This is a genomic window from Gordonia aichiensis NBRC 108223 (genome assembly GCF_000332975.1).
GTDB lineage: Bacteria > Actinomycetota > Actinomycetes > Mycobacteriales > Mycobacteriaceae > Gordonia > Gordonia aichiensis.
Genome location: NZ_BANR01000011.1, coordinates 56,949 through 114,619, shown reverse-complemented (window position 1 = coordinate 114,619; position 57,671 = coordinate 56,949). Strand labels below are relative to the sequence as shown.

General features: G+C 65.1%; 47 protein-coding genes and 2 pseudogenes (2 of these 49 cut by a window edge). 26 read left to right on the top strand and 23 right to left on the bottom strand.

Annotation, left to right across the window (positions count from 1 at the left end; translation table 11 throughout):
* A protein-coding gene (locus GOACH_RS13100; RefSeq protein ID WP_005175348.1) for a ferredoxin reductase crosses the window boundary here: on the top strand, nucleotides 1-786 show its 3' portion. 327 nt of this gene lie to the left of the window's left edge; the window shows 786 of its 1,113 coding nt (coding positions 328-1,113); its start codon lies off the left edge, out of view; the stop codon is at nucleotides 784-786.
* 9 nt (nucleotides 787-795) lie between these two features.
* A complete protein-coding gene (locus GOACH_RS13095) occupies nucleotides 796-2,037 on the top strand; it encodes a fatty acid desaturase family protein (protein WP_005175346.1) in 1,242 nt (413 codons plus the stop codon).
* 58 nt (nucleotides 2,038-2,095) lie between these two features.
* Here the strand turns inward: GOACH_RS13095 and GOACH_RS13090 are convergent, their stop codons facing one another.
* On the bottom strand, nucleotides 2,096-3,301 hold the full coding sequence (locus GOACH_RS13090) for a PucR family transcriptional regulator (protein ID WP_085950612.1): 1,206 nt from the start codon (nucleotides 3,299-3,301) through the stop codon (nucleotides 2,096-2,098).
* A 145-nt stretch (nucleotides 3,302-3,446) separates the two neighbouring features.
* Between GOACH_RS13090 and GOACH_RS13085 the strand changes: the two genes are divergently transcribed.
* Nucleotides 3,447-4,976, top strand: a complete 1,530-nt coding sequence (locus GOACH_RS13085; protein ID WP_005175342.1) for a flavin-containing monooxygenase — start codon at nucleotides 3,447-3,449, stop codon at nucleotides 4,974-4,976.
* A gap of 168 nt (nucleotides 4,977-5,144) precedes the next feature.
* Here the strand turns inward: GOACH_RS13085 and GOACH_RS24610 are convergent, their stop codons facing one another.
* The 3 genes from GOACH_RS24610 to GOACH_RS13075 form a co-directional block, all read right to left on the bottom strand.
* Nucleotides 5,145-5,792, bottom strand: coding sequence for a DUF3558 family protein (locus GOACH_RS24610; RefSeq protein ID WP_169330868.1), 648 nt, complete (start codon nucleotides 5,790-5,792; stop codon nucleotides 5,145-5,147).
* Nucleotides 5,792-6,202, bottom strand: a complete 411-nt coding sequence (locus GOACH_RS13080; protein WP_005175340.1) for a hypothetical protein — start codon at nucleotides 6,200-6,202, stop codon at nucleotides 5,792-5,794. Before GOACH_RS13080 ends, GOACH_RS24610 begins: the two co-directional genes overlap by 1 nt.
* Nucleotides 6,203-6,366: 164 nt before the next feature.
* Nucleotides 6,367-8,010 carry a DUF6777 domain-containing protein gene (locus tag GOACH_RS13075; protein ID WP_005175338.1) on the bottom strand — a complete coding sequence of 548 codons (1,644 nt, stop codon included), beginning with the start codon at nucleotides 8,008-8,010 and terminating at the stop codon, nucleotides 6,367-6,369.
* 282 nt (nucleotides 8,011-8,292) lie between these two features.
* On the opposite strand from GOACH_RS13075, the gene GOACH_RS13070 reads away from it, so the two are divergent.
* Nucleotides 8,293-8,922: a pyridoxamine 5'-phosphate oxidase family protein gene (locus tag GOACH_RS13070; RefSeq protein WP_005175337.1), complete on the top strand. Its 630-nt coding sequence runs from the start codon at nucleotides 8,293-8,295 to the stop codon at nucleotides 8,920-8,922.
* A gap of 21 nt (nucleotides 8,923-8,943) precedes the next feature.
* On the opposite strand, the gene GOACH_RS13065 is transcribed toward GOACH_RS13070, so the two are convergent.
* Nucleotides 8,944-10,599, bottom strand: coding sequence for an AMP-binding protein (locus tag GOACH_RS13065; protein WP_005175335.1), 1,656 nt, complete (start codon nucleotides 10,597-10,599; stop codon nucleotides 8,944-8,946).
* 111 nt (nucleotides 10,600-10,710) lie between these two features.
* On the opposite strand from GOACH_RS13065, the gene GOACH_RS13060 reads away from it, so the two are divergent.
* Together GOACH_RS13060 and GOACH_RS13055 are read left to right on the top strand one after the other, a co-directional pair.
* Entirely contained in the window at nucleotides 10,711-11,514 is an 804-nt protein-coding gene (locus GOACH_RS13060; RefSeq protein WP_005175333.1) for a LuxR C-terminal-related transcriptional regulator, read from the top strand.
* A 2-nt stretch (nucleotides 11,515-11,516) separates the two neighbouring features.
* Nucleotides 11,517-12,311, top strand: coding sequence for an IclR family transcriptional regulator (locus GOACH_RS13055; RefSeq protein WP_005175331.1), 795 nt, complete (start codon nucleotides 11,517-11,519; stop codon nucleotides 12,309-12,311).
* Nucleotides 12,312-12,330: 19 nt separating this feature from the next.
* Here GOACH_RS13055 and pcaC read toward each other — a convergent pair whose 3' ends face one another.
* Genes pcaC through GOACH_RS13030 form a run of 5 tightly spaced genes read right to left on the bottom strand, consistent with a single transcriptional unit; the run spans nucleotide 12,331 to nucleotide 16,493 of the window.
* On the bottom strand, nucleotides 12,331-12,696 hold the full coding sequence (gene pcaC / locus GOACH_RS13050) for a 4-carboxymuconolactone decarboxylase (protein WP_005175329.1): 366 nt from the start codon (nucleotides 12,694-12,696) through the stop codon (nucleotides 12,331-12,333).
* Nucleotides 12,693-13,934, bottom strand: coding sequence for a lyase family protein (locus GOACH_RS13045; protein WP_005175327.1), 1,242 nt, complete (start codon nucleotides 13,932-13,934; stop codon nucleotides 12,693-12,695). The genes pcaC and GOACH_RS13045 overlap by 4 nt, the downstream gene beginning before the upstream one ends.
* Nucleotides 13,931-14,482 (bottom strand): protocatechuate 3,4-dioxygenase subunit alpha, encoded by a 552-nt coding sequence (pcaG, locus tag GOACH_RS13040; RefSeq protein WP_005175325.1) that lies wholly within the window; start codon nucleotides 14,480-14,482, stop codon nucleotides 13,931-13,933. Before pcaG ends, GOACH_RS13045 begins: the two co-directional genes overlap by 4 nt.
* On the bottom strand, nucleotides 14,479-15,321 hold the full coding sequence (pcaH, locus tag GOACH_RS13035; protein ID WP_005175323.1) for a protocatechuate 3,4-dioxygenase subunit beta: 843 nt from the start codon (nucleotides 15,319-15,321) through the stop codon (nucleotides 14,479-14,481). The genes pcaG and pcaH overlap by 4 nt, the downstream gene beginning before the upstream one ends.
* The gene (locus GOACH_RS13030) at nucleotides 15,306-16,493 is read right to left on the bottom strand and encodes a 4-hydroxybenzoate 3-monooxygenase (protein ID WP_005175321.1); all 1,188 of its coding nucleotides are present in this window, start codon (nucleotides 16,491-16,493) and stop codon (nucleotides 15,306-15,308) included. Before GOACH_RS13030 ends, pcaH begins: the two co-directional genes overlap by 16 nt.
* Nucleotides 16,494-16,630: 137 nt before the next feature.
* On the opposite strand from GOACH_RS13030, the gene GOACH_RS13025 reads away from it, so the two are divergent.
* The 9 genes and pseudogenes from GOACH_RS13025 to GOACH_RS12985 all read left to right on the top strand — a co-directional run bounded on the left by GOACH_RS13025 (nucleotide 16,631) and on the right by GOACH_RS12985 (nucleotide 27,861).
* On the top strand, nucleotides 16,631-17,404 hold the full coding sequence (locus GOACH_RS13025; RefSeq protein WP_005175319.1) for an IclR family transcriptional regulator: 774 nt from the start codon (nucleotides 16,631-16,633) through the stop codon (nucleotides 17,402-17,404).
* A gap of 105 nt (nucleotides 17,405-17,509) precedes the next feature.
* Complete coding sequence (locus tag GOACH_RS13020; protein WP_005175317.1) at nucleotides 17,510-18,523, top strand: PDR/VanB family oxidoreductase; 1,014 nt, start codon at nucleotides 17,510-17,512, stop codon at nucleotides 18,521-18,523.
* 62 nt (nucleotides 18,524-18,585) lie between these two features.
* Nucleotides 18,586-19,824: a cytochrome P450 gene (locus GOACH_RS13015; RefSeq protein WP_005175316.1), complete on the top strand. Its 1,239-nt coding sequence runs from the start codon at nucleotides 18,586-18,588 to the stop codon at nucleotides 19,822-19,824.
* Between the two features lie 38 nt (nucleotides 19,825-19,862).
* A pseudogene (locus GOACH_RS13010) lies at nucleotides 19,863-21,297 on the top strand (aldehyde dehydrogenase).
* Between the two features lie 138 nt (nucleotides 21,298-21,435).
* On the top strand, nucleotides 21,436-23,919 hold the full coding sequence (locus GOACH_RS13005; RefSeq protein ID WP_005175311.1) for an ATP-binding protein: 2,484 nt from the start codon (nucleotides 21,436-21,438) through the stop codon (nucleotides 23,917-23,919).
* A gap of 183 nt (nucleotides 23,920-24,102) precedes the next feature.
* Nucleotides 24,103-24,303, top strand: coding sequence for a ferredoxin (locus GOACH_RS13000; protein WP_005175302.1), 201 nt, complete (start codon nucleotides 24,103-24,105; stop codon nucleotides 24,301-24,303).
* Entirely contained in the window at nucleotides 24,300-25,487 is a 1,188-nt protein-coding gene (locus GOACH_RS12995; protein ID WP_005175300.1) for an NAD(P)/FAD-dependent oxidoreductase, read from the top strand. The genes GOACH_RS13000 and GOACH_RS12995 overlap by 4 nt, the downstream gene beginning before the upstream one ends.
* 16 nt (nucleotides 25,488-25,503) lie before the next feature.
* Nucleotides 25,504-26,688, top strand: coding sequence for a cytochrome P450 (locus tag GOACH_RS12990; RefSeq protein ID WP_005175298.1), 1,185 nt, complete (start codon nucleotides 25,504-25,506; stop codon nucleotides 26,686-26,688).
* Nucleotides 26,689-26,745: 57 nt separating this feature from the next.
* Entirely contained in the window at nucleotides 26,746-27,861 is a 1,116-nt protein-coding gene (locus tag GOACH_RS12985; protein WP_005175296.1) for an NAD(P)-dependent alcohol dehydrogenase, read from the top strand.
* 72 nt (nucleotides 27,862-27,933) lie between these two features.
* Here the strand turns inward: GOACH_RS12985 and GOACH_RS12980 are convergent, their stop codons facing one another.
* Nucleotides 27,934-28,203: a DUF7218 family protein gene (locus GOACH_RS12980; RefSeq protein ID WP_005175295.1), complete on the bottom strand. Its 270-nt coding sequence runs from the start codon at nucleotides 28,201-28,203 to the stop codon at nucleotides 27,934-27,936.
* 188 nt (nucleotides 28,204-28,391) lie between these two features.
* On the opposite strand from GOACH_RS12980, the gene GOACH_RS12975 reads away from it, so the two are divergent.
* The 3 genes from GOACH_RS12975 (at nucleotide 28,392) to GOACH_RS12965 (ending at nucleotide 31,400) form a co-directional block, all read left to right on the top strand.
* The gene (locus tag GOACH_RS12975) at nucleotides 28,392-28,919 is read left to right on the top strand and encodes a hypothetical protein (protein ID WP_005175292.1); all 528 of its coding nucleotides are present in this window, start codon (nucleotides 28,392-28,394) and stop codon (nucleotides 28,917-28,919) included.
* Nucleotides 28,920-29,044: 125 nt separating this feature from the next.
* Entirely contained in the window at nucleotides 29,045-30,100 is a 1,056-nt protein-coding gene (locus GOACH_RS12970) for an alcohol dehydrogenase catalytic domain-containing protein (protein WP_005175290.1), read from the top strand.
* 10 nt (nucleotides 30,101-30,110) lie between these two features.
* Nucleotides 30,111-31,400, top strand: coding sequence for a helix-turn-helix transcriptional regulator (locus GOACH_RS12965; protein ID WP_005175287.1), 1,290 nt, complete (start codon nucleotides 30,111-30,113; stop codon nucleotides 31,398-31,400).
* Between the two features lie 28 nt (nucleotides 31,401-31,428).
* Here the strand turns inward: GOACH_RS12965 and GOACH_RS12960 are convergent, their stop codons facing one another.
* Nucleotides 31,429-33,204 carry a sigma-54-dependent Fis family transcriptional regulator gene (locus tag GOACH_RS12960; RefSeq protein WP_040518651.1) on the bottom strand — a complete coding sequence of 592 codons (1,776 nt, stop codon included), beginning with the start codon at nucleotides 33,202-33,204 and terminating at the stop codon, nucleotides 31,429-31,431.
* A 190-nt stretch (nucleotides 33,205-33,394) separates the two neighbouring features.
* Between GOACH_RS12960 and GOACH_RS12955 the strand changes: the two are divergent.
* From GOACH_RS12955 to GOACH_RS12925, 8 genes and pseudogenes are all read left to right on the top strand, one after another.
* Nucleotides 33,395-34,998 (top strand): annotated as a pseudogene (locus GOACH_RS12955) (flavin-containing monooxygenase).
* Between the two features lie 63 nt (nucleotides 34,999-35,061).
* Nucleotides 35,062-36,267, top strand: a complete 1,206-nt coding sequence (acmB, locus tag GOACH_RS12950) for a methyl acetate hydrolase AcmB (RefSeq protein ID WP_005175280.1) — start codon at nucleotides 35,062-35,064, stop codon at nucleotides 36,265-36,267.
* 129 nt (nucleotides 36,268-36,396) lie between these two features.
* Nucleotides 36,397-37,491: an S-(hydroxymethyl)mycothiol dehydrogenase gene (locus GOACH_RS12945; RefSeq protein WP_005175278.1), complete on the top strand. Its 1,095-nt coding sequence runs from the start codon at nucleotides 36,397-36,399 to the stop codon at nucleotides 37,489-37,491.
* The gene (locus tag GOACH_RS12940) at nucleotides 37,488-38,117 is read left to right on the top strand and encodes an MBL fold metallo-hydrolase (RefSeq protein ID WP_005175275.1); all 630 of its coding nucleotides are present in this window, start codon (nucleotides 37,488-37,490) and stop codon (nucleotides 38,115-38,117) included. The genes GOACH_RS12945 and GOACH_RS12940 overlap by 4 nt, the downstream gene beginning before the upstream one ends.
* 70 nt (nucleotides 38,118-38,187) lie before the next feature.
* On the top strand, nucleotides 38,188-38,364 hold the full coding sequence (locus GOACH_RS23750; RefSeq protein ID WP_005175274.1) for a hypothetical protein: 177 nt from the start codon (nucleotides 38,188-38,190) through the stop codon (nucleotides 38,362-38,364).
* 39 nt (nucleotides 38,365-38,403) lie between these two features.
* Entirely contained in the window at nucleotides 38,404-38,865 is a 462-nt protein-coding gene (locus GOACH_RS12935; RefSeq protein WP_005175273.1) for a DoxX family protein, read from the top strand.
* Between the two features lie 125 nt (nucleotides 38,866-38,990).
* Nucleotides 38,991-40,826: a SulP family inorganic anion transporter gene (locus tag GOACH_RS12930; RefSeq protein ID WP_005175272.1), complete on the top strand. Its 1,836-nt coding sequence runs from the start codon at nucleotides 38,991-38,993 to the stop codon at nucleotides 40,824-40,826.
* Nucleotides 40,823-42,343 (top strand): ATP-dependent DNA ligase, encoded by a 1,521-nt coding sequence (locus tag GOACH_RS12925; RefSeq protein ID WP_005175271.1) that lies wholly within the window; start codon nucleotides 40,823-40,825, stop codon nucleotides 42,341-42,343. The genes GOACH_RS12930 and GOACH_RS12925 overlap by 4 nt, the downstream gene beginning before the upstream one ends.
* A 98-nt stretch (nucleotides 42,344-42,441) precedes the next feature.
* Here the strand turns inward: GOACH_RS12925 and GOACH_RS12920 are convergent, their stop codons facing one another.
* The 11 genes from GOACH_RS12920 to GOACH_RS12870 all read right to left on the bottom strand — a co-directional run.
* The gene (locus GOACH_RS12920; RefSeq protein WP_040518648.1) at nucleotides 42,442-43,266 is read right to left on the bottom strand and encodes an IclR family transcriptional regulator; all 825 of its coding nucleotides are present in this window, start codon (nucleotides 43,264-43,266) and stop codon (nucleotides 42,442-42,444) included.
* A 175-nt stretch (nucleotides 43,267-43,441) separates the two neighbouring features.
* Entirely contained in the window at nucleotides 43,442-45,028 is a 1,587-nt protein-coding gene (locus GOACH_RS12915; protein ID WP_005175268.1) for a GMC family oxidoreductase, read from the bottom strand.
* Between the two features lies 1 nt (nucleotide 45,029).
* Nucleotides 45,030-46,589: an APC family permease gene (locus GOACH_RS12910; RefSeq protein ID WP_005175266.1), complete on the bottom strand. Its 1,560-nt coding sequence runs from the start codon at nucleotides 46,587-46,589 to the stop codon at nucleotides 45,030-45,032.
* Nucleotides 46,590-46,606: 17 nt separating this feature from the next.
* Entirely contained in the window at nucleotides 46,607-48,112 is a 1,506-nt protein-coding gene (locus GOACH_RS12905) for an aldehyde dehydrogenase family protein (protein ID WP_005175263.1), read from the bottom strand.
* Nucleotides 48,109-49,818 (bottom strand): BCCT family transporter, encoded by a 1,710-nt coding sequence (locus GOACH_RS12900; RefSeq protein WP_005175258.1) that lies wholly within the window; start codon nucleotides 49,816-49,818, stop codon nucleotides 48,109-48,111. Before GOACH_RS12900 ends, GOACH_RS12905 begins: the two co-directional genes overlap by 4 nt.
* 31 nt (nucleotides 49,819-49,849) lie before the next feature.
* Nucleotides 49,850-52,306 carry a GcvT family protein gene (locus GOACH_RS12895; RefSeq protein ID WP_005175257.1) on the bottom strand — a complete coding sequence of 819 codons (2,457 nt, stop codon included), beginning with the start codon at nucleotides 52,304-52,306 and terminating at the stop codon, nucleotides 49,850-49,852.
* A gap of 19 nt (nucleotides 52,307-52,325) precedes the next feature.
* On the bottom strand, nucleotides 52,326-52,898 hold the full coding sequence (locus GOACH_RS12890) for a sarcosine oxidase subunit gamma (protein WP_005175256.1): 573 nt from the start codon (nucleotides 52,896-52,898) through the stop codon (nucleotides 52,326-52,328).
* Nucleotides 52,891-55,695 (bottom strand): FAD-dependent oxidoreductase, encoded by a 2,805-nt coding sequence (locus GOACH_RS12885; RefSeq protein WP_005175255.1) that lies wholly within the window; start codon nucleotides 55,693-55,695, stop codon nucleotides 52,891-52,893. Before GOACH_RS12885 ends, GOACH_RS12890 begins: the two co-directional genes overlap by 8 nt.
* Entirely contained in the window at nucleotides 55,692-55,958 is a 267-nt protein-coding gene (locus tag GOACH_RS12880) for a sarcosine oxidase subunit delta (RefSeq protein ID WP_005175254.1), read from the bottom strand. Before GOACH_RS12880 ends, GOACH_RS12885 begins: the two co-directional genes overlap by 4 nt.
* 34 nt (nucleotides 55,959-55,992) lie before the next feature.
* A complete protein-coding gene (locus tag GOACH_RS12875; RefSeq protein ID WP_005175253.1) occupies nucleotides 55,993-57,201 on the bottom strand; it encodes a sarcosine oxidase subunit beta family protein in 1,209 nt (402 codons plus the stop codon).
* A gap of 7 nt (nucleotides 57,202-57,208) precedes the next feature.
* Nucleotides 57,209-57,671, bottom strand: the final stretch of a protein-coding gene (locus GOACH_RS12870; RefSeq protein ID WP_005175252.1) for an FAD-binding oxidoreductase. Its footprint extends 596 nt past the window's final position; 463 of the gene's 1,059 nt are visible here — the last part of the coding sequence; its start codon lies beyond the right edge, outside the window — the gene reads right to left on this strand; the stop codon is at nucleotides 57,209-57,211.

Sequence of the window (57,671 nt, the reverse complement as noted above, 5' to 3'; positions counted from 1 at the left end):
AGCAACGACGACAAGACCATCTCGATCACCGTCAAGGCCAACCCAGACGGCTTCTTGTCGACGCATCTCGTCGACGGTGTCGCTCCCGGCACGATCATCCGACTGGCCGCGCCGAAAGGCGATTTCCACCTGCCGGAGCCGGTTCCCGACACCGTGTTGTTCTTGACCGCGGGCAGCGGGATCACGCCGGTGATCGCGATGCTGCGGTCGATGAAGCATCGCGAGCAGACGCCCGACATCGTTCACGTCCACGCGGCTCCCAGCCGGGAATCGGTGATCTTTCTCGACGAACTCGAACAACTCGACGACGAAACACCCAGTTACACACTCGATCTGAGACTCAGTCAGGAGAACGGCCGCTTCGACGTCACCCAACTCGACGCCGCTGTCCCGGACTGGCGTGAGCGTTCGTGCTGGGCGTGCGGGCCTGTGGAGTTCCTGGACGAGATCGAGAGTGTGTATCGCGAGAACGAACTGTCGGATCAATTGCACATCGAACGTTTCGCCATCGCACGCACCGACGTCGGCGGCGAAGGCGGTACCGTCACGTTCGCGAAGTCGGATAAATCCGCCGAGATCGACGGTGCCACCACACTCCTTGAAGCAGGTGAGGAGTTGGGAATCCAGATGCCCTTCGGGTGCCGAATGGGTATCTGTCAGACCTGCGTTGTTCCGCTCGCTGCGGGTTACGTCCGCGATCTACGCAGCGGCGACGAGCGACGCGAAGGTGACCGCATCCAGACATGTATCTCAACCGTGTCGGGTGAATGCACGCTAGACCTGTAGGGAGAATCCATGGCCATCACCGACATCGATCGGTACGCCCATCTCACCGAGGCCGACGTCGAGACGCTCGGCGCCGAGCTTGACGCGATCAGACGCGACATCGAAGAATCGCGCGGGGTGCCCGACGCCAAGTACATTCGACGCACCATCGCATTCCAGCGGGGACTCGCCGCCAGCGGACGCGTGGTGCTGATGTTCAGCAACCGTAAACCCGCCTGGATTCTCGGCACCGCGATGCTCGGCGTCGCCAAGATCGTCGAGAACATGGAACTCGGCCACAACGTGATGCACGGGCAGTGGGATTGGATGAACGATCCGGAGATCCACTCGTCGTCGTGGGAGTGGGACACCACGTGTCCGAGTGTGCAGTGGAAGCATTCGCACAATTTCGTGCACCACAAGTACACCAACATCGTCGGCATGGACGACGACGTGGGCTACGGAATTCTGCGCGTGACCCGCGACCAGCCGTGGGAGTGGTGGAACGTGGGCAATCCCGTCTACAACCTCCTCCTCGCCACGTTCTTCGAGTGGGGCGTCGCCCTGCACCACCTCGAGGCGGAGAAGCTGCGCAAGGGGCAGAAGTCGTATCGCGCGGCGCTGAAGGATCTGCGAGTGATCGGGCGCAAGGTCGGGAAGCAGGCCGCCAAGGACTATCTGATCTTCCCCGCGCTTGCCGGACCCAACTGGCTGAGCACCTTGACCGCCAATGCGACGTCGAACTTCATTCGCAACTACTGGGCGTACGCGGTGATCTTCTGCGGACACTTCCCTGACGGCGCAGAGAAATTCACCGTCGAGGAGTACGAGGAAGAGGATCAACCGCGCTGGTATCTGCGACAGATGTTGGGATCGGCCAACTTTCGGGCCGGCCCGCTGATGCGCTTCATGAGCGGCAACCTGAGTCACCAGATCGAGCATCACTTGTTTCCGGACCTTCCGAGCAATCGTTACGAGGAGATCGGCGTGCGAGTCCGGGAGCTGTGCGACAAGTACGACCTCCCGTACACGACCGGTTCGCTGCTGCACCAGTACGGACTGACGTTCCGGACGATCGCCAAACTGTCGGTGCCCAACGCGATGCTGAAGGCCAGCGCCGACGACGCTCCCGAGACCGCATCGGAATTGCGGTTCAACATCATCGAGGGCACCAAGACGCACTTCGGTGTCGACCCGGCGACGGGGCGTCGACGTGGACTACGGTCAGCGCTGCGAGAGCTGCGGTCGTCGAGAGTGGCGGCACACGCCTGAGGCTGCGTGCCCGCGGAGTTGAGCTGCGTTGCTGAGGAAGCTGCGCTGGCTGGTGGGATCACCCCCGCCAGCGCAGCACTTCGAGCGCCACCCCGACGTCGAGCAGACTCTCGTCCAGCGGCCGCGGGAGAAGTTCTTCGGCGCGGGCGAGGCGTCGGATCACGGTGTTGCGATGGGTGTAGAGCGCTTCGGACGCGCGGGACGTGTTGCACTGCAGACTGATCCATGTCCGGACTGTGTCGAGCAGAGTGGGTTCTGCGCGGGCCAGCTCGCCGAGCGTTTCGTCGACGAAGGCCGCGGTGTCGTCGGGCGAAGCCATCAGCAGGGAGACCAGACGTACGTCGTCGAATCGAACGACACCGTGTGGGCTGCCGAGTTGCGCGACGATGCGCTGCGTGGCGAGGGCTTGAAAGTGGCTGGCGCGGAAGCCGTCGACGCCCTCACCGGTCCTTCCGACGGCGACGTCGATGCCGGATGAGGGCGAGAGACGCTCGATCGAGGACTCGTCGGTGGGTAGCCACACCCACAGTGATGCGGCGCTGGCCACAACCGTGAGTCGGCTCGCACAGCCTGCCGACGTGGCGAGAGCGTCGGCGGCGGACTCGAGGGTCGCGGCCTGATCGGGGTGATGGGTCCAGAGGACGAGCGCTGTGTGTGGTCCGCGTAATCGGTAGCCGAGCTGTATTTCGGCGCGGTCGATCGGGATCGGAGCGCCCTCGAGAAGCAGTGCCACTGCTTCTCGACGCTGTGCGTGGGTGCCGCGGGTGAGTTCGTGACGTTCGCTGCGCATCCGTTCGCTCATGGCGTCGACGGTGTCGTCGATGAACGTCGAGATCGACACCAGCGAGACGTCGAGGAGCTCACGGAGCTGATCGGGGTCGTCGGTGAGGCTGAAACAGACCTTCATCCACAGCCGCCACGCCACGCTCTGGGCTGTGCGGAAAGCGTCGAGCGCTGATTCGTCGAGCCCTCGGCGGACGAGGTCGCGGGCGGCGGTGAGGATGTCGGGGGTGAGTTCGGCCGGCACACGTTCACCAGGGCGAAGCACGTTGCTCCTGGCCCAGCGCATGGTGTTGGCGAGGTTCGTGCGTCGAGTCGCGTCCGCGAGTACCGGATCGTCGGCGATCGCTTTCATACGCAGACCACCGAGCGAGGCGTCGTGGATGGCTTGAATCCACTGTTCAGGTGGATCGAGAATGAGTTCGGCGCCGCGTCGGATGAGGGCCTTGGTCTCAGGTGATGCGGAGGGCCAGGTGTCGGACATGCGAACAGTATGCACCTCCATAGGGCCGAACTATGTGCGATTCGCACCTGGTATCTGCAGCTGCGCGGGAGCACTCTGGAACGTAACAACGTATGGTGTCATATTCGCCATCGGCTGGATCGAAACACGACCTGAGGAGGCGCGGGTGCCTACAACAGCCACACCTGTCGAGACGTTGGACATTCTGATCGTCGGGGCTGGTGTCTCCGGGATCGGGGCTGCCCATTACGTGACCACGGAACTGCCTGACAAGACATATGCGCTGCTCGAAGGTCGGGAATCGCTCGGCGGTACCTGGGATCTCTTCCGGTATCCGGGTATCCGCTCCGACAGCGACCTGCACACGTTCGGGTTCGAGTTCAAGCCCTGGGTCGACAAGCAGTCGATTGCCGACGCCGACCGCATCATGCAGTACCTTCGCGAGGCCGTCGACGAGGACAAGATCAACGAGCACCTCCGTCTGCAGCACAAGGTCGCCGCATTGAACTGGTCGTCGGACGAACAGCTCTGGACAGCCGAGGTCGACCGCCTCGACACCGGCGAGCACATCCAGATCAAGGCGAGCTGGGTGTACTGCGGTTCGGGCTACTACAACTACGACGAGGGGTTCACGCCGCATTTCGAGGGTCGCGACACGTTCAAGGGGCAGGTTGTGCATCCGCAGCACTGGCCCGAGGACCTCGATTACAAGGGCAAGAAGGTCGTGGTGATCGGAAGTGGCGCAACGGCTGTCACGTTGCTCCCGGCGATGGCGGGCGAGACCGAGCACATCACGATGCTCCAGCGCACCCCCACCTACATCCTCCCGCTGCCCAAGCACGACCCGTTTGCCAACGTCGCGCGAAGCATCCTCGGTGACGAGCGCGGTTACGCGGTGGCGCGGTGGAAGAACATCCTGCAGCAGCGGGTGCTCTATGAAGCGGCGCAACGCTTTCCGAAGACGTCGCGCAAGGTGATCCGCAAGGTCAACCAGATGCTGTTGCCCGAGGGGTACGACGTCGACACGCACTTCAACCCGCCGTACAACCCGTGGGATCAGCGGCTGTGCGCTGTGCCCGACGCGGACCTGTTCAAGACGATTCGGTCGGGTAAGGCCTCGGTGGTCACCGACCGCATCAAGTCATTCACTGAGAACGGCATCCTGCTCGAGAGCGGACGCGAACTCGAAGCCGACATCATAGTCACCGCAACGGGATTGAACGTTCGACTGTTCGGCGGGATGGACCTCTCGCTCGACGGCGAGCCGGTGGTGCTGCGTGATCACGTCATCTACCGCGGCATGATGCTGAGCGGTGTGCCGAACCTTGCGCTCGCCATCGGGTACACGAACTCGTCATGGACACTGAAGATCGGGCTCATCGGCGAGTACTGGTGCAGGCTGATCGCGTACATGGATGCGCGCGGCTACCACGAGGTGGAGCCCGTGGTCGACCCTGCCATGGAGACCCGGCCCGCACTGGACTTCGGCGCCGGCTACATCAAGCGCGTCGAGGACCAGCTACCGCGCCAGGGCTCGCACGCACCCTGGCTGATGTCGATGAGCTTCTACAAGGACCGCAAGGCGCTCGGCGAAGACGTGGCTGACTTCCAGAACCTGCGGTTCTCGAAGGCTGCGCCGTCGGCGGCTGCCGAATCGGCCGCGGACTCCGAGCGCGTGGAGTCCGCTGTCGGCTGACGCCGCGGAGCTTCGTCGACCCGTAAGAAACACGTGTTTCTTACGGGTCGAGCCGTAGAAACACGTGTTTCTGACAGATGCGCTGGAAACTTCGTTCGCAAATGTCAGGTGCGCGTGTATTTGCTGGGCTGGTGCCGGGGTTGAAGCGGCGGCTCGGCGGCGTCGTGGCTACTCGGGCATCTGGTCAATCGTCGCGCGAGTGAAGGCGATGGCCTTGTCGCAGATCTCGGCTATGGGTGGGGGGTTGTGAACAAACATTGCACTCGTTACGACTATCGCGCTTCCGGATTGTACAAAAGTTGCGCATTCGCTGATTGAGGGTGTTACTCCCACCGCGACTCTTCGGTCGGCGGCTGAGATGTCACTCATCCATGCGACAGAAGTGGAATTGTTCTTCTTGTAGACGTCGAGTTTGGGTTGATTACCTACGATCTGCGAGAGCGTAGCGAGACGGCGGTCAACGAAAGACCAGTTACACCCACGCGCGGTCTGGTGATCGGCAGCTGCTGCATCTCTCGCTGAGGAAGGATCGAGCCCGTTCGCGACAAGGATCGCACTAGTAGCCGCAGTGCAAGGCTCGTATGAAGTGCCGTCGTTCCCCTTACTCCACCGCTGGGGGAAACGGGTACTAAATGGCAGTGGCCTACCTTTCGCGTCAGTCTGGCGAGGCCCGATCGGGGAAGTGGTACTACTGAAAGTTGAATCCTCTGCCGTGGCAATAGGGGTTCCTTCAACTGCATTGCACGAGGTAGATGATAGAACTAGTATCGCGACGATTGCTGTTAGCGCGACGTGGAGAGAGCAATTTCTGCGCATTATGTTGTGATTTTTTCAGCGCAGTCCGAATCGGCATTTGACAGAGCGGCGCTGGCAGATCTGCAGTTTGTTTCAAGGGTCAACAAACTTTCTGCTTGCTTCTGCAGAATTTGACGCCAACTATTAACCAAGCGCCGCAGGCGAGCGTACACCTCGTCGCCTTCCACGAGATTGCCAAAGTAGTTGACTGCACCAGCTTCCCTCAAAGCGTCCATCGCCTCCCTCAACCCCTCCGCCCCGTCGGCGGCGGCTTTGGCGCGGGCCTCCCAGTCGATGGTGTTGAACCGGACCATGGCGCCGTCGTCGGGCTTCGAGGTGGTCGTGCCGGGTGGCTGGACGTATGACATCGCACTTCTGGAAGTGTCGGGCAGGTTGGCGGTACCGCCGGGCATGGTGAAGAAGTCGGTCATGTCCTTACCCCCTCGCAGAAGAGCTGTCGTCAGCGCCCAGACAGTTAACCACGTCGGCGGGTGGTTCGTATGCCGGAATTGCCAGGCTGTGGATCGACGATCTCTGCCCCCACAAACAGCGACGTCGGGAGCAGTTCGCTCCCGACGTCGCCAGACCAACGGTGTCAGTTCGCGGGAACCTCTTCGGTGGTCGTCGTGGTGGTGGTGGTTTCCTCCGGGGTTGTCGTCTCGACGGTCGTTTCCGGAGTCGTCGTTTCCGGAGTCGTTGTCTCGGTGGTTGTTTCCGGAGTGGTGGTGTCGGTGGTCGTCGCCTCTGTCGTCGTGGTGGTGCTCGACGTCTGCGCAGTGCGCCACGTCGCCGACTCGACGTCGACCGACACCGAACTCGATTGATTCTCAGTCAGTCCCAGCTTCCACACCTGCGTCGTCGGATCGGTCGACGAGGAGACCGATGACCTTTCCAGCGACGAGGACGACACCGTTCGGGCGACGTTGTCGCTGCAGGTGAGGTCGACGGTGCCGGTGGAGGCAGAGGTGGGTGCCTGGCAGCTCACACTGCGATCGTCGACTCGGAACGAGAAGTCGCCGATCTCATCTCCCGACCCGGAGAACTGCGTCGGGCTGGGGGTGGCGCTGCTCGACGACGTGGCCGACGCCTCGCTCGTGCCCTGCGCAGGTGCTCCCGGGGATTCCGACGCTGCAGCGTTCTGCTGTTGCTCAGACGCCTGCGACGAGTCCGGAGCGCCCTCTGGCACACCGTTGTTCGACTCTGCGCGCTTGGCGACATCAGCGGCGGCCTCGGTGCTACCCGCACGAGCGAGTCCGTTGTCGGCTGCCGCCTCGTCGGACTTCGCGACGAACGGCGTGTTCAACGCCGCTGGGGTGGGCAAGGCGGTGGCCAGTGGCGGCAGGCCGCTGGTGTCGATGATCCCGCCGACGGGGCGTTCGAACTGCTGTCCGTTCAGCAGATTGATCAGGGTGAGCACGGCGGATTCCGGTGTCGCGGTGTTCTGCGGCGCCTGATTGATCACTGTCGTGGTGTTGTTGACGACGGTGACGTTCTGCGTGTTGTAGGCGATACGGGTCACGTCGTGCGAGTGGTAGTCATGCCATGGGTGCCCGTACAGCCGGTAGCTGCCGATAGGTGTCGCGGCCGGCGGTGCGAGCGGGTTGCCGCATGCGCAGCGCACTCGTGGGACACCTGCGCCGTCGACGAGAACCGCTGTGCCGGACTGCAATACGGACTGAAATGCGTACGCAGTTCCACCCTGGTAGGAGTGATTGGTTACCCAGGTATCAGCTGTCAACACCACCGGTGTGAGGGTGTTGAGGTAGTAGGGGATGGAAGCGGTGTCGATGCCGAAGACGCTGGCCCACGCACGCGCCTGACTCGGGTTGTTGGACAGATAGTTTCCGAGTGCGGCTGTGTCGCAGGTCGAATCACCACCTGCGTAGAGACCGGGCTGCGTTCCGGAGACCACGCGGGCACCGTTGTCCCGCGCCCCCGACTGGCTCGCGAGCTTGATGTTGCCCGGCAACTCCTTGTTGGTCAGTGCAACGTTGGGGCCGAACGGATCAGGACCCGCTTCACCTGCCGTAAGGAGACTGAGCCCCGGAATGCGAATGCCGCCGTCCTTGTCCCGCAACACGACGACGAGAACCGACGCCAACACCAACGCAAAGACCACGACGATCGCAGCCAGAGCAATGGTGCGATTGCGTCGTTTCTGCTGATCCCGCATGGGCTGGAACGGACCGGTGGGCGGCATCGCCGGAGCGCCAAAGGTTCCGGAAGGGGGATAGGACAATGGATACTCTCCTGGTGTGCAGACATGTCCAGACATGTGGGGGTGCATCACCGGTTCCCGAGACCGATGTCAGACAGGGTTCAGTATCAAAACGTCTTGATCGCGGAGCAACTGTTTGATCATGAATTCACCCGTTCGGACCAAAAACTCACATGTTCGGACTACACGGCACGTACTACATCGGGTCGTCGCAGAACCCGACTGACGAATCCGGCCCCGCTCGCGCTGCACCGACGCGTAATCGGGTGGCGCCGAGAGCTGTCGTCGCCAACTATGGGCTGTATGTCTACAGCCCCCGATGAGCCCGACGTACTGACCGCTCTGACCCGCAAGCCGGATCGCCGGGGAGACCGTGCGCTCCTCGACGACATCCTCGACACGGCACAGGTGGGAACGCTCTCCACGGTCGTCGACGGCTGGCCGTGGTCCGTGCCGATGTTGTTCGCCCGAGTGGGCGACGACATCATCTTTCACGGCTCGACCGGCGCGGGTGCTCTCCGGCAGGTGGGGTCGGGAGCCCCGGTGGCGTTCAGCGTGTTTCTGCTCGACGGGATCGTCGTCGCAGAGACACTGTTCGACCACTCGGCCAACTACCGGTCCGCGGTAATTCGTGGCGTCGCACGCAACGCGGAGATTCCGACAGAAGCGCTTGATGCGCTCAGCGACAAGCTGATTCCAGGTCGCGTCGCCGAAACGCCCGCGACAACCCGCAAGGAGGTCGCCGCGACAACCGCCTTACGACTACCGATTGTCGACGGTCAGTGGATCGCGAAGGCACGCACCGGCGGGCCGGGCGCCGACACCGACGCGTGGACAGGCGTGGTGCCCGTACGCACGGTGTTCGACGACCCGATCACCTACACCGGCGCCGCCGACGACGTCCCGGCATCGGTGCGTGCGCTGGTGAAGTGAGGCTGTCTCGACCAGCGCAACTCAGCGCTGCCGCAGGATGAAGCGCTGGATCTTGCCGCTCGGGGTCTTCGGAAGCGTATCGACGAAGTGCACTGTCCGCGGGTAGGCGTGCGCGGCGAAGCCGGTCTTGACCAACTGCTGCAGCTCCGATTCGAGCGCGTCGTCACCGACGACGCCGTCGGCGAGCACGACGAACGCCTCGAGGACCTCGCCGCGCAACTCGTCGGGTCGGCCGACCACCGCGACGTCGACCACCGACTGGTGTGTGATCAGCACACTCTCGACGTCGAACGGCCCGATGCGGTACCCGGCCATGATGATGACGTCGTCATCGCGGGAGCTGAAGAAGAAGTTGCCGTCGGCATCGACGTGGCCGGTGTCCCCGGTCAGGTACCAGCGGCCGTCGTCGGTGTAGCGCGACGCGGTCTTCTCGGGGGCGTCGAGGTATCCGGCGAACCAGTAGCCGGTGCTGGCGGGAACGTCGATGGCGATCTGTCCGGTGACGTTCGGCTCGGTGACGGGCGCGCCCGCGTCGTCGACGATTCCTGCGGCGAATCCGGGCATCGGCTGGCCCATGGAGCCGGGGATCAGCGGGCGACGCAGGTCGTCTGCCCAGTGGTTGTTGATGAACATGCCGTGTTCGGTCTGGCCGTAGTGATCGCGCACCTCGGTGCCGAGAGCCGTTCGCGCCCAGGTGATCACATCAGGTGTCAGCGGTTCGCCCGCCGACGATGCCCGTCGCAGTGAGAAACCGTTGATCGCGGGGTTCTTGCTCAGCGAGCGGTAGACGGTGGGTGCCGCGGCGAAGTTCGTCACCCCCAGTTCGGTGAGGACAGTGGCCGTCAGCTCGGGAGTGAACCCAGCCTGTAGCAACACGTTTGGCCGACCAATCGCCATCGGTCCGAGGATTCCGTAGTACAGGCCGTAGGCCCAACCGGGATCTGCGGCGTTCCAGAAGACGTCGGTGTCGGCGACGTCGAGGCCGTAACGCATGTAGCAGGAGAAGGACGCCAGTGCGCGCACCGGCACCGGAACGCCCTTGGGCGCGCCCGTCGTGCCGCTGGTGAACAGCAGGATCAGTGTGCCGTCGCCGCCGACGGCGACCGAGTGGTCGAGGGGGTCGTGGTCGGCGACGAGGGAGTCGAACTGCTCTCCGGCGACGATGGTCGAGAGCCCGTCGATGTCGTCGAGCTTGCTCGCCTGGCTCGGCTCGGTGATCACGATGGTCGCGTCCGCCGCCCGCAACCGCATCTCGATCGCGGGGGTTGCGAAGGCGGTGAAGAGCGGGATGTACACGGCCCCGAGTCGAGCAAGTGCCAGCAGCGACACCACGAGTTCGGCGCGTTTGCCCATGAGGACGCCGACGCGGTCGCCGCGACCGACGCCCATGTCGGCCAGTGCGGCGGCGAAGCGACGGGAGTCGGCGGCGAGTTGACCATAAGTGACCTCGACGAGCTCGAGCGGAGACCGGTCACTGTCCGGTGACTCCGCCAACGACACCGTGGTGAAGGCGACGGCGTCTGGATCGTGCCGATCCACCAGCAACGACGCCGCATTGGCGTCGGGAGATCCGAAGGTCTCGAGCCAGGCGTCGAGGTCTGCCGAGACGGCGGGGGTCAGTTCAGCCTGGATGGACTCGCGTCGAGCGCGGTCACCGGCTAGGGACGTCTGTGTCATTTCCACACCTTTGCGGCCAGAGTAAGCTGAATCACATTCGAGGAGTGATTCTCGGATGCGACGTCGCTTGAGCAGAACCCCCCGAAGAGGGGTCAGGAGGTAGGTGGTGACATGGCCGAGTCGCTGACCGCGCCGGTCACCGATGCGTTGCGTCGTCTGCGTCGCGGCACGGGTGTGTCGCTGGCGTTCGGTGGAGTGGTGCACGGCTCGCGCGGTCTGCGTCTCCGACATTTCGTCGGCGACACCCACGGTGCGTTGAACGGCGTTGCCGTTGATGCCGGGCACGGACTCGGCGGCAAGGTCATCGCGCTCAATCGCCCGATGGTCGTCGACGATTATCTGCGTACCCCGCGGATCACCCACCGGTACAACGCGATCATCGCGGCCGAGGGCCTGCGTGCGATGGCGGCCGCTCCGGTCATCGTCGAACGCAGGCCTGTCGCGGTGATCTACGGGGCGCTGCGCACCGACGAGGCGATCGGCGATCGCACTCTGGACATCCTCGCTGTCGAGGCACGTGAACTCGAACAACAGATCGTCGCATCGCGCGCAGCGGTTGCCTCGGACTCCACCGCAGGCGATGGCCTTCGTGACCGTCTCACCGAGGCGTACGCACAGCTTCGTGCGCTCGCCCGGGACGTCGACGACGACGCCGTCGCCGATGAGATCGCGCGCATCTCCGACCTCCTGCTCGACGGCGCCTCGGATGCGCCGATCACGCTCACCTTGACCCGACGCGAACAAGATGTCGTCGCGCTCGCTGCACTCGGCTACACCAATGCGAGAATTGCCGAGGAATTGGGTATCGGGGTGCAGACCGCCAAGGGGTATATGAAAGACGTGTTGCGCAAACTGGGCGCTTCGAGTCGCATGGAGGCCGTCGTGATTGCTCGACGTTCGGGTCTGCTGCCGTAGCGATGGCGGGTAACACGTCGATTCCCGGCGCCTCGGTCGCCGGGCGAACTCTGGCTCTGCTGAGCACATTCGACGAGTCGCACCGGGCGCTGACGCTCAGTGAGATGGCGCAGCGTGCTGATCTCGCGGTACCCACCGCGCACCGACTGGTCGGAGAGTTGGAACGGTGGGGAGCTCTTGTTCGACGCTCCGATGGGCGCTACGTCATCGGCAGGCGGGTGTGGGATCTGGGGCTGCTCGCACCGATCCAGACCGGCGTGCGTGAGATCGCTGAACCGTACGTCTACGACCTGTATGCGGCAACGAAGGCGACGGTGCACATCGCGGTCCGCGACGGCGCCTCTGTGCTCTACATCGACAGGATCGCGGGCAATGAGTCGGTGCCCGTGGTGAGCAAGGTGGGCAGCCGACTCCCGATGCCGCCGACGGGAGTGGGGAAGGTACTGCTCGCCTACGCGCCCAAGGACATTCGCGATGAGGTGATGACATCCCTGACTCGGGTCACACCCCGGACGTTGATCAGCCCGCAGTTGTTGGAGCAGCAACTGCAGCGCGTGCGCGACGAGGGATACGCGACCACTGCCGAGGAGATGACCGCGGGGGCGTGTTCGATCGCGGTCCCGGTGTGGGGACCCGACGGAGTCGTCGCAGCGCTGGGTGTGGTGGTCGGAACACTGCGCGGAAACCGCCCACGACTGCTGGCGGCCCTGCAGGTCGCAGCACGCGGTATCGGACGACAGCTCGGTGCGCCCGGCCCTGTTCCGCCGGGGCGGTCCGGGGTCGCCGACTCCGCGTAGCACCCCCACACAGACGCGTCTACTCCTCCGCGAACGTCTGCTGCGCGATGCGGAAGGCTGTATTGGCATCGGGCACACCGCAATAGATCGCCGACTGCATAATGACCTCTTTGATATCGTCGAGGGTCAGACCGTTACGTCGGGCGGCGCGCAGGTGCATTGCGAGCTCTTCGTGATGGCCGCGTGCGATCAGCGCGGTGAGCGTGATCATCGAACGGCTGCGTCGGTCGAGTCCCGGCCGCGTCCAGATGGTTCCCCACGCGTACTCGGTGATGAACTCCTGGAACTCACGCGTCAGATCAGTGGCGGCGGCGGTCGCCCGGTCGACGTGGGCGTCGCCGAGTACCTCGCGTCGTACGCCCATTCCGTCGTCGTAGGTGGTCATCGGGTCCTCTCTGCGTATGCGTTGCTTCGGTGGACTGTCTGGGCGCGACGGAGGGTCGCGTCGATGAGAAGCGGTGCGGCGCCAGCGCGGTGATCACTCGGTTCGTGTCCTGCGAGTTCGGCCATCGATCGTTGTTCGGACAATACGGAGTCTCCGGCTGCAGACAGATTGAACGCCATAGCATCCGGATGAACGACGAGGCCGTCGAGGAGATCCGTGGCCTGCGATGCCGCGACGACTGTGCGCCGCAGCAGTATTCGCAGCGTCGGCCATTCTGCGTGCCAACCGCCGGGTGTGCGTTCGTCGACGGCGTCTGCAGAAGCGAGTTGCAGCGTGGCGGCCAGTGCCGGCGTGGTCAGTGCAGCACGCCGGATCATTACCGACAACACGGGATTGGCTTTGTGCGGCATGGTCGACGAACCGCCACCCGCACCTTCGGTGACCTCGCCGATCTCCGAGCGGCTCAGGGTCAGCACGTCATTGGCGATGTGGCCCCACGCCGAGGTCGCGGTCGTGGCGGCAGCGGCATACCGGGTGAGTGGTGTTCGGACGACGTGCCACGGCAACGCGGCGTCGAGTCCCAACGCCTGCGCGGCATGTCGGACGACCGCGAGCGCACACTCCTGTGGATTCGTCTGCGTGCCTGCGAGTTCCACCAGCGCAGACAACGTCCCGACCGCCCCACCGAACTGGGCGGGAAAGGTCAGCGCTGCGGCCTCGTCGTGTGCATCGAGCACACCGTCGAGCCAATGAGCCACTTTCATCCCGAACGTCGACGGCACCGCCTGCTGAGTCAGCGTCCGCGCGATCTGCGGAGTCTCACGGTGGGTATCGGCGAGGGACACCAGTGCCTCCACCTGTGCCGAGAGCTGTTCCGCGACCGTGTCGAAGGCTCGCCGTGATTCGAGAATCAGCGCGGCATCGACGACATCCTGGCTCGTCATGCCGCGATGGAGCCAGGTTGCTGCGGTCGGGTGCAGGTGCGCGCGCAGCGCCGAGACGAGCGGGATGACGGGATTACCGCCCGCCTCGGCGTCTACGGAGAGTTGATCGAGATCGAGATCGGCAGCAGCAGAGAACAACTGGTCGAGACTCACCGCGGCGTCGGCAGGCGCCACCCCGCACTCGACCAATGCTGCCGACCAGGCCGCCTCCACGCGCAGCATCGCGTCGCGGATGGCGGCGTCGGAGAAGAGGTCGCCTGCCCGGTGATCGCCGGGCCACAAGAGATCGCTCACGACTTCCAGTGTTGCAGGAACACCGTTTCCGATTCGCCCTGGAGGTGGATGTCGAACCGGTAGCCGGTCTCGTCGGGGACCGCGATGAGCGTTGACCGACGGTCGGCGTCGACTCCGGAGAGGAGTGCATCGTCATCGAGGTCCCCGCTGCCCGGTAGGTAGGCGCGCGTGAGCAGTCGGTCGAGGAGTCCACGGGCGAAGACGCACACGGCGAAGAACGGCGCCTCGCCATCGCGCGTGGCACCCGGCGTGACGGTGCTGAACGAGTAGTGGCCGACGCGATCGGTCTTCGCGCGTCCCCAGCCGGTGAAGGAGAAGCCGTCGCGGCGCAGCGACCCGGGAATCGTGGGCACGGATCCGTCGGTGTCGGCTTGCCGGATCTCGATCAGCGCGTCGGGGATCGGCATGCCTTTTCCGTCGAAGACGGTGCCGTGCAACCGAATGCGATCCGGATGCCCCGACGGCACGAGTTCGTTGTCGCCGTCGTAGGGCAGGGCGTAGTGGAAGAACGGGCCGACCGTCTGGCCGGGGGTTGGCGTGAGGCTCATGCTTCTTCCTCCATCGGGGTGCGTGCGCTTCCGTTGAGCACGATGTCCCAGCGGTATCCGGTGCACCATTCGTGCTGGGTGAGGTCGTGGTCGTAGTTGGCGACGAGACGTGCGCGTGCGGCTGGATCGACGATCGACTGGTAGATCGGGTCAAGATCGAACAGCGGATCGCCGGGGAAGTACATCTGGGTCACGAGTCGCTGTGTGAAATCCGTTCCGAACAGCGAGAAATGGATGTGTGCCGGACGCCAGGCGTTGTGGTGGTTCTTCCACGGGTACGGGCCGGGCTTGATGGTGGTGAAGTGGTAGTTGCCCTCGTTGTCGGTGAGGCAGCGGCCGACGCCGGTGAAGTTCGGGTCGATGGGGGCGTGGTGCTGGTCGCGCTTGTGGATGTAGCGCCCGGCCGCGTTGGCCTGCCAGATCTCCACCAGTTGGTTGCGCACCGGTCGGCCGTCTGCGTCGAGGACGCGGCCGGTCAGGACCAACCGCTCACCTACGGGATCGCCGTTCGCCTGGATCGTGAGGTCGGCCTCCAACGGGTCGACGTCGCGCTGACCGAACGCCGGTGCCCACAGTTCGATGCCTTCGGGATCGGCGTGGTGCGGGTCCTTGGTCGGATGGCGCAGGATGCTCGAACGGTAGGGGGCGTAGTCGAGTCGTGGGCGGATCTCCTCCGCTGCGCCGGCCTGACGCTCACGCTGGTATTCGACAGCGAGCGAGTCTATTTCGGCGCTGATCTCGGCCTGGGTGCCCGCCGCGGCGTCGGACGAGATGACGGGTGGGGTTGCGTCGACGTCGGGCACGTTCTGCGCCTGACGTCCGATCAGTGGTGTGGCCATCCTGTGTAACCTTCTGCGAGATAAGTGGATCCGGCCTCGGACGAGACCAGGGTGGTGAGCTCACCGAGCTGTCGGAGCTCATCGAAATCGGAGGCGTCGGGGGAGTGGTGCAGCATCGTCGTCATCCAATAGGAGAAGTGCTGCGCCTTCCACACGCGTTCGAGAGCGCGGGCCGTGTAGGAGTCGAGCGCGGCGTCGTCGTTCTTGAGTAGTGCCCGCTCGATGACGTCGGCAAGGACCCGGACGTCGGCGAGAGCGAGATTGAGGCCCTTCGCTCCGGTCGGGGGCACGGTGTGTGCGGCATCGCCCGCGAGGAGGAGCTTCCCATCACGCATGGGCGACTGCACGAAGCTGCGGAACGGCAGCACGGAGCGCTGGATGATCGGCCCCTCTTTCAGGGTGAAGCCATCCTCACCCGCGACTCGACGCTGCAACTCCGCCCAGATTCGGTCGTCAGACCAATCGTCGGGGTTCTCGTCGGCGGCGCACTGGAAGTACATGCGCTGCACGGTCGGGGTGCGCTGGCTGATCAGGGCGAAGCCGTGCGGGGAACGGGTGTAGATGAGCTCCGGCGCGCTCTGCGGTGCCTCGGCGAGAATGCCGAACCACGCAAACGGGTACTCGCGGAAGTAGCGCTGCGGATCGCTGACGAGATCGCGGCAGATGCTGCGTGACCCGTCCGCGCCGACGACGAGTTCGGCGGTGACCTCGTGGCGTGCGCCGTCGGCATCGGTGTAGCTGACGTGCGGGTCGTTCCGGTGATCGGCGACCTCGGTGTCGGAGATGCCGTAACGCAGATCGCCGCCATCACGGGTGCGTGCCGCGTGCAGGTCGATGAAGACGTCGGTCTGCGGGTAGAGCCAGCACGACGCCCCGACGAGGTTCTGGAAATCGATGCGGTGGCTGACGCCGCCGAAGCGAAGATCAATCCCCTGGTGTTCGTGGCCGTCGCGCAGCACCCTGTCGGAGACGCCCGAATCGAGCAGCAGACGAACGCTGTCGCGCTCGAGAATGCCTGCGCGATGGGTGGTTTCGATGTCGTGGTAGGTCCGGTTGTCGAGGACGACGCTGTCGATCCCGGCGACGTGCAGCAGATGCGACAGCGCGAGCCCCGCAGGCCCGCCGCCGACGATCACGACTCTGGTGCTCGTCGTGCTGGCGTAGTTGGTCATCTGTGACCTCCCTTCTGGTTGAACACTAGGGAGAGCTGGGTCACAGAACCTAACCCATGCTTCCACTGAGTGAAAAACATCAGCGCAGAGCAGTGAAAGCGGTGGCGGCGGGCGTCGGCAACTGTCACCGTCGCTGCATGGCGAGATCCTCTGCCGGCGAGTCGGTCCTCACCCGTGCCGTTCGCATCCTCGAGGTCTTCGATCCGGACAATGTCGCGATTCCGCTTGGCGTCATCGCAGAACAGGCCTGCCTTCCGCTGTCGACGACGTCGCGCCTCGTCGACGAACTGGTGGCGCACGGCCTGCTGCGCAGGGATGAGCATCGGCGGGTGCGAATCGGCCTGCGTCTATGGGAGCTTGCCTCCAGGGCGTCGCCGACCCGCGATCTCCGCGACGCCGCGATGCCGTTTCTCGAGGATCTCCACGCGGTGGTCGGCCACCACGTCCAACTCGGGGTTCTGGAGGACGACGAGGTGCTCTTCATCGAGCGATTGTCCAATCCGGGGGCCGTCATCAACGTGACTCGCATCGCCGGGCGGCTGCCGCTGCACGCGTCGTCGTCGGGTCTCGTGCTGCTCGCCAACGCCTCACCAGGACTGCAGGATCAGATTCTTCGGCGTCCGTTGACCTCGTACACGGCGAACACCATCTCCGACCCGAGGACGTTGCGCGCAGTGCTCGCGGAGATCAGGCAGACCGGCGTGGCCGTCTGTCCGGGATTCATCCATGACGACGCGCTGGGCATCGCGGTCCCGCTGAAAGACGCCGGTGGAAGGGTTGTCGCGGCGCTCTCGGTGATCGTGCCGTGCACGGATGATCCGATGTCCCACATTCCTGCGTTGCAGGCCGCGGCACACGGCATACGTCGCGAACTCGGCCGACCTGTTGTCCCCGCGCCGCCGGAGCGCTGAGCGACCGTCCCGCATATGGCTACGCGGACGGCATGAGGACGACGCACTTCCATTCAATGGAAATGGCATTGTGGTGCCGGGCTCTCAACCCCACTCTGTGTGACCATGACCACAACGACCGCACCGTCGGATGCCGCGGGATTTGCTTCCGACATCCCCCGTCTCGTTCCGTCCGCTGCCGCTGACGGCTTGTCCCTGCAGGTCGTCGCCAAGAACATCGTCGCCGACGGCGTCTGCGCACTCACACTCGCCCACCCCGACGGATACCGACTGCCCGACTGGGCGCCCGGGTCGCACATCGACGTCATCCTGCCGGGCGAACTGGTCCGGCAGTACTCGCTCTGTGGAGATCGCTGGGATCCGTTCCACTACCGCATCGCAGTGTTGCGGGAACCTGCGTCACGCGGTGGATCGACATATGTCCACGACGCACTCGCTGTTGGCGACGTCCTCCCGATCGGTGGCCCGCGAAACAACTTCGCGCTCGTACCCTCGGCGCACTACCTGTTCATCGCGGGCGGTATCGGGATCACGCCGATCCTGCCGATGCTCGAGCAGGCAGATCTCCTCGGCACAGACTGGTCGATGCTCTACGGCGGCAGAACCCGGTCGTCGATGGCCTTCGCCGACCAACTCGCCGACGACACCCGCGTCATGGTTCGGCCTCAGGACGAGTACGGACTGCTCGATCTGGACGAGGCGTTGACCGCGACACCGGCCGACACGACCGTCTACTGCTGCGGTCCCGCGCCGCTGCTCGACGCGGTGAGTGCTGCGGCCGACCGGCATCGCCCGGGCCGATTGCGTATCGAGCGGTTCGTTGCCGCCGAGTTGCCCGCACCTGCGCGCACCTGCGGCTTCGATGTGCACCTCGCACGTACTGGGACGACCGTGACCGTCGCACCCGACCAATCGGTGCTCGAGGCGATCAACGCCGCAGGCGTTCCGATGCTCTCGTCCTGCCGCCAGGGCATCTGCGGAACCTGCGAGGCAGATGTACTCGACGGTGTTCCCGACCACCGTGATTCGCTCCTGACCGACACCGAACGGGCGGAGAACTCCTGCATGTTCGTGTGCGTGTCCCGATCGCGGTCCGACACGCTCGTCCTCGACCTCTGAAAGACGCCGAAAAGCACTGAATCCCAACAGTTCAGTCCTCAATCCCCGACAAAGGCAGTTTCATGACACTGACTCACTCCGATACGCACACCTCAGGTGTGGGCTCCGGTCTCCCGGAGACCGATGCCGATCCGTTTGGTTCCGAGATCCTCGAGGACCCCGGGCAGTTCCATGCGGCTCTGCGTGATGCGGGTCCGCTGGTTCATCTCACCCGCTACGACGTCTACGCGATGGGACGCTACGAGGAGGTTCACGCTGCGCTCACCGACTGGCAGTCGTTTCAGTCCGGCGCGGGTGTGGGTCTGAGCAACTTCCGGTTCGAAAAGCCTTGGCGGCCACCGAGTCTGCTCTTGGAGAGCGATCCTCCCGTCCACGACGCGCCCCGATCAGTGTTGTCGTCGATCCTGAGCCCGCGAGCCCTGCGCAGACTGCGCGAGCACTGGTTCGCCGACGCCGAGGACTTCGTCGAATCATTGCCCGACGGCGAACTCGACGCGATCACCGACATCGCACAGAAGTTCCCGCTGCGTGTCTTTCCCGACGCGGTCGGCGTCGGCGTCGACGGGCGCGAGAACCTGCTGCCCTACGGGGATCATCTGTTCAACGCCTTCGGGCCGTCGAACGAGTTGGTACAGAAGGGTCTCCCACGGATTGGTGAGGTCTCGGCATGGGTGAACGAGCAGTGTGTACGCGAGTCGCTCTCGGCAACGGTCTACGACGGCGAGGCCACCTTCGGAGGTCAGATCTGGGCGGCGGCCGACCGCGGTGACATCACCGCCGAGCAGGCCCCGACCATCGTGCGCTCGCTGTTGTCGGCGGGCGTTGACACCACCGTGCTCGGTATCGGGGCGGTGCTCGCGAGCTTCGCCACCCACCCCGACCAGTGGGAGATGCTGCGCCACAATCCCTCGCTGGCACGAATCGCGTTCGACGAAGCGGTCCGTCTGGAGTCGCCGGTGCAGACGTTCTTCCGCACCGCGACGCATCCGGTCATGGTCGGCGACCATCTGGTTCCGGACGGCAAGAAGATCCTGATGTTCCTGGGCTCGGCGAACCGCGACCCGCGCCGGTGGCGTAACCCCGACACTTTCGACCTCTCCCGTGACCCGTCGGGCCACGTCGGCTTCGGTATGGGCATTCACCAGTGCGTCGGACAGCACGTCGCCCGGCTCGAAGCCGAGGCGGTTCTCACAGCACTGGTGCGCAGATTCCGACGACTCGACGTCGTCGGGGTGCCCCGACGACACCACAACAACACGCTGCGCGCGTGGGAACACTTTCCCATCGCGCTCGTGTCCTGACATCTGACGATCCAGTCCACAACAGAGAGAAGAACGACATGATCACCTACGACAAGCTCTTCATCGGCGGGTGGACCACACCCGCGTCGAACGAGCGTATCGATGTCACCTCGGCGAGTACCGAGGAGCCCATCGGCTCGGTTCCCGCGGCCACAGAAGCCGACGTGGATGCCGCGGTCGCCGCCGCGCGCAGGGCATTCGACGATCCGCAGGGGTGGGCGAACTGGGATCCTGCTCGTCGCGCCGACGCACTAGATCAGCTCGCCGACAAGCTCAAGGCCAAGGGCGAGGAGATGGCTCGTCGGGTGTCGGCGCAGAACGGTATGCCGATCACCATCTCGTCGCAGCTCGAGGCCGGTTTCCCGTTGATCTTGTTGAGGTACTACGCGAATCTGTTGCGTGGCTTCGAGTTCGAGGTCGAGCAGGACCATCTCATGGGCGGCAAGACCTACGTGCGCCGCGAGCCGGTCGGCGTTGTCGGTGCGATCGCTCCGTGGAACTACCCTCAGGCGCTGGCCGCATTCAAACACGCTCCCGCGTTGGCGGCGGGCTGTGCGATCGTGCTCAAACCGTCTCCGGAGACGGTTCTCGACGCCTTCTTGTTCGCCGAGGCCGTGGCGGAAACAGACATTCCCGAGGGCGTGGTGAACATCGTTCCCGGCGGGCGGGAGATCGGCGCCTACCTGGTCGCCCACCCCGACATCGACAAGGTGGCGTTCACCGGCTCGACAGCGGCGGGTAGGCAGATCGCCACCACCTGCGGGCAGATGCTGCGCCCGGTCACGCTCGAACTCGGCGGGAAGTCGGCGGCCATCGTGCTCGACGACGCGAATCTCGACCTGTCGGTGATGGGGGAGCGGCTCTTCGAGAGCCTTCTGGTCAACAATGGTCAGACATGCTATCTGGGCACCCGAATCCTGGCCCCCGACAACAGGTATGACGAGGTCGTCGACACCCTCGCCGCGTTCATGTCGAGCTTGCCGGTGTGACGCGCTCGACGCGTCGACGATGATCGGCCCGATGGCCAGCCGCACACATCGCGACCGTGTCGAGGGATTCATCGACAAGGGCAAGGGCGACGGTGCACGTGTGGTGGTCGGCGGGGGCAGAAGCGACCGCGACCGCGGTTGGTTCGTCGAGCCGACATTGTTCGCCGACGTCGACAACAAGTCGACGATCGCCCAGGAGGAAATCTTCGGCCCGGTGTTGTCGGTGATCCGCTACTCCGACGTCGACAACGCGATCGCAATCGCCAACGACTCCGACTACGGTCTCGGCGGCAGCGTCTGGACGTCGGACCCCGACCGCGGTCGCGACGTCGCACGTCGCGTGCGGACCGGCACGATCGGGATCAATCGCTATCCCCCCGATCCGGGTGCGCCATTCGGTGGGGTCAAGGACAGCGGCATCGGACGTGAACTGGGCCCGCAGTCGCTGGACTCCTACCTGGTCTACAAGTCGATCTACGCCTGATCACTCGGCGGTCGTCGATACCACCGGTGTCGGCGACCGCCGTTGGTGTGCCGAGGGTTTCGGAGGCGTCCACTCCAGCCTCGACGCACGTTCTCCGACACATGTCGACGAGTTCCACAGTGCAACGAAGGGCTGTGCATGACAACAGGGGTGACCCCGGCGTCGTCGGTCGCCGTCACAGCGGGCATCGACCTGCCCGCCGGTGTGCGGCACGGCGAGATCCGCTCGACCAGTTTCGTGGGTCGCCGACGACAGATGTCGGAGATCCGCGCGGCGCTCGGGGCGTCGAGGCTGGTGTCGCTGACAGGCCCTGGCGGTGTCGGAAAGACCCGCCTCGCCGTCGAAATGGCGCGTGAGGTTGGTCGGCTCTATCGTGACGGCGTCGCGTTGGTCGAGCTGGATTCGATCGCCGACGACGCCGAGGTTCCGGCGGCGATCGTCCACGCTCTCGGGATCAGCGACCAGTCCGCGCGCGATCCGGTACAGAAGGTCATCGACCACCTCTACGCTCGCGAGATGCTGCTGGTCCTCGACAACTGCGAGCACGTGCTCGAGGGTGCCATCGCGATCACCGACGCGATTCTGCGGTCGTCGAGCCGGGTGCACATCATGGCAACGTCGCGAATCTCGTTGGGTATCACCGAGGAACGCCTGTGTTGCGTCCCGCATCTGACGATCCCGCCTGACGACGAGCACCACACTGCGGCCTCGGTCGCGCAGTACGAGTCGGTGCGATTGCTCACCGAGCGCGCCGCTGCCGCCGCGCCGGAGTTCAGACTCGACGACGCCACTGCTGCGGACGCGGCACAACTGTGCATCCGGTTGGAAGGGTCGCCGCTGGCGATCGAGCTCGCCGTCGCACGCCTGCGTACCCTGACGTTGTCGGAGCTCGTGGCACGTCTGTCTGATCGTTTCGCGTTGTTGTCCAAGGGAAGTCGTTGCGCCGCACCGCGTCAGCAGACCCTGCGCGCGATGATCGACTGGAGCTACGCGCTGTGCACGCCGTCGCAGCGTCGACTCTGGGCGCGGCTGTCGGTGTTCGCGGGTGGATTCGATCTCACCGCGGCCGAAGGGGTGTGCGCCGGCGACGTATCCGGTGAGGCGAAGTCCGACGACGCGGTGCCGAGTGCGTCGGGCATGGTGGATCTGCTCGGCGAACTGATCGACCAGTCGTTGCTGTACGTGGACACGACCGGCTCCACCAGACGATTCCGGATGCTCGAGACGATCCGGGAGTACGGCGCGGAGCGCTTGGCTCTGCTCGGCGAAGCCCAGGAGATCGCGCGACGGCATTGTCGGTACTACCTGGAGCTCACCGAGGCGATCGCCGAGAACTGGTGTGGCCCAGATCAGCAGGTGGCGGTCGAGAGCCTGCGCGACGAGCGGAGCAACGTGCGTGCGGCGATGGACTGGTGCACTGCACGTCATGACTACGAGACGGCGCTGAAGATCTTCAGCGCCCTGCGATTTCGATGGTACGCCGACGGCCACATCGCGGAAGGTCGGCGTCGCGCCGACCAACTGCTCGACAACGCGGCATCCGATCGCGTGGCGCCACACGTCCGTGCCAGCGCACTCTGGGTCGCCACCTGGGTGTGTTTGCTCCAGGGTGAACAGCGTGCCGCCGACCGTCGACTCGGTGAATGTGCCCGCCTGGCGCGCGAACTCGACGATCCGCTGATCGACGGCTACGTACGCAAGCTACGCGGGCTGACCGCACTGTTCACCGGAGAACTCGAGCTCGCCATCGACAACTATCGTGTCGCCACGACGGCCCTGCGTGGCTGTGGTGAGTGGGCCGGCTATCTGTCGGCGTCGTTCCAGTACGCGTTGGCGTTGGCGCTCATCGGGCGCAGCGACGACTGCCGGACGGTCACGGCCGACGCGCTGGCGGTGTGCGCGGAGCACGATGAACGATGGGACCGCTCCTATATCCAGTGGGTGTGTGCACTCGATCATTGGTTGTCCGGTGACCTCGAGAACGCGGAAGCACTCGGGCGGGAAGCCGTGTCGCTGCACGTGATCTTCAATCACTCCGTCGGCACCGCCCTGATGACAGAGTTGCTCGCGTGGATCGCACAGTCGGCAGGGTGTGCAGACCGCTCCGCTGAGCTATTGGGGGCCGCCGGAGCACTGTGGGACCGTTCCGGGACGTCGATCGCCGCGTTCGGCCCCGACCTCTCAGAACGTCACGCCCGGTGCGAGATCGGGGTTCGAACAGAACTGTCACCGGGCAGGTTGCGAGATCACTTGCGACAGTTCTCCGATCGCTCACACGCCGAACTGGTGGAGCGCGTCCTGAGTGAGGACGGTCAGCGGTCAGATTCCATGCCGGCCACCGGATGCTGCCCGTTGTGCGGAGATGAGTGCGCCCAGGACGTGCATGACTCCCCACCCGCGCAGTCGATCGGGACGCAGGTACTCGACAATCCACTCACCAGCAGACAGACCGAGATCGCCGCCATGGTGGCACGCGGCATGAGCAACAAGCAGATCGCCGAGCGGCTCGTGGTCTCTGTGCGCACCGTCGAGAGCCACGTCGAACGAGCACTGGTGCGGTTGGGTTTTCACACCAGGACCGAACTCGCGTCGTGGTACATCGCCGCGCACACGGGCGCGTGAGATTGAGCGCCCGCATCGTTCTCCGGCTTCGCGGCGTCGTCGTAGGCGGCAGCAGTACTACCTCGGCCCTGCTGCCGTAGCCACTGCAGTAGTCCTACGGACGCCCCGATGGGCGAATGTGACGACGATTGCATCAGTACTTCCCCAGTGGGGTACATCACGTCCACGAGTGGAGGAGGAATGATGCGCGTCGTATTCGACGAACCGCGTTGCGATGGATTTGGCTTCTGCGAGGAAGTCGCTCCCGAGGTCTTCGAGACCGACGACGAGGGGATGCTCACCATCTTGATGGATGAGATTCCCGACGAACTCGCCGACAAGGTGGAGGCAGCCACCCGCGCGTGCCCGGTGGCGGCTCTCAAGTTGGCGAAGACGCAGCAATGAGTGCCCGCGGTGTCGTGATCGTCGGGGGCGGTCTCGCGGGCATGACGGCTGCCAGCGAATTGGCCGACCTCGGATACCCGTATCCCATCACTATTCTCGGGGACGAGAGACACCAGGCATACGCGCGACCGCCGCTGTCGAAAGGGGTCCTGAAGGGAACGGACGCCGACGACTCGGTGCTGCTGCCCGATTCGCCCAGCGGACAGATCAGGGTTCGGGTGTCGAGCGCCGTCATCGGGCTCGACGTGCAGGCGCGCCAGGTGGCCCTGGCCGACGGCCGGGAGATCGGTTACGACAACCTCATCATCGCCAGTGGCGGACGTCCGCGCCGACTCGGTGACGGCACTGGGCAACACGTCGTGCGCACGATCGACGACACCCTCCGATTACGCGATGCGCTCGGAGTCGCCACCGACGTCGTCGTGATCGGCGGCGGGTTTCTCGGCATGGAAGTCGCTTCTGCCGCACTGTCGTTCGGTGCGCGCGTGCGCGTCATCGACGTCAGAACGCCGCTGGTACCCGTCCTGGGCGAGACGCTGGGGCGTCTGACCCTGGCTGCCGCGAGCGAGCACGGGGTGAAGGTCGAGGTCTGTCCCGGCGGCGTTGTCGTCGAGTGCGAGGAATCCGGGCAGGTTCGCCGGGTCACGTCGCGCGACGGACGCGCCTTCCCCGCCGACGTGGTGGTCACGGCGATCGGAGACGTGCCCAATACCGAGTGGTTGCGCGGGAGTGGCGTAACGCTCGATGCGCAGGGGTGGGTGGTCGTCGACGACCACGCCCGGGCGCACGGCGCCGACTTCGCGCCCGGCGAGATTCTCGCCGCAGGCGATGTGGCCATGCTCCCGCAGTCCGGTGAGTATCGGCGAATGCCGCACTGGGAAAACGCCATCGGACAGGCGAAAGCGGCCGCCCGAACAGTGGTCGACGGCCCCCACGAGAGCTATACACCCGACCCGTACTTCTGGACCGAAGCGTTCGGCATCGCCTACAAGATCGCAGGCCCGATCCCGCCGGAGGGCGAACCGGAGGTCATCAAGGGTGATCTCGACGACCGGTGCGCACTCATCCGATGGACCGGCGCGGCCGGGACCACAGTCGCCGCGGTCAATCACCGCATCCCCGTAGCCAAACTCCGCAGACAAGCGCGTGAACACCGAAACGTCCCAACAGTTCAATTTCAATGAGGAAGGAACCGTCACAATGACAACAGCCCCGATCTCGGTCGACAGTGACATCGACCTGTTCACCGATGAGGCACTGGACAATCCGTTTCCGTTGTACAAGACGCTGCGCGATATGGGTCCTGCCACGCACCTGACCGCGCACGACATCTGGTTCCTGTCCCGCTACGACGTCGTGCGTGAGGCGCTCGGCGATTGGGAGACTTTCTCCTCGGCTGCAGGCCCAGGACTGAACCCCGTCATCAACGAGGCCTGGGCACACGCGATCATCGCGGTTGACCCGCCGGTCCACACCAAACTCCGCAAGCTGTTCACCGATCGCCTCGGACCGCGCCAGCTCCGTCCGCTTGCCGAGACGATCGACCAGCGCGCAGACGAACTCGCCGATCGGCTCGTTGAAATGGGTGAGTTCGACGGTGTCACAGACCTTGCCGAGGATCTGCCGGTCAATGTGATCATGGATCTCGTCGGCTGGCCCGCCGACGAGCGGGCCAAGCTGCTCGACTTCGCTGCGGGCAGCTTCGACTGCTGCGGCCCGCAGAACGAGCGCATGGCCAACGCGATGCCCAAGCTGGCGGGCTCGGTCGAGTACGTCACCGAGATGTTCGATTCCCGCCGGCTCGCTCCCGGCACGTTCGGGGCGACGATCGCCGACGCCGCCTACGAGGGCGAGATCTCCAAAGACGATGCGCTGGGCCTGCTGCTCGCCTATGTTGTCGCCGCCTTCGACACCACGATCAATGCGATGTCCACCGGGACTTGGCTGTTCGCGCAGCATCCCGACCAGTGGCAGAAGCTGCGCGACGATCCGTCGAAGGTTCCGGCCGCATTCAACGAGATCATCCGTCTCGAAAGCCCGATCCAGTACTTCTCGAGGACGACAACCCGTGACGTCGATCTCGGCGAAGGCGTTGTGATCCCGGAGGATTCGCGCGTATTGCACAGCTACGGCTCTGCCAATCGCGACGAGCGTCACTACGAGAACCCGGACGTCTTCGACATCGATCGCAACCCCATGGACCACCTTGGCTTTGGCCTCGGGAACCACGGTTGTGCCGGACAGAACCTGGCCCGGCTCGAAGCCCTCGCGGTGTTCAAGGCCCTCGTTCCGCGTGTGCGCGGATTCGAGTTGACCGGTGAACCCGTACGGGCGCTCAACAATGTCACCCGCGGATTCGCCTCGGTGCCGGTGCGGATTTCCTGACATCACGCGTCGTCACATCTCTTCATCACCATCATCGAGAAAGAAAAGAACAAAGCCATGACAGAAACACGTGCGGCCGTCATCGAATCCACCGGGGCGCCGTTCACCATCGACACGATCACACTCGACGAACCGCGTGCAGACGAGGTGGTGGTCCGGATCGTCGCCGCTGGCCTGTGCCACACCGACCTCGTGGTGCAGGGCGGCGCCATCCCGTTCAAGTTCCCAGGCGTCCTCGGCCATGAGGGAGCAGGCGTCGTCGAACGCGTAGGCGCAGGCGTGACCAAGGTGAAACCCGGCGACAAGGTGCTACTCAGCTTCACCAGCTGCGGCCGATGCGTGAAGTGCCGTGCGGGTCATCCCGCCTATTGCCTCGAGTTCGTGCCACGCAATCTCATCTGCGGCACACGGCCCGATGGCAGCGCACCTCTGCATCGCGGCGACGAGGAGATAGGCGGCAGCTTCTTCGGTCAATCATCGTTCGCCGAGGTCGCCCTTGTGACCGAACGTAGCATCGTGAAGGTCGCCGATGATCTGTCTGACGACGACCTGGCGATCATCGCGCCGTTGGGCTGCGGTGTGCAGACCGGCATCGGTGCCATCTGGAACATCCTCAAGCCTGTACCGGGCTCGACCCTCGCCGTGTTCGGGAATGGCGCGGTCGGATTGTCGGCGATCTACGCGGCCTCGCAGACCCCCGACGCCACGATCGTCGCGATCGATCTGGTCGCCGAGCGACTGGAGACTGCGAAGGAATTCGGCGCAACCCATACCATCGACGCGTCGACTCAGGATGTCGCAGAAGAACTCGGCAAGCTCACCAAAGGTCTAGGCCTGGATTACGCGGTGGAGACCACCGGGGTGCCCGCAGTCCTCAAGACCGCGGTGCTCGCACTGGGAGTCGACGGTACCTGCGGCGTCATCGGCGCACCATCGGTAGCGGGAGCGGAGGTGTCGCTCGGTGTCCAGGACATGCTGGTGGGCAAGAAGGTCATCGGCATCACCGAAGGAGACAGCGAGCCCGAGACGCTCCTGCCGGTCCTCGTTGATCTGTACCGCAGCGGATCATTCCCGCTGCGGTCGATCGTTGCCCACTACAAACTCGACGAGATCAACGCCGCCACCGACGACATGCACCACGGCAAGACCATCAAGCCGGTGATCCGGCTCTGATCGACGCGGGGTTGCGGGGTCTGCGGCCTGGTGGTTGCAGACCCCGTGTCGTCGTGATCGAGCACCGTGGGTTCAGTGCTCGCGCAACTTGTCGATGAGTTCGTCCTTCTTCAGGTCTGAGTAGTTGCTCAAACCCAGTTCTTTTGCCCGTGAACGGAGTTCGTCGACAGTCCAATCCTCGTAGGACCCCGACTCGCCGCCCTTCTCGCCGACCTTCGAACGCCCTTGTGCGGCAGCCGCATTGGCGATACGTGCGGACTTCTCCTTGGAGTTGCCCTCGTCTCGGAGCTTCTCGTAGAGCTCGTCGTCCTTGATCGACGGGCCCGGATCGCGCTCTGGCATGATGCCTCCTCGTCGGACTGAGATCGATAGATGTGCGACATTTTCCACGCTACGCGTTCGGCGCAACCTCGACGATGTCTTCGAGCTCGCGACACGACAGCGTGGGCGATAATCCGCCTGTAGCAGCGGCGGAGTGCCTACCCTCGGGTACGGGGGTCCTGCACGCACGACGACGAAGGGCGCAAGGTATGGGCGAGAAGAAGGCGATCAAACGCCTGCAGAAGCAGATCGGTGAACTACAGCAGAGCCTCGACGATGTGCGGAAGCTGGCGGAGAAACAGATCGGCAAGGCTGCGAGCGAGACCGATGCGCTACGTCGAGAATTGTTGAAGCGCATCGGTGCCATCTCCGACGAATCCGAGAACAAGAGCGCAGACTCCACGGCGAAAGACACCCCGAGAGCCGTCGTCGCGCCGAAACCCACACCGACCACTTCGGCGTCGAAACCGAAGCCGACCGCGACGAAGTCGTCCGGATCGCGTGGTGCGTCCGGCGCCACGAAGCAGGCGGGCACCGCGAAGCCTGCGTCATCCAAGAGCACTTCAGCCAAGACCACGCCGGCCAAGAGCACCCCGGCCAAGTCGACGACATCGGCGTCCACGTCCAAGGCCCCGACAGTCAAGGAGCTTCGGGAGCAGGCGAAGGCGAAGGGCGTCAAAGGCTATTCGTCGATGTCCAAGGCGGAACTGCAGGCGGCCCTGGGGTCTGCGGGCTGAGTCGGTCCGTCTCAACCTGAGACCGGCTTCGCGAACTCGGCCTCCATCGATGCGGTGCACCGCATACTGGGGTGGGGCATTCGGGGGACACGCCGCACTGCGGTGCGGCCCGAAGGAGGCCAGGTATGAAAGCGCTCGTCTATCACGGTCCCGGCAGCAAGGCGTGGGAGGACGTTCCCGATCCCGTACTCCAGGATCCGACCGACGCGATCGTCCGAGTCGAGACGACGACGATCTGCGGCACCGATCTGCACATTCTGTCCGGCGACGTTCCAGCGGTCACCAAGGGACGCGTCCTCGGTCACGAGGGTGTCGGCGTCGTCACCGAGGTCGGGCCGGAATGCACTCGTGTCAAGGTCGGCGACCGCGTCATCATCTCGTGCGTCACCAAATGTGGACGGTGCGAGTATTGCGTGATGGGCATGCCGTCGCACTGTCAGACGGTCGGCGGGATCGGTTGGATCTTCGGCCATCTCATCGATGGCACGCAGGCTGAGTTGGTGCGAGTCCCGTTCGCCGACAACGGACTCATCCCGCTCCCGACGAATGTCAGTGCAGAACAGGGTGTCATGCTCAGCGACATCCTGCCGACGGGTTTCGAGATCGGTGTGCTCTACGGCGCAGTGAAGGAGGGCGACGTCGTCGCCGTCGTCGGAGCGGGGCCGGTTGGTCTCGCGTCGGTGATGACCGCTCGGTCGAGTGGTGCGTCGCGTGTGATCGCTGTGGACGGCAACAAGTTTCGCCTCGAGCGGTCACTCGACTTCGGCGCGACCGACACCATCGACATCCTTGCGGGCGGCAACACGGTGGAACAGATCAAGGCCCTTAGTCGTGGGGGGCTCGGCGTCGACGTCGCGATCGAAGCGGTGGGACTCGGTCCGGCGTTCCGTACCTCGTTGGACTGTCTGCGTCCCGGTGGGCACCTAGCGAATGTCGGAGTGCACGGGCGTCCTGTCGAATTGCCGATCGACCGGGACTGGATCAACAATCTGACGCTCACGACGGGCCTGGTGAACGCGACCACGGCGCCAGAACTGCTCACTCAGATCGAAGAGGGCATCATCTCCCCGGAGAAGTTCGTGACGCATCACTTCACCTTCGACGAGTTCGACCGTGCCTACGACACCTTCTCCAACGCGGCCGATGAGCACGCACTCAAGGTGATCATCAGCAACGGGTGACAATGGTGAGGTGACTCTGGAAGTACAGTCCGAGCGCTCGGGCGAGTCGACGACGCTGTCGCCGACTCGGTGGCGGCAGTTCGTCGGTGTGGTGGATGGCCCGCTGCCGCAGATTGCCGAACGTTTCTCCAGGTTTCTGACCTCGGCGTACCCGCATGACGCGCTGATCATCTACACCCGAGAGTGCACCGGCCGCCCACGGAAGGTGGCCGGTGCAGCCGCGATCGTCGAGCGCGCGACGATCGCCGAACTCGACGCGATCAAGGAGTCGGTGGCCAGGGGCGACGCCCTGCACGGTCACGCGGTGATCGGGGGCGCGCGCCGAAAGGTCCTCGCGGTGCGCGACCTCAGCGACACACTGCTGGTGATGGTGCCGAAGGCGAAGACAAGGACGCCCGTCGTCGACGATCTGCTCGCTGCGTGGTTCGCGCTGGTGGCGACGTCGATCCGGCAGCAGGTCGCCCAGGCGAGTCCCGATTATCTCGCCGAGTCGCGCGCGGCGTCGACCGAGCGAGCGCGTACGATCACTCAGCTGACCGAGCAGCACGAGGACACGCTGTCGTCGATTCTCGGGACGCTGCGCTCGCGCGACCTCGACGACGGGCCAGCTCGCACCATCGCGGCGGAGACGGCGTCGACCGCTCTGATCGCGCTGCGTTCCGTCGGAGACATCAATCGGGCCCTCGCCACGGAGGCGAGCGGTGTGGCCTTCCGCCGACTGCGCGCAGAGCTCGAGCCGGTGCTGCGCGACCTCGACGCCGACGTCGAGTTCGTGGAACCCGACGCTGATGCAACCCTGCCGGGAGAGATCGCCCACGCTGCTCGGGCCATCGTGCGGGCGGTGGCTGTCGCGGTCGCCGCGCAACCACATGTGGCGCGGTTACGGATCGCCTGGGGGAGCCGCGGCGCCGACCTCGTCATCGATGTCCGGGATCAGGGGCAGGGCGAACTCGACGGTGACGCCTTGACCCGACAGCTGGCTGGGCGGTTGCGGGCCGTCGACGGGACGCTCGACGTCGAGTCGCTCGCCGGGTGGGGAAGTCGGATCACGGCACGAATACCCCTGGAAACAACAGTGTCTCGGCCGGAGAAGGATCTACTGGCGTCGTTGAACCCGCGCGAGCTCGAGGTGCTCGGACACCTTGCGCTCGGTCGACGCAACAAGGCCATCGCCGCCGACCTCGGGGTCAGCGAGAGCACCATCAAGTTCCACGTCGCGGCGATCCTGCAGAAACTGCAGGTGTCGAATCGCGGGGAGGCGGGATTGCTCGCGGCCGGTGCGGGGATCACGGCGGGGTAGCGTCGGCGGGTTCGATCAGCGGTGGGGATCAGATCCCGGTGATTCCGTAGCTGTGGATCTTCCGGTAGATCGAGCTGCGTGACATGCCCAGCGCCTGCGCGGCGCGAACCCGATTGCCGCCGCACTCGTCCAGAACGCGGACGATGGCGTCGCGCTCGGTGACCTCCAGCGTCGTGAGGACCCGATGGGCGGTGGTACGGCAGAAACCCGGAAGGTCCTCTGGCTGTATCTCTCCGACGGGACGTCGTCGGAGTGCTGCTTCGAGCGCGAAGTGCAACTGCGTCAGATTCTGGGGCCACGAGTATGCGGCGATGATGCGCATGGCCTGGGGGCTGATGCGGGTGGTGCGTTGTGGCGCAAGCCCCTTGAGCATGCGGTGTACCAACGGTTCCAGATCGGGGCTGCGCAGCCGCAGTGGCGGCAGGGTGACCGAGTGTTCGAACAGTCCGAAGAGCCCGTCACGGGTGGTGGCGGTTGCGTCGCGTGGCGGAGATGCTGTGGCCGCGAGGACGTATCCCGCGGCAGTGGCGTCGTCGATGGCTGAGCGCAACGTCGGGGACACGGGACCGTCACGGGTGTCGATGTGTCGGAGTATCAGTAGTCCGCCGTCGTCGCCCGGTGCCGGAGGGGGAGTGCTACACGCCGTTTGGTGTGCGACATCGACGACGACGATCGGTGCAGTGGGGTTCTGGCTGGAGAAGGCATCCTTCAGCACAGACAGACGTCCGCTCCCCGGTTCGCCGACGACGACCAGGGCCCGGCAGTGCGTGAGCGATTCCATGACCTCGCCGTACGCGTGAATCCATGTCGGACTGCGCATTCCGTGAGCAGGGGAGTGTGGCAAAGCAGCGGTCCGTGAGCCGGTCTCACCGGCGCCCTTCTCGGGTGGGGCGGCCCGGTCCTCGTCGAGAACCGCCACCACTCCCACGACATCGCCGCGGCTGACGATGTGCTTGGTCCGCATCCGGATCTGTCGACCGCTTTCGAGGGTCACGGTGTGTAAAGCGTTGTCGTGCTTGGTCATCATGTACTCGGCGTACTGCCCGATGGTGGCCTGTTCGTCGGGGTCCAGTAGCGTACGGGCCGCTTCGTTGACCATGACCGTCTCGCCAAGTGCGATCACAGCTCGACCGGGCCGTGCGGAAGCTCGAAGATATGTCTCGAACACGGCGCGGGTGTCCTGGCTCCGGTCGAGGAGGAGGTTGCGGCTGATGTCGGTCGCTGCTGAACGCACCAGTGCGTCGACGAGGCTGTTCCAGCTCTCGGCCAGCATGCTCGCGTCGAGTACCCCGACGACCCGCCCGGTCAGCGGGTCGAGAATCGGTGCACCTGTACAGGCGAACTGGACGAGCGACTGGTTGAAGTGTTCGGAGCCGACGACGCTCACCGGAGCACCGACCTCGAACACCGTGCCGACCCCGTTGGTTCCGATGCTGCTCTCCTCGAACGAGAATCCGCGGTCGAAGTCGACGCGGTCGAGGACCCGGCCGACCGCCGTCGAGCAGTCGCGGCGGTCGACGATCCTGGCCTGCGCGTCGGTGAGGGCGATGGTGACCGGGACGTCGGACATGTCACCGGTGAGTCGTTCGAGAACGGGGCGGGCACACCGTGCCAACCGCGAATCGAAGTCGATGTCGTCGTGGTAGGCGACGTGGTATTCGTCGGCGTCGAGCCCAGCGGACGCGCTTCTCGACCACGACGCGGCGACGACCTCGCCGACGCCGGCAGCTCCTTGCGGTCCGTATTCGAGAAAATCGGCGCGAGCTGCAGCGATACGGAGCTGCTCATCTCGCCTGTCACGCACGATGCCTGCTCCCTTCTCGACGCCGTACGCCGATGTGACGCAGGGCACAGCCGATTATTCATCGACCGACGCCTTGGCGACCACCACCGATCGGACAGGATTGCTGTCCCAATTTGGGACACGTCGAGTATGTGAGACAGGTCAAACATTCACTTCCAGGTGATCACAATCACATCAATGGAGGAGAGCAATGTCTGACAGAACACTCGACGCGGTCGTGATCGGAGCCGGGGTCGCTGGTCTCTACCAACTGCATCAGCTTCGTGAACAGGGTCTAGAAGTCAGGGCTTACGACACGGCATCCGGTGTCGGCGGCACCTGGTACTGGAACCGGTACCCAGGCGCGAAGTTTGATTCCGAGGCCTACATCTACCAGTACCTCTTCGACGAGGACCTCTACAAGGGCTGGAGCTGGAGCAGCAGGTTCCCCGGGCAGCGCGAGATCGAACAGTGGCTCAACTACGTCGCCGATTCCCTCGATCTGCGTCCCGACATCTCCTTCGACACGACGATCACCAGCGCGGTCTTCGATGAGGAGACCAACCGCTGGGGACGGTGACCACCGACGGCGGCGAGACGATCGACACCCAGTACCTCGTCACCTGCTGCGGGATGCTCTCGGCGCCGATGTCCGACATCTTCCCGGGGCAGCGCGACTTCTCCGGCGAGATCTTCCACACCGCGCGGTGGCCACGCGACGGCGTCGAGTTGTCGGGTAAACGAGTCGGCGTGATCGGTAACGGGGCCACGGGTATCCAGGTCATTCAGACGATCGCCGAGCAGGTCGACCAACTGACGGTGTTCATCAGGACGCCCCAGTATGCGTTGCCGATGAAGAACCCGAGCTACGGTCCCGACGACGTCGAGGCTTACAAAGCGCGCTTCGACGAGTTGCGGGAGAACCTGCCGAACACCTTCACCGGCTTCGAGTACGACTTCGACGTCGCGTGGGCCGACCTCACGCCCGCGCAGCGTCGGGAGCGTCTCGAGGCCGACTACGAGAACGGCTCGCTCAAGCTGTGGCTGGCCTCGTTCGCCGAGATCTTCTCCGACGAGCAGGTCAGTGAAGAGGTGTCGGAGTTCGTGCGTGAGAAGATGCGCGCCCGTCTGCAAGACCCGGAACTGTGCGAACTGCTGATCCCCTCCGACTATGGTTTCGGCACTCACCGGGTGCCGTTGGAGTCCGGCTATCTCGAGGTCTATCACCGCGACAACGTGCAGGCCGTGCCCGTCAGGAACAACCCGATAGCCCGAATCGTCCCCGAGGGGATCGTGCTCGAGGACGGCACGCTCTACGAGCTCGATGTGATCGTCATGGCGACGGGCTTCGACGCCGGCACCGGCGCGTTGACCAGGATCGACATACGTGGACGTGACGGACGTTCGCTCCGCGAGGACTGGGGTCGCGACATCCGCACCACCATGGGCCTGATGGTGCACGGCTATCCGAACCTGTTGACCACCGGTGCACCGCTGGCTCCGTCGGCCGCGCTGTGCAACATGACGACCTGCCTGCAGCAGCAGACCGAGTGGATCAGCGACGCCATCGGGTACCTGCGTGCCAACGGCAAGTCGGTCATCGAACCCACCGAAGAGGGTCAGGACGCGTGGGTGGCCCACCACGACGAACTGGCCGATGCGAATCTCATCTCGAAGACGCACTCGTGGTACGTCGGCTCCAACGTCCCGGGCAAGCCCAGACGAGTGCTGTCCTACGTCGGCGGAGTAGGGGCCTACCGCGCGGCGACATTGGAGGCCGCAGCAGCGGGCTACAAGGGATTCGCGCTGTCGTGAGGCGGCCAACCATATGAAGAAAAACGTTGACAATCAGAGGTTTTCATCGAAAGGACAGATCAGATGACCAGTTCAATCACCGGTATCGATCGGGGCACGCTCACCCGGTCGGAGGACGCCGTCCTGAAGTCGGCGATCGACGCCGAGGCGCCCGTGGCGGGTGTCGTGGCGATGGTGACGGATCGCCGCGGCAACATCTACGAGGGGGCTGCCGGTAAGCGCCGCATCGACGGCGACGCCGCAATCACCACGGACGACGTCTTCGCGCTCTTCTCCACCACCAAGGCGATCACCGCGACCGCGGCATTGCAGCTCGTGGAGGAGGGGCAGCTCGACCTCGACCGTCCGGCATCCGACTACGCGCCCGAGATCGGCGAACTCCAGGTGATCGAGGGCTTCGACGACGATGGCGCACCGAGGCTACGGGCACCGAAGTCGATTCCGACGACGCGACAACTCCTCACGCACACGGGGGGTTTCGGGTACGACTTCTTCGACGAGATCTACTCCCGGCTCGCCGACGAGCAGGGCCAGCCGAGTGTGATCACAGCGACCAAGGCCGCTCTGACCACGCCACTGCTCTTCGATCCGGGCGAGCGATGGCAGTACGGCACCAACCTCGACTGGGTCGGGCAGGTCGTCGAGCGGCTTCGTGGCAAGCGGCTCGGAGAGGTGTTTGAGGAGCGGATCTTCGAGCCACTGGGTATCGAGAACATGAGTTTCGTTCTGCGTGAGGACTTCCGCCCGCGGCTCGCCGAGATGCACGCGCGCAACGCCGATGGGTCTCTGACCCCGATGGACTTCGAGTTGCCATCCCCGCCAGAGGTCGACTTCGGCGGTCACGGACTGTACGGCACCGTGGGTGACTACATGACGTTCATCCGGATGTGGCTCAACGACGCGGCCGGTGAGCACGGCCGGGTGCTCAAGCAGGAGACCGTCGAGATGGCTGTGCAGAACCATCTCGGTGACCTACCGGTGACGATGCTTCCGGGTGTCATTCCGTCGCTGTCGAACGATGCGGAATTCTTTCCCGGCCAATCGAAGTCGTGGTCGCTTCCGTTCATGATCAACAACGAACAGGCGCCGACCGGACGTCCAGCGGGTTCGCTGGGCTGGGCTGGGTTGGCGAATCTCTTCTACTGGATCGATCGGAAGAACGGCTACGGCGGATACTGGGCGACGCAGATCCTGCCATTCGGTGATCCCACGTCATTCACGAAGTACATGGACTTCGAGACCGCGCTCTACCGGTCGCTCGATCAGTAGGAACGAGGGCGCGGCATTCCTGTACTTTCGACCAGGTAGAACCATCCATTCGGATGGATGCATGTCTCGTGGCCTGCCACAAGACTGTGTTGAGTACAAGGTTCTCACCATCGAGAGGTTGAAAGCGGAATGTCGCAAACGGTCAAGGGAGTCATCTCGCGCAGCAAGGGCGCGGCCACGGAACTCGTCGACGTGGTCGTGCCCGACCCGGGGCCCAACGACGTCGTCGTCGACATACAGACGTGCGGCGTGTGCCATACCGACCTGGCCTACAAAGAAGGCGGCATCAACGACGAATACCCGTTCCTGCTCGGTCACGAGGCAGCGGGCATCGTCGAGGCCGTCGGGTCGGAGGTGACTCACGTCGAGGTCGGCGACTTCGTCGTCCTCAACTGGCGTGCTGTCTGCGGCGAGTGCCGCGCCTGCAAGCGCGGAAAGCCGTGGTACTGCTTCAACACCCACAACGCGTCGAAGTCGATGACGCTCACCGACGGTACGGAACTGACCCCGGCGCTGGGCATCGGAGCCTTCATCGAGAAGACGATCGTCCACGAGGGCCAGTGCACCAAGGTCAACCCTGACACCGATCCCGCCGTCGCGGGACTCCTGGGGTGCGGCGTGATGGCCGGGCTCGGCGCAGCGATGAACACCGGGAACGTCGGACGCGGCGATTCCGTGGCGGTCATCGGCTGCGGCGGGGTCGGCGACGCCGCGATCGCGGGCGCACGCCTGGCGGGCGCGACGAAGATCATCGCGATCGACCGTGACCCGGCGAAGTTGGAGTGGGCAACCGAGCTCGGGGCGACCCACACCATCAATGGCGCAGAGGTCGATGACGTCGTCACCGCTGTCCAGGATCTGACCGACGGCAATGGCGTGGACGTCGTCGTCGACGCCGTCGGGCGGCCGGAAACCTACAAGCAGGCGTTCTACCTGCGTGACCTCGCCGGAACCGTTGTGCTGGTTGGTGTTCCGACGCCGGAGATGAAGCTCGAACTACCGCTCGTCGACTACTTCTCACGGGGCGGGTCGCTCAAGTCGTCGTGGTACGGCGACTGCCTACCCGAGCGTGACTTCCCGATGCTCATCGATCTCTACGAGCAGGGACGCCTGCCGCTCGACAAGTTCGTCACCGAACGAGTCGGACTCGGGGACGTCGAAGCGGCCTTCGACGCGATGAAGGGCGGCAAGGTATTGCGCTCGGTGGTAGAGCTGAAGTCATGAGCAACGCGAGCATTGACAATGTGGTCACGTCCGGCACCTTCTCGCTCGACGGCGGTACCTGGGACGTCGACAACAACGTCTGGATCGTCGGTGACGACAGCGAGGTGGTGATCATCGACGCCGCGCACAGTGCCAAGCCCATTCTCGACGCAGTCGGAGACCGAAGCGTCAAGGCGATCGTGCTGACACACGGCCACAACGACCACATCACCGTGGCACCGGAATTGTCGAAGGAAACCGGTGCGCCGATCCTGTTGCATCCCGGCGACAACATGTTGTGGAACGAGACCCACCCCGATGTGACGCCCGGCAACCTCGACGACGGCCAGGAGATCGAGGTCGCGGGGACGACGTTGAAGGTCATCAACACTCCGGGCCATTCGCCGGGGTCGTCGGTGATCTTCGCACCCGAACTCGGTGTGCTCTTCAGCGGCGACACCCTTTTCAACGGTGGGCCGGGTGCGACGGGTCGCTCGTTCTCGAGCTTCCCGAAGATCATCGAATCCATCAAGGAGAAGATCTTCGTGCTCGATCCGGAGACCAAGGTCTACACCGGGCACGGTGACGGGACGACGGTCGGCGACGAGGCACCGCACCTCGAGGAATGGATCAAACGGGGTAGCTGACCCCGCCAGCCCGTCCCAGCGCCGGACCTTCAGCGCCGTGCTCTTCTGTGCCGTATCCCGGTGTCACCCGATGACACCGGGATACGGCGGTACGGGCCTCGTAAACCGCGGTGCTCGTGTTCCCGACGTGGTCGCTGATTTCGGTGTCGCCTGGGTGGGTGTGTACCTCGCGGTCGCCGGCGTGCTGACGTTGATCGCGCCGTGGTCGGTGCGTGAGACGCGGACGGTGGATCTCTCCGAGGTGTGACGGGTTGCGGACCGCCCACCCTTGCCTGATAGTAAGGTAATGCTTACCTCACTCGATAGGGCTGCGCCGTGGGCACTGGGCGTGTTCCGCATCGTTGTCGGATTCCTGTTTCTGTGCCACGGCACGTCGACGCTGTTCGGATGGCCGATCCCGCAGTACTCGGGCGTCACCGCCGAATTCGGGGCCTGGCCGTCGTGGTGGGTCGCGATGATCGAACTGATCGGCGGTGCGGCGATCATTGCGGGTGTCGGCACCCGGATCGCCGCGTTCATCGGCTCCGGGGCGATGGCCGTCGCGTACTTCTGGAAGCACCAGGGTGACGGGCTGTTCCCGATCGAGAACGAGGGCGAAGCGGCAGCGTTGTTCTGCTGGTCGCTGCTGCTGTTGGTGTTCCTCGGACCCGGCCGACCGGCGTTGGGACCGGTGCTCGCCGCCGGGTTCGGACGCAAGCGTGCCGAGCGCGATCCCCGTGGCGACGCCGCCATCGGCAGCGCTGCATGACGAAGCAGCGCTGCATGACGAAGTAGCGCTGCGTCACGAACCTGCAGCGCCAAGGCGGGCGTCGTGGGTGCCGCGCCGGGTAACCTCGGCGGGGTGAGCGAACCGTCGAGTCGCAGGCAGCGGGCGTGAGCGCGGCGGAGACGCGCTCGGCGACGGTGCGTCGGACACTGCCACCGGCATTGCGCGGGTACCAACGCAGCTGGCTGCGCGCAGACATCCTCGCCGGTGTCACCCTCGCCGCTGTGGCCATACCGGAATCGATGGGCTACAGCACGATTGCTCACGTGCCGGTCGTGTCCGGCCTCTACACGATCATCCTGCCGACCGTCGTCTTCGCGGTCATCGGATCGTCGAGGTTGATGGTCGTCGGAGCCGACTCCGCGACGGCGGCCATACTCGGATCGGGCATCGCGGGCATCGGGGTGGCCGGATTGCAACCGGATTCGGCGGAGTGGCTGGGATTCGCCTCGCTGATCGCGATCGTGACCGGTGTGATGCTCGCGGTGGCGCGGCTCGCACGACTCGGCTTCCTCGGCGACTTCCTCTCCACCGCAGTTCTTGTCGGGTTTCTCGCGGGTACCGGCATCAGTGTGCTCACCGGGCAGATACCTGGCATGCTCGGCATCTCGGGCAGCGACGGGCGGATCTGGGAGCGATGGGAGCACGTACTCCAGGAACTTGGTTCGATCCGTTGGGCCGCAGTGGCTTTCGCGGTCGCAACCCTGCTGCTGCTCGCGGTGGGGCGGCGCTGGTTGACGCGGATACCAATGCCGATCGTCGTCGTTGTCGCGTCGATCGTCGTGGTCTACGCGTTCGGCTGGTCCGACGACGTCCCGGTGATCGGCACTCTGCATGGAGGGTGGCCACAGTTCGGACTCCCCGATGGTGTCTCCTGGGTCGACATCCCGAAGGCTGCGACGGTGGCGATCGGTTGCGCGGTGGTGATTCTCGCTCAGAGCGCGGCAACATCGCGGAGTTTCGCGCAGCGTCACGGTGAGGAGGCCAACGTCAACCGCGACATCGTCGGCCTGTCGGCGGCGAACATCGTCGCGGGCTTCTCGTCGACGTTCGTCGTCAACGGCAGTCCGACGAAAACCCAACTGGTCGAGGAAGAACACGGTCGGACCCAGGTGGCCAACGTGACGATGGCGGTGGTGGCGCTGATCGTCGTGGTCTTCTTCGACGACGCGCTGGGTTACCTCCCGCATGCTGTCCTGTCGGCGATCGTCGCGGTGGTCGCCGTCCGGCTGATCGACGTCTGGCAGTTTCGCCGCATGTGGCGGGTACGCAGGTACGAGTTCACCATCGCGATACTCACCGCGGTCGTCGTGCTGGTGTTCGGAGTGCAGACCGGTGTCATCACCGCGATGGGGGCGTCGCTGCTGGCGATGGTCAGGCGTCAGTATCGGCCGGAGCGGTTCGTCGTGGGCGTTTCCGACCACGGACGTCACCGGCGGTACGAGTCCGCCACGCCCGGCGCCGAATCGATGCCGGGATTGATCGTCTTCCGCTACGACGCCGACCTGTTCTACGCCAATGCGAGTCGATTCGCCGACGAGGTCATGGCCCTGGTGAAGGCGGCACCGCATCCGGTGCGATGGATGGTGCTCGACTGCACGGTGATCAGCGATGTCGACTACACGGCATCGACGATGCTGAAAGATCTGATCACCTTCGTGCACAAGCGGAATGCGCACTTCGTGCTGGCGGGCGTCGACCCCGAACTCGGCGATGACCTGCTCACCGAAGGAGTGCTCGCCGGATTGAATCCTGACCACGTGTTCGCGACCGTCGGCGCCGCTGTGCGGGCTTACGAGGCCGACTACCCCGATGCCGTCGAGGCTGCGCGCCGAGAGGATTCGACGTCGGCGAAGACGCCGGCGGAGGGCGATGACTCGGGTGGAACCGCTGGATCGGGCCGTGCACCCTCGGGGGCTGCCGACGGCGGGGGTGCCTCGTGAAGCTCACTCGTGTGGTCACGGCGTCGGCCGAGATGGCTGCCACACGCTCGCGCAAACGAAAGACCGCCGAGCTCGTCGAACTGCTGCGGGCGGCGTCGGACGACGAGGTGCCGATCGTGGTCACGTGGCTGTCGGGCGAGGTACCGCAGGGGAAGCTGGGCGTCGGGTGGCGTTCATTGGCTGCCGTGGACGCCCCGCCCGTCGCGCGGCCAGAACTGGACGTGGTAGACGTCGACGATGTATTCGAACTGCTGGCGGCGGCGCGGGGTGCGGGGTCGGCCGCTGCGCGAAGCGCTCAGCTGACCGGGCTTTTCGGGCGCGCTACCGTCGAGGAGCAGGAGTTCCTGCGACGACTGATGACCGGTGAGTTGCGTCAGGGGTCGCTTGCCGGACTGATGGTCGACGCCGTTGCTGCGGCCACCGGGCAGTCCGTCGACCTGGTCCGCAGGGCGCACATGCTGACCGGATCGCTCTCGGAGACCGCGGTTCTCGCCACGCACGGCGGCGAGGAGGCGTTGCGCGGTGTGCAACTCGAGGTCGGGCGGGCGATAGCGCCGATGCTGGCCACCCCGGCAGACGATCTGGAGTCGGCGATCGCCGATCTCGGTCCCGACCTCGTCGTCGACTTCAAACTCGACGGAGCTCGAATCCAGGTGCATCGCAGTGGTGATGACGTGTGGGTGTTCACGCGTACCCTGCGTGATGTGACCGCTCGTGTACCGGATCTTGTGGCGGCGGTGCTCGAGCTTCACTGCACCACAGTGATTCTCGACGGTGAGACGCTGATGCTCAGCGACGACGGACGTCCACGGCCGTTCCAGGAGACGATGAGCAGGTTCGGTTCCGCGGTCGACGAACAGAACCCGCGCCTGTTGCAGCCGTTCTTCTTCGACTGCCTGCACCTCGACGGGCGAGACCTGATCGACCTGCCGCTGACAGCGCGGCTCGAGGACCTCGATTCGATTGCGCCGCAGTATCGTATCCCCTCCGTTGTTGATCCGGGCGTGGAGCAGGCGCAATTCCAGTTCGACGCAGCGATCGCCGCCGGACACGAGGGTGTGATGGTGAAGTCGCGGAGTGGGGTCTACGCGGCGGGACGTCGAGGACGGTCGTGGCAGAAGGTCAAACCCGTCCACACGCTCGACCTGGTCGTGCTCGCTGCCGAGTGGGGCTCGGGTCGCCGTCGAGGCTGGTTGTCGAATCTGCACCTCGGCGCACGCGACCCCGAGGGCGGTCCGCCCGTGATGGTCGGGAAGACGTTCAAGGGGCTCACCGACGAGATCCTGCGTTGGCAGACAGACGAATTCCCCAGGCACGAGGTGTCGCGCACTGAATACACGGTGTTCCTGCGGCCGGAGATCGTCGTCGAGATCGAACTCGACGGGGTGCAACGCAGTTCGAGGTATCCCGGTGGGGTGGCGCTGAGGTTCGCGCGAGTGCTGCGCTACCGACCGGACAAGACAGCCGCAGAGGCCGACACGATCGACGCCGTCCGAGGACTATTGCCCGGGGAATAGGTCGAGCACATCGACCGCCGCCACATGTGGGTCTACTCGAAGGATGCGGATGCTGCAGCACCCACATCGTGCAACTCGACCCACATCGAGCCGCGTACTCAGCCGCGGTAGCCCAGGCGGCGGCTGACCGTGTTCGCTGCTCGGACCACACCTACGGCGAGTTCGGGGGCGTCGGCAGGGTCGAGGCGGTAGCGCGGTCCGGAGATGCTGAGCGCGGAGACGACAGCGCCCGAGTGATCGCGGACGGGGGCGGCCAGCGCGACCAGCCCGACCTCCAGCTCCTCGTCGGCGAGTGCCCAACCGCGTGCGGCGGAGGTGGCGACGTCGGCGACGAGCTCGTCGACATCGGTGATGGTGTTGTCGGTGAAACCTGGCAGACCGCCGGGGTAGAGCGCACGCAGTTCGGCTTCACTCAGGCCGGTGAGCAGCGCCTTTCCCGAGGACGTGGCGTGCGCCGGTGACGGTTGGCCGATCCAGGTTTTCAACGCGACGCTCGAGGAGCCCTGCGATTCGACGACGTTGATGGCCTGCGCGGCGTCGAGGACCGCGAGATTGGTTGTCTCACCGGTTCTCTCGGCGACATCGTCGCAGACGTCCTGCCCGAGCTTGGCGAGATCGGTGGTGGCGGTCGTCGAGCCTGCGAGTCGGACGACCGTGAATCCGATGCGGTACTTCCGGCCACCGGGGGCCTGCTCGACGAAGCCGCGTGACTCCAGCGACGCGACGATTCTCGAGACTGTCGACTTGTGCACGCCGAGAGCGACGGACAGCTCGGTGATCCCCGCGGTACCGGCGTCGGCGATGAGCTCCATGATCCATAGGGCGCGGTCGACGGACTGCACGGCGCCGCCCGCAGCCCGGTCACCGTCGGGCGCGTCAGCGGCCGCAGCCCGGTCACTGCCGGGTGCGTCGTCTGTGCTCATGATGCTCATGAGCCTACCTTTGCGGTTCGAACGGCCGGGTCGGTTGTCTCCGTACACCCGGTTGTCTCCGTACACAATGTGGACGTGAGCGGGGCGCCACGACAATAATCTCCTCGACACCCCGCTGAGGTGCGAGTTGTGTACGTACCGCCGCGCCCCGTCGCTCTGCTGGCTGTCATCGTCCGCGGTGCGCCGTCGTGATCAGGTCCGCGCACTTCTCGGCCATCGTCATCACCGTGATGTTCGGGTTGACCACCGGGAGCTTCGGCATCGCCGAGGCGTCGACGACCCGCAGCCCCGTGACGCCCTTGACGCGCAACTCGGGGTCGAGCACTGCCATCGGATCCGACGCCGCGCCCATCCGCGCAGTACCCGCGGGATGGTAGACGGTGTTGTGAGTCTTGTGCATGTAGTCGATCAGTTCGTCGTCGGTGACGGCGTCGAGCCCGGGTGCGAGTTCGCGTTCGACCCATCCGGCCAGAGGGCTCTGCGCGCCGATATCACGCGCGAGCCTGATCCCGGCGAGCATCACCGCCTCGTCGTGACCGTCGGGGTCGGTGAAGTAGCGTGGGTCGACGCGCGGCCGGTCGCGGAAGTCGCGCGAGCGCAGGGTTACGGTGCCGCGTGAACGTCCCTGCGTCACATTGGGTGTGAGGCAGAAGCCGGACTCGGTCGTCGGATATCCCCAGCGCAGGGTGTTCATATCGAACGGCACGCTGCCGTAGTGCATCATCAGGTCCGAGTGGTCGAGGCCGTCCTGGGTGGTCGCGAACAGGCCGATCTCCCACCACTGCGTCGACTCGGTGACCATCGGCCGTGACGCCTCCCAGAAGACGAGACCTTCGACGTGATCGTCGAGGTTCTCGCCGACGCCCGGCGAGTCCACGCGTACCGGAACCCCGATGTCACGCAGATGATCGGCTGGTCCGATTCCGCTGAGCATCAACAGTTTCGGTGTGTCGATGGCGCCCGCGGTCACGATCACCTCTTGGCGGGCGTCGACGGTGTCGTACCCGGTGAGATCCGGTCGAAGAAACCGCACCCCTGTCGCCCGCAGTGCGTCGTCGATGACGATCTCGCTGACCCAACTGTCGGTCAGAACGGTGAGATTCGGCCGTTCGTTCAGGATCGGGTGCAGGTACGCATGCGACGACGACATCCGCTCGCCACGCGCATTGGCGTTGATCTGCAGCCAGCCGGCGGCATTCAACTGCCAGTCATCGCGATTGAAGGCGACGGTCGGCAGCCCGACCTTGGCTGCGGAATCCAACACGGCCTGCCCGCAGGGATCGTTCGGTGGTACATCGCGCAACTCGACCGGCCCGCTGTGGCCGTGCGGGTATCCCTGGTACGTGCCCGTCGCGACGTTGTTCTCGACGCGTGACACATACGGCAGCACCCCCTCGGGGCCCCACCCCGTGGCGCCCATCGCCTCCCAGTCGGTCAGGCCATGGGCCAGAGGCCAGAACGCGATACACGAATTGTGCGACGAACACCCGCCGAGGACTTTCGCCCGAGCGTGACGCAGAAAGCTGTTGCCCTTCTCCTGCGGTTCGACGGGATAGTCCCAGTCGTAACCCGAGTCGAGGAGGTGCATCCAGTCGGCGAGGACGAGTACCGCGGGATCGTCGACGTCGCTGGGGCCCGCTTCGATCAGGCATACGGTGACGTCGGCGTTCTCCGAGAGGCGTGCAGCAAGAACGCATCCCGCGGTACCGCCGCCGGCGATCACGTAGTCGTAGACAGCGCGTGAAGGATTCATGTCAGAGACCTCCGCCGATGACGTCTGCGGGTGAACTCGCATGCGACGCAAGGGTTCCGATCTTCCGACGTCCGACCGCGAAGTACCAGAGCAGGCCGAGTCCGAGGATGATCCCGATGTAGACGAAGGCGCCCCACGTGTTGAACCACGGTGTGCCGTAGACGGCGGAGCGCGGCCATGCAAGGTTCAGTGCCATGCCGATACCCCAGATGACGGCGAGGAGGTTGACCGCCAGACCCCAGCGGCCCATCGTGAAGTATCCGCCCTCGGCGAGATCCTTCGGCGGCCACTCCCCTCGAAATCGCTTGAGCAGCATGGGTATCGTCACCAACAGATAGGCGAGATAGATCATGATGATCGCGATCGACGTGAGTACCGTGAAGATCTTCGGCTGGCCGATGTTGACGACCAGGATGAGCACGGCGAGGATGCCGATCACGAAGGCCGGAATCACCGGGGTCTGACGCTTGGGATCGACCTTCGCCAGGTGCGCTCCGAACGGCAGCGCGTTGTCGCGCGCCATCGCGAACATCAGGCGGATGGCTGCGGTGTGCACCGCCAGCGAACACACGATGACCGCGATGACGATCGCAATGAGGAAGATCTTGCCCAGCGGCCCCCACATCACCGCCTCGACGATGTACTGCAGGCTGCCGTCTGGGCGTCCGAGTTTCGGGTCGTCAAGATCCGGGGCTGCCATGATCGCGAACACGAGGATCGCGCCGCCGATCACGAACGACGCCAGAATGGCCCGCAGGATCGCCTTGGGTGCGGTGCGCCGGGGTTCGACGGTCTCCTCGCCGAGAGAACTCGCGGTATCGAAGCCGTACATGACGTAGCCGGAGGCCAGCGACGCGACGAGGAACGCGCCGAGATAGCCGCCGCTCTCACCGGCGCCGTATCCGTGCGTGGAGAAGAACACCTGGGGACCGCGGGTCACGTTGCACGCGAGGATGACTGCGATGAGCACCGCTGCGATCAGCTCGACGAATACCCCGACACTGTTGATCAAGGCCATGAGCCGGACGCTCCACGCGTTGATCGCGGTGGTGATGGCGACGAGGATCGCGCCGAGGATGACGGCGTTGACCGCATACGACGTCGCCGTCGTGCCGTCGCCGTAGATCTGAAAACCGCTCCAGAGCCGGGGCAGGTTGAGTTGCAGGGCAAGCACGACGGCGGCGAGGGTGACGATCGAGGCGGTGAGCATGAGCCATCCCGCCGACCAGCCGACGAGTTGGGTGCCGAGTCGTTTGGCCCAGTTGTAGACCGATCCCGCGACCGGATACTTGGCGGCGAGTTCCATGAAACACAGTGCGACGCAGAGTTGTCCGACGAACACGATCGGCCACGACCACAGATAGGCCGGCCCTGCGGTACCGAAGCCGAAGTAGAAGAGTTGAAAGGTGCCCGTGAGAATCGAGATGTAGCTGACGCCGGCGGCGAAGCTGGCGAACTTGCCGATACTACGGTCGAGTGACTGCTTGTATCCGAAGTCCTCGAGGCCGTCGGCCCCAGGTGTTGTCGTCGGTGGGGACGTCGGCGTGGGCTCTGTGGCCATGGTTCCTCATCATGTGATCATTCCGGACCGAACCACCGCGACGCCGACGGCGCGGTGTTGTGCCAGATATGCTTTGTCTCTTGATATTCCGCGAGCCCCGTTGGCCCCAGTTCGCGTCCGTTGCCGGACTTGCCGAATCCTCCCCATTCGGCGGCCGGTGTGTAGTAGCCGAAGTCGTTGAGCCAGACCGTTCCGTGTCTCAGGCCGCGCACCATACGTTCCCCGAGCGCGGCGTCGGATGTCCGAACGCCTGCGGCGAGCCCGTAGGAGGTGTCGTTGCCGAGTGCGAGCGCCTGCTCCTCGGTGTCGAATCGCTCGACGGTGAGAATCGGTCCGAAGGTCTCGTCGCGGACGATCGTCATCGATCGGTCGCAGTGGTCGAAGATGGTGGGAGAGAAGAAGTATCCGCCAGGGTCGAGGTCGGCTCGCTCGGGCCGATCGCCACCGCAGCGCCGTACCGCGCCCTCTTTCTCGGCGGTGGCGACATAGGCGTGCATCTTGTCGAGCTGCGCCTGCGATACGAGCGGGCCGGTTTCGCTTGCCGGGTCGAGTCCGTCGCCCATCCGAATGGTGGTGGCTTTGCCCACCAACGCGTCGACGAAGTCGTCGGCGATCGACGTGTGGACGATGAGTCGTGTTCCCGACGAGCACACCTGGCCCGAATGCAGGAACACTCCGGTGAGTACCTGGTCGACCGACGACTCCCACTCGGCGTCGGGAAAGACGATGTGCGGGTTCTTCCCACCGAGTTCCACGGCGACCTTGGTGACGTGTCTGGCCGCGGTTTCGGAGATCACGATGCCGGTCTGCAGACCACCGGTGAACGAGATGAAGTCGACCTCGGGGTTGTCGGTGAGGGCGGGACCGAGAGTCGCGCCGGAACCCTGGACGAGGTTGAGCACCCCCGCCGGGACGCCTGCTTCCTCGCACAGCCTGACGAATGCGATGGTCGACAGCGGTGTCACCTCACTGGGTTTGACGACCATCGTGCAACCAGCGGCGAGGGCAGGGGCGATCTTCCACGAGATCTGCAGCAGCGGATAGTTCCACGGCGCGATCAGTACGCAGACGCCGATCGGCTCGTGCACCACACGGCTGATCACCGCGGGGTTGCCGACGTCGACAACGCGGTCGGCAGAGGTCTCCGCCAGCGACGCGTAGTAGCGGAAGACCGATTCGACGTCGTCGATGTCGATCTCGCTCTCGGCCAACGTCTTGCCGGTGTCGAGCGTTTCGATGTACGCGAGGTCGGCCTTGTCGCGGACGAGGAGGTCAGCGATGCGCCGCAGCAGTGCGGCACGCTCGGCGACCGGTGTCGCCTGCCACTCGCCTGCGTCGAATGTCGTACGTGCGGCGGCGACCGCGGCAGTCGCGTCGTCGGGCGTCGCCTCGTCGACGGAGATGAATTCGGTGCCGTTCGCAGGGTTGATCAGCGCGCGCACGCCGCCGTCGGAGGCGGGACGCCATGCGCCGTCGACGTAGAGCTGGTGCGTCCCGATCAACCCTGCGAGCGACGGTGTCATTCGGTGCTCTTCACCTCGGTGTCGGTGCCCCCCGAAGCGGGCTTGTCGGTCTCGACCGTCTCGTTGATGAACGGTGCGATGGGATCGCCGGTCTCGGGATCGAGGGCGGCGAACTCACTGGTCTCGATTCTGACCGCTTCTTCGCGGATGTGCTCGTCGACCCGGTCGGAGAGCAGGCCTCTGGCGACGATCAACGGGTCTCTGCGCAGATCCATGTAGAGCGACACGCACATGCCCACCATCACCAGGACGAACGGTAGCGCCGCGATGATGGCCATCTGTTTGATGCCGTTGAGGCCGTCGTCGCCGCTCACCGCCAACAGGACGGCAGCGACCGCGCCGGTGGAGACACCCCAGAAGATGGTGATCCATCTGCTCGGTTCGGGAGAACCTCGCTGTGACAGTGTGCCCATCACCAGGGACGCCGAATCGGCGCCGGAGACGAAGAAGATGGCGACGAGGATCATCACCAGCGCCGAGGCGATGGCCGTCCACGGCAGGTTCGCCAGGACGTCGAACAGGGTGTCCTCGCTCGCACTGGTGTCGGGATCGAAGGGCAGCTTTCCGTCGGTGAACTCGCGGATCGCCGATCCTCCGAAGATGCAGAACCACAGCAGCGACACGACGGTCGGGACGATCATGACGCCGACGACGAACTCGCGGATGGTGCGTCCCTTGGAGATCTTCGCCAGGAACATGCCGACGAAGGGGGTCCACGACACCCACCAGGCCCAGTAGAAGATGGTCCAGGAGGCCAGCCAGCTCTCGCCGTCGGCGTCGACGGTGGCGCCCGAGCGAGCCGAGAAACCGAGGACGTCGTTGGCGTAGGCGCCCATCGTCGTGGGCAGCAAATTGAGGATGAAGACTGTGGGGCCGACGACGAACACGAAGACGGCGAGGATCAGTGCGAGCACCATGTTGATGTTCGACAGCCACTGAATGCCCTTGGCGATACCGGAGACCGCGGAGGCGACGAACGCCGCGGTGAGCACCGCGATGATCGCGACCAACACCATGGTCGACGGATTCTTCACCCACCCGACCTTGTCCAAACCCGAGCCGATCTGCAGCGCTCCGAGTCCCAGCGATGCCACGGTGCCGAAGAGCGTCGCGAAGATCGCGAGGATGTCGATGATCTTGCCGATCGGCCCGTTCGCCGAATTGCCCAGCAGCGGAGCGAACACCGCGCTCATGAGCTGACTGCGGCCGAGCCGATATGTCGAATAGGCGATCGCGAGTCCGACGACCGCGTACATGGCCCACGGGTGGAATCCCCAGTGGAACATGGTGGTTGCCATCGCCACCTGGACGTCGCGAGCCGAATACCCGGGCGGTGCCTTGACGAAGTGGAAGAGCGGTTCATACGCGCCGAAGAACATCAGACCGATGCCCATGCCTGCGCTGAACATCATCGCGATCCAGCTGACCGTGCGGTACTCGGGCTTGTCGCCGTCCTTGCCGAGCGGGATGCGGCCGTACTTGCTGAGGGCCAACCAGATCGCGAAGATCACGAACCCCGTAGCCGTGAGGATGAACAACCAGCCGAGGTTGTCGGTGATCCAGTTCAGCACGGTCGACGAGACCGATGCCAGGTTGTGTGGCTTGACCAGGCCCCAGATCAGGAACGCGATGATCAGTGCGGCGGTGACACCGAAGACCACGGGGTCGATGGTGTAGCGCTTGCGCACTTCGTTCAGGTTCGCCATGGCGCCTCATTTCGCAGGTAGCGGTGGACACTTACTGCTTGATTCGTGCCATCTCGGGGTCGACCACAGGATCCGAGATCACTAAGGAACCATACGACGTGCGCAAGTAATCGACCTCAAGGCCCGTCGAATCGGGCAGATCCGACGGTAGCCACGCATATGCGAGACATGCGCCGACCGTGGGCGACCACGCTGCGCTCGTGACATGTCCGACGACGGTTCCGTCGAGTCTCACCGGCTCTTTTCCGAGGACGACAGCGGCGGGGTCGTCGAAGCGCAGCGTGCGCAGGCGCGACGAGCAGGTTCGGTGCGCGAGCGCCCTCTTGCCGACGAAATCGTCCTTGGTCATCCGCACCGCGAAATCGAGTCCCGCCGCCTCGGGGGTGTGCTCGGTGGTCATGTCGACGCCGGCAGACCGGTATCCCTTCTCCATGCGCAGCGCGTTGAACGCGATCCGCCCGGCCGCGATGATCTTCTGCTCACGCCCCGCAGCCATCAGGAGATCCCACAGACCGCGGCCGTATGCGGCGTCGGTGTAGATCTCCCAGCCGAGTTCGCCGACGTAGGAGACGCGCATCAGTGTCACGGGCACCGACCCGACGGTGGTCTGTACGCACCGGAAGTACGGCAGGCCGTCGCTGGCGAGGTCGGTTGGGCTGAGCGGTGCGAGCACCTCCCGCGCCAACGGCCCCCAGAGTCCGATGCAGCAGGTGGAATCGGTGATGTCGCGCAGGGTCACACTACGATCGGCGGGCAGATGCCGTGCCATCCAGTCGGCGTCGATCGGACCGTTGGCGCCCACCGCGAACAGGTCGACGCCGAGCCGCGCAACGGTGAGATCCGAGCGTATGCCGCCGGCGTCGTCGAGCATCAGTGTGTAGGTGATCGATCCGACCGACTTGTCGACGTTGTTGGTGGTCACCTGCTGCAGGAAGTCCACGGCACCGGGCCCGGAGACCTCGAAGCGGGTCAGCGGCGTCATGTCGTACATCGCGACGTGACTGCGGGTCCACGACGCCTCGGCGACCGAGATCGGTGACCAGTGCCGCGCCGACCAGTCGTCACGCTGAGGAACCCGTAGACCGTCGGCGACGAGGTCGTCGAGCAGTGGCCCGTTGGCCTCGAACCACGCAGGCCGTTCCCAGAGTCCGCTGACCCAGAACTGTGCGCCGAGGTCGACCTCGCGGTCGTAGAACGGACTGGTGCGAACGCAGCGCGGTGCGGCGGGCTGATCGTGCGGATGGACGATGTCGTAGACCTCGACGAACGACTGCGAACTGGTTGTCAGGATGTACTCGTCGGTGAGCGCGGCCTTCTCGAAGCGGTACAGATCGAACTCGTGGGTGTCGACGCCGGGCGTGCCGTCGACCATCCACTCGGCGACCGTGCGCGCGATACCCGCCGAGTGCGTGACCCAGACCGCCTCGGCAACCCAGAAACCTTTGAGTTCCTGATGTTCCCCGACAATCGAGTGCCCGTCGGGGGTGAAGGAGAAGATGCCGTTGAACCCATCGTCGACCTTGCCGGTGGAGAGTTCGGGGATCAGTGACACCGTCTGCTCCCACGCCTGGGCGAAGTCGTCGGGCGTGAACATCAGCTTCGACGGCATCTCCGCGAGCGAGATGGTCGTGTCGTGGTCGAGCGCACCGACATCGGTGGGCATCGGGCGATGCCCGTAGTAGCCGATTCCGAGTCGGTCGCCGTGCTCGCGGTAGTAGAGGTCGTGGTCCTGGTGACGCAGAATCGGCAACGACGCCTCTGCCGGCTCGGAACTGACGCCGCGGCGCGATTCGAGTGGTGTCGTGTACGCGTACTGGTGGGCCATGGGCACGAGCGGAATGGTCAGTCCGACCCGACTCCCGAACTCCTTGCCCCAGAACCCGGTGCAGCACACCACGATGTCGGCGTCGACGAGTCCGGTGGACGTACGCACCCCGCGTACCTCACCGTTCTGTTCGACGACGTCGATCACGTCGGTGTGCGGAATGAATCGCGCTCCACGTGAGATGGCCCGCGCCGCTTGTGCTTCTGCGGCACGCAACGCCTTGGCGAGACCGTCACGCGGGGTGAAGTAGCCGCCGACGATCCGGTCGGGGTCGAGGAGCGGGTACTTCGCGTGACATTGCTCAGGAGAAAGGATCTCGTGTTCGACGCCGCGTGAGGCTGCCCATCCGGCCTTGCGATGGAGATCGTCGAACCTGGCCTCGGAAGTCGCCACCTCCAGGCCGCCGAGATGACTGAAACACCAGCCGTCGGGATGCTCGAGTGCGGAGAACTTCTCGAGTGTGTACGTGGCTAGTTCGGTCATCGTCTTCGACGGGTTGGTCGCGAAGACGAGTCCCGGTGCGTGGGAGGTCGATCCGCCGGTGGCGAAGAGCGGGCCGCGGTCGAGGACGGTGATGTCGCTCCATCCACGCGCGGTGAGTTCGTCGGCGAGCGAGGTTCCGACGATCCCCGCGCCGACGATGACGACTCTGGGTGTTGACATGGCTGTCCTTCGGTGGGCGCTAGGTGGTGGAGGTGTCGGGAACGACGTACTCGGCAGCGGCGTCGACGAGCCAGTCTGCGAGGTAGTCGGCGAACGAGGAGCGCACGACGAGCACATACGTGTCATCGCGCCCGCCGCGGTGGATCACGACGCCGGCCTGGGCCAGCAGTGTCGAGACCGCCTGGTCGTCGGGAAAAGCGTTCTCGGAGAAGTCGATAGCGCAACCATGGGCGAGGATCGTGCTCGCGCGGCACCCGCCGAGGACGAGTATGGTGCGCTGCCCACTGGCGTCCATGACGTAGGCGCCGTCGCGTGCCCGGGCGGCGACCTCGGCAGCGAACTCGTGACCGCTGATCCCCGGACGGTAGAGCAGCCACTCGTCGGGGCCGAGCCAGACCGCGACCTCATCCTCATCGCGGCGTAGACAACAGACGCCCGGCAGGTCCAGTCGGGTTATGGCCTGTGGGTCGGCGGTACGGACGATCGCTTGGGCCGCAGGGGTTTCGGTGAGTTCGACGGCGGGCGCGAGCGAAGCGAACGTCTGCTGCCAACCGGCCAGTGGCGAGCGGGGAGCGCGTGAGATGTCAGCCATCGCGGCGGGTACCCTCCGGATCGACGAGCACGGGCGATGTGACCTCCACCTCGACGAGGCGATCACCGACGGGTACGGACACCCGCGTGCCCACGAGGTCATGCCCACCCTGCAGCAGTGCCAGCGCGAACGGGCGTCCGAGTGCTGCGCTGCGATAGCTCGACGTGACGTGTCCGAGCATCGGTACAGGCGGGGGCGGCAGCGTGCTGTCGACGCTGTGTGCGACGATCTGCGATCCCTCCGGCAAGACGGTCGACGCGTCGGTCGGGAGCAGTCCCACGAAGTGTTTGCGGAGCGGATCGGTGTTCGACGCGCGTGCGAACGAACGCTTGCCGATGAAGTCGGGCTTCGTCTTCGACACCACCCAACTCATGCCGAGATCATGGGGCGTCACGGTGCCGTCGGTGTCCTGCCCGATGATCGGGTACCCCTTCTCCGCACGCAAAACGTGCATGGTCTCGGTGCCGTAAGGGGTGATCCGGTGTGGTCCACCTGCGTCGAGGAGCGCGTGCCACACGTCGAGTGCGTACTCGGCGGACACGTTGACCTCGAACGCGAGTTCGCCGGAGAAGCTGACGCGACCGATACGGACCGGCACGCCGTCGAAAGTGGTGTCGCGCCACTCCATGAAGCCGAAGGCGTCATTGCTCACGTCGAGGTCGGTGAACACGGTGCCCACGACGTCGCGCGACCGCGGACCGACGACGGGGAACGTCGCGACGTGGTCGGTCAGCGAGGTGGTGAAGACCTGCAACTGCGGCCATTCGGTCTGATGCCATTCCTCCATCCAGTCGAGGATGGCCGCGGCGTTTCCCGTCGTGGTGTAGACGGTGTAGCGATCGTCGGCGATCCGCATCACCGTGCCGTCGTCCTTCACCATGCCGTCCGGCGCGCACATCACGCCGTAGCGGATTCGGCCGATCGGCAGTGTGCTCATCATGTTGGTGTAGAGCATGTCGAGGAATGCGGGTGCGTCGCGTCCGGCCACGTCGATGACGCCGAGGGTCGAACCGTCGAGTATCCCGACTCCTGCTCGCACATCGGCACATTCACGCAGTACCGCCGACGCCATGTCCTCGCCGCCGCGCGGATAGAACCGTGGACGCTTCCACTGACCTACGTCCTCGAAGACCGCGCCGTGGTCGGTGTGCCAGCGGTGCAACGCCGTTCGACGTACCGGGTCGTAGCGGTCTCTGCGGTCGCGGCCTGCCAACGCCGCGAACGACACGGGGGTGTAAGGAGGGCGGAACGTGGTGGTGCCCGCGTCGTTGACGTCGACGCCGAGCAGCTCCGCGACAAGGCCGGAGGTCACGATGCCCGACGTCTTGCCTTGATCATGGGCGGTACCGATGGTGGTGTAGCGCTTCACATGTTCTACCGACGTCATCCCGGCGCCGATCGCGCGGTCGACGTCTGCGACGGTTGCGTCACGCTGGAGGTCGACGAACGCGGTAGTTGCATCGGATTCGGCTACCCGCCAGAACACTTCGGTTGCCGCCGGGGTGCGCTCGCCGACGTGCGGTATCGCCCGCAGTTCCGGAGCAACAGCCCCGAGAGCGCGGATTGCAGAGAGCCCGGCGCGCCGCCCATCCGCCAGGCACGACCCGGCGGTGAGCATTCCGGCTGCCGCGCCGGCGATGTCGGTTGCCGGCAGACCTCCCGTAGGCAGAAAGGCCGCCGCGGATGCGTCGAAGGTCAGTGTGCCGCGCAGCTGACTCCACAGGTGCGCTGCGGGATTCCAGCCGCCGGACACCAGGACCGTGTCACACTCGATCGAGTTGCCATCGCGAAGGCGCACGCCTCGGAGCGCGTCGGTACCGAGTGCCCCGACCACCGCATCATCAGTGCGAACCGAGATCCCCAGTGCTGCGGCATGTTCGGCAAGATCGTTCGACAGCGTCGTACGCACGTCGACGATCGCGCGGACCTCGACGCCTGCGCCGGCGAGCGCGAACGCTGTCTCATAGGCGGAGTCACACGCGGTGAAGACGACCGCTCTCGTTCCGACGATCACTCCGTAGCGATGGAGGAAGTCCGCGGCTGCTCCGGCGAGCATCACCCCGGGCAGGTCGTTGTTGCCGAAGATGATAGGGCGTTCGTGTGCACCCGCGCAGACAACGGTGTGGCGAGCTCGGATGCGATGGATACGCTGTCTCGAGACCTGTTGCGGTGCAGCGAGTCCGAGGTGGTCGGTGCGCCGCTCGACGGCGAGGACGAATCCGTCGTCGTAGGCGCCGAATGCTGTGGTGCGGGTCAGTCGGGTGGTGGTGTCGAAGGCGTCGAACTCGGCAACCGCCTCGGTGACCCACGGCGCCCACGGTGTCGCGCCGCCTGCTTCGCCGCGCTCGTCGACGAGCAGGACCCGCAGACCTGCACGCGCGGCCAGCAGGGCTGCCATGAGACCGGCGGCTCCGGCACCCACGACCAGGATGTCGGGGTGATGGTGCAGAGCGTCGTACCGAGCGGTGTCGACGTCGGGGGAGAGGGTGCCGAGACCGGGCACCCCGTGGGCCACGAGTCCAGAGCAGAGCTCGACGGTGGTCGCAGGCACCATGGGCTCGCTGTAGGGCGCTGCGATGCCGACCTGCGCGGTGGCATCATCGGCCCACGAACCGGTGACACCCCGTGGGCGGCCGAGGATCACGCTGGTGGTGATGCTGCGAATCCCGTTGGCCAGCAGAGCAGATGCGAGCGTGTCGCCCGCACATCCGGTGTACGTCGCACCGTCGAACTCGAACTCGATCGGGGTGCTGCGGTCGATACGTCCGCCGGTCGGGGTGCGAAAGGGCTGGGTCATTGCGCGGCCTCCGCGGCTGGTTGCGACGAGATCGAATAGCTCACGGTGTCACGCTCGACGGTGAACCACTGTCGGCATCCGGCGCTGTGGCACCAGCGTTCGCGCAGTGCGCCCTTCGGGTTCGGGCGGAAGAACAGGTAGCGCGCCCACGCGACGTCGTCGAGTCGTGCTGGATTGTCGGGATAGGCGACTCCCGCGGCGGCTCCGTAGTGGAACTCGATCTCTTCGCGCGGCCCGCAGTACGGGCAGGTGATGAGTTGCAATGGATCTCCCAGGTGATCGGCGGGGTATGGGTCCTCAGTGGGCCACCGCTGCGGCGCCGTGCTCGTCGATGAGGTCGCCGGTGGTGAAGCGGTCGATGGTGAAGGGTGCGTTGATCTCGTGCGGTGCCCCGGTCGCCACGGTGTGCGCGAGACACCAGCCGACAGCAGGGGTTGCCTTGAAACCGCCGGTGCCCCATCCGCAATTGAGGAACAGGTTGTCGTACGGTGTGGCTCCGAGGATGGGCGACGCATCCGGCGTGACGTCGACGATGCCCGCCCAGGTCCGCAGGAGGCGTGCTCGACCGAAGATCGGGAACAGTTCGACGGCCGCGGCCATCTGACGTTCGATGATGTGGAAGGCGCCACGCTGGCCGTATCCGTTGTAGGAGTCGACGCCGGCTCCCATCACCAGTTCGCCCTTGTGGGCCTGCGACACGTAGACGTGCACGGCGTTGGACATCACGACAGTGGGGTGGACGGGTTCGAGTAGTTCGGAGACGAGCGCCTGCAGTGGATGACTCTGCAGCGGCAGTGCGATGCCGAGTTGATCGGTGAGCGTCGAGGTGTGGCCCGCGGCGCAGAGAGCGACGGTGCCCGCGCTGATCCGACCTCGGGTGGTGTTCACCGCGGTGACCCTACCGGCGTCGGTCTCGAAACCGGTGACCTCACAGTTTTGGATGATGTCGACACCCGCGTCGCTCGCGCTACGGGCGAATCCCCAGGCGACCCAATCATGTTTGGCGATACCGCCGCGCGGTTGGAACGTAGCGCCGAGCACCGGATAGCGGATGTCGGCTGAGGTGTTGACGATCGGACAGACCTCGGCCACCTGCTTGGGGTCGAGCCATTCTGCATCGATTCCGTTGAGCCGGTTAGCCTCCACCCGCCGGACGGAATCTCGGACGTCCTGCTCGGTGTGGGCGAGATTGAGCACTCCCCGTTGGCTGAACAGAATCGGGTAGCCGAGCTCGTCCTCGAGTCCTTCCCACAGCTTGAGTGAATGCTCGTAGATGGCAGCGCTTTCATCCCACAGATAGTTCGAGCGGATGAGGGTGGTGTTGCGCGCCATGTTGCCGCCCGCGAGCCAACCACGTTCGAGCACCGCGACATTCGTGATCTGGTGGTTTCGCGCGAGGTAGTGGGCGGTCGCCAGGCCGTGCCCACCGCCGCCGACGATCACCACGTCGTAGGAAGGCGCCGGATCCGGGTTGCGCCACAGGAAGTCGGGATGCGGGCTGGTCATGGTGTCCTCACAGATCGATCACGACGGGCGAGAGGGGTTCGGAACAGCAGAGCAGGATCTTGCCCTGCTCGATCTCGCGGCGATGAATACCGCCCTGATGGTTCATCACGACGTCACCCGAAGTCTTGGTGACCTTGCACGAGCCGCATAGACCGACGCCGCACGACGAGGGGAGCGTGACACCCGCGGCTGCTGCCGCAGCGAGGATCGTCGTGCCTGCGGTGACATGGACGCGGCGAGCGCGTCGGGTGAAGTCGACGCTGACGCCCTCGGGCATCTCGCCGGGCGCGGCGTCGTCGACGGTGGGTAGCCGGAACCCGAAGCTCTCCTCGTGGATATTGGCCAGAGAGCCGCCGGAGGCGACGAGCGCCGACCGTACGCCCGCGCGGAACTGTCCCGGCCCGCAGAGGAACACCTCCCGCTCTGCGAGGTCGGGACAGATACGCGTGAGCGTCGCAGCGTCGAGGCGG

Bases quoted from the DNA above. Each gene is read 5' to 3' on its own strand.
- GOACH_RS12910 (WP_005175266.1), bottom strand. From the start codon at position 46,589: ATGGCCACAGAGCCCACGCCGACGTCCCCACCGACGACAACACCTGGG.
- GOACH_RS13055 (WP_005175331.1), top strand. From the start codon at position 11,517: ATGGCGGGTAACACGTCGATTCCCGGCGCCTCGGTCGCCGGGCGAACT.
- GOACH_RS13080 (WP_005175340.1), bottom strand. From the start codon at position 6,202: ATGACCGACTTCTTCACCATGCCCGGCGGTACCGCCAACCTGCCCGAC.
- GOACH_RS12945 (WP_005175278.1), top strand. From the start codon at position 36,397: ATGTCGCAAACGGTCAAGGGAGTCATCTCGCGCAGCAAGGGCGCGGCC.
- GOACH_RS12885 (WP_005175255.1), bottom strand. From the start codon at position 55,695: ATGACCCAGCCCTTTCGCACCCCGACCGGCGGACGTATCGACCGCAGC.
- GOACH_RS12900 (WP_005175258.1), bottom strand. From the start codon at position 49,818: ATGGCGAACCTGAACGAAGTGCGCAAGCGCTACACCATCGACCCCGTG.
- GOACH_RS12990 (WP_005175298.1), top strand. From the start codon at position 25,504: ATGACAACAGCCCCGATCTCGGTCGACAGTGACATCGACCTGTTCACC.
- GOACH_RS13090 (WP_085950612.1), bottom strand. From the start codon at position 3,301: ATGTCCGACACCTGGCCCTCCGCATCACCTGAGACCAAGGCCCTCATC.
- GOACH_RS13065 (WP_005175335.1), bottom strand. From the start codon at position 10,599: ATGACACAGACGTCCCTAGCCGGTGACCGCGCTCGACGCGAGTCCATC.
- GOACH_RS13025 (WP_005175319.1), top strand. From the start codon at position 16,631: ATGGCGAGATCCTCTGCCGGCGAGTCGGTCCTCACCCGTGCCGTTCGC.
- pcaH (WP_005175323.1), bottom strand. From the start codon at position 15,321: ATGGCCACACCACTGATCGGACGTCAGGCGCAGAACGTGCCCGACGTC.
- GOACH_RS12915 (WP_005175268.1), bottom strand. From the start codon at position 45,028: ATGAATCCTTCACGCGCTGTCTACGACTACGTGATCGCCGGCGGCGGT.
- GOACH_RS13020 (WP_005175317.1), top strand. From the start codon at position 17,510: ATGACCACAACGACCGCACCGTCGGATGCCGCGGGATTTGCTTCCGAC.
- pcaC (WP_005175329.1), bottom strand. From the start codon at position 12,696: ATGACCACCTACGACGACGGAATGGGCGTACGACGCGAGGTACTCGGC.
- GOACH_RS23750 (WP_005175274.1), top strand. From the start codon at position 38,188: ATGACACCGGGATACGGCGGTACGGGCCTCGTAAACCGCGGTGCTCGT.
- GOACH_RS12940 (WP_005175275.1), top strand. From the start codon at position 37,488: ATGAGCAACGCGAGCATTGACAATGTGGTCACGTCCGGCACCTTCTCG.
- GOACH_RS12995 (WP_005175300.1), top strand. From the start codon at position 24,300: ATGAGTGCCCGCGGTGTCGTGATCGTCGGGGGCGGTCTCGCGGGCATG.
- acmB (WP_005175280.1), top strand. From the start codon at position 35,062: ATGACCAGTTCAATCACCGGTATCGATCGGGGCACGCTCACCCGGTCG.
- GOACH_RS12920 (WP_040518648.1), bottom strand. From the start codon at position 43,266: ATGAGCACAGACGACGCACCCGGCAGTGACCGGGCTGCGGCCGCTGAC.
- GOACH_RS12985 (WP_005175296.1), top strand. From the start codon at position 26,746: ATGACAGAAACACGTGCGGCCGTCATCGAATCCACCGGGGCGCCGTTC.
- GOACH_RS13095 (WP_005175346.1), top strand. From the start codon at position 796: ATGGCCATCACCGACATCGATCGGTACGCCCATCTCACCGAGGCCGAC.
- GOACH_RS13015 (WP_005175316.1), top strand. From the start codon at position 18,586: ATGACACTGACTCACTCCGATACGCACACCTCAGGTGTGGGCTCCGGT.
- GOACH_RS12895 (WP_005175257.1), bottom strand. From the start codon at position 52,306: ATGTCAACACCCAGAGTCGTCATCGTCGGCGCGGGGATCGTCGGAACC.
- pcaG (WP_005175325.1), bottom strand. From the start codon at position 14,482: ATGAGCCTCACGCCAACCCCCGGCCAGACGGTCGGCCCGTTCTTCCAC.
- GOACH_RS13000 (WP_005175302.1), top strand. From the start codon at position 24,103: ATGCGCGTCGTATTCGACGAACCGCGTTGCGATGGATTTGGCTTCTGC.
- GOACH_RS12980 (WP_005175295.1), bottom strand. From the start codon at position 28,203: ATGCCAGAGCGCGATCCGGGCCCGTCGATCAAGGACGACGAGCTCTAC.
- GOACH_RS13030 (WP_005175321.1), bottom strand. From the start codon at position 16,493: ATGACCAACTACGCCAGCACGACGAGCACCAGAGTCGTGATCGTCGGC.
- GOACH_RS12905 (WP_005175263.1), bottom strand. From the start codon at position 48,112: ATGACACCGTCGCTCGCAGGGTTGATCGGGACGCACCAGCTCTACGTC.
- GOACH_RS12975 (WP_005175292.1), top strand. From the start codon at position 28,392: ATGGGCGAGAAGAAGGCGATCAAACGCCTGCAGAAGCAGATCGGTGAA.
- GOACH_RS13005 (WP_005175311.1), top strand. From the start codon at position 21,436: ATGACAACAGGGGTGACCCCGGCGTCGTCGGTCGCCGTCACAGCGGGC.
- GOACH_RS13070 (WP_005175337.1), top strand. From the start codon at position 8,293: ATGTCTACAGCCCCCGATGAGCCCGACGTACTGACCGCTCTGACCCGC.
- GOACH_RS12890 (WP_005175256.1), bottom strand. From the start codon at position 52,898: ATGGCTGACATCTCACGCGCTCCCCGCTCGCCACTGGCCGGTTGGCAG.
- GOACH_RS24610 (WP_169330868.1), bottom strand. From the start codon at position 5,792: ATGCGCAGAAATTGCTCTCTCCACGTCGCGCTAACAGCAATCGTCGCG.
- GOACH_RS13060 (WP_005175333.1), top strand. From the start codon at position 10,711: ATGGCCGAGTCGCTGACCGCGCCGGTCACCGATGCGTTGCGTCGTCTG.
- GOACH_RS12875 (WP_005175253.1), bottom strand. From the start codon at position 57,201: ATGACCAGCCCGCATCCCGACTTCCTGTGGCGCAACCCGGATCCGGCG.
- GOACH_RS12935 (WP_005175273.1), top strand. From the start codon at position 38,404: ATGCTTACCTCACTCGATAGGGCTGCGCCGTGGGCACTGGGCGTGTTC.
- GOACH_RS12970 (WP_005175290.1), top strand. From the start codon at position 29,045: ATGAAAGCGCTCGTCTATCACGGTCCCGGCAGCAAGGCGTGGGAGGAC.